This is a genomic window from Pseudomonas sp. AD21 (genome assembly GCF_002878485.1).
Lineage (GTDB): Bacteria > Pseudomonadota > Gammaproteobacteria > Pseudomonadales > Pseudomonadaceae > Aquipseudomonas.
Map to the genome: position 1 here is coordinate 1 of NZ_NQYG01000032.1, position 57,671 is coordinate 57,671.

Below are 57,671 nucleotides of genomic sequence, written 5' to 3' on the forward strand. Positions count from 1 at the left end.
CGAGCAGCGAGCGCGGGCAGCCGAAGTTCAGGCGTACGAACTGTTGGTGCTGATCGCCGAAATCCACACCGGCGCTGAGGCCGACCTTGGCTTGCTCAAGGAAGAACTGCTGCGGATTGTCCAGCCCCAGCGCCGAACAATCGAGCCACGCCAGGTATGTGCCTTGCGGCACATTAATGGTCAGGCCCGGCAAGCGGCTGCGCACGGCGTCCACCAGCCAGTCACGGTTGGCTTGCAGGTAGGTTTTCAATTCGGCGAGCCACGGTGCGCCTTCGCTGTAGGCGACGCGGGTCGCTTCCATGCCCAGCGGGTTGACGCTGTCGACCATGCCGCAGCGGGCGTGGTTGACGCGTTCGCGCAGGGCTGTGTCCTGGATGATCATGAACGATGTCTTGAGGCCGGCGATGTTGTAAGCCTTGCTGGCCGACATCAGGGTGATGGTGCGCTGGGCGATTTTCGGGCTCAGGGAGGCGGTCGGAATGTGCACGCGGCCATCGAAGCACAGCTCGGCATGGATCTCGTCGGAGATGATCCAGGCGTCCTGTGCCGCGCAGATATCGGCCACGGCTTGCAGCTCTTCACGGCCGAACACCTTGCCGATCGGGTTGTGCGGGTTGCTCAGGAGCAGGGCGCCGCCACCGTTCAGCGCGTCACGCAAGGTGTCGAGCGGGGTGGCGTAGGTGCCGTCAGCCTGGGCGACGAATTCCAGTTCGACCTTGTTCAGCCCCCAATGGCCCGGCGCATGCCGCAGCGGCGGGTAGTTCGGCACTTGCACCACGACGTTCTGTTGCGGTTGCACCAAGGCTTTCAAAGCCATGTTGAAGCCGGACTCAACGCCCGGCAGGAAGATCAGCTCCTGCGGTTTGACCTTCCAGGCGAACTTGTTCCACAGGTCGGCGACGATGGCTTCACGCAGGTTGTCCTGGGCCACGCTGTAACCCACCAGCGGATGCAGCAGACGCTGTTGCAAGGCCTCGATGATCACCGGCGGCGCGGCGAAATCCATATCAGCGACCCACATCGGCAAAACATCGGCCGGGTAGCGGCTCCACTTGGTGCTGCCGGTGTTGTGGCGGTCGAATACCTGATCAAAATCGAAAGTCATGCGCGGTCTCGTGAAGGCGGGATGGGTCCTGCCGGGCATTCTAAGCCCATGGCCCGGTGGGAGCACACAAAACCTGTGGGAGCGAGCCTGCTCGCGAAGGCGGTGTGTCAGTCAATATTTGTCTCAACTGACAGGGCCTCTTCGCGAGCAGGCTCGCTCCCACAGGTTTCTCAGCGCATGACCGATTGTCGCCGACGGTCGGTTTTCACACAGAGTGTGTGGTCTTTGTCTACAGTGAAAAAGTCGGCAGCCATTCTGCCGCAACCGTGATTGTCCAGATAAAACCCGGCACCAGTACCGGGTTCCACCTGATCAGGAGTGCACGATGGATCTCAGCCGTCGTCAATTCTTCAAGGTCGCCGGTATCGGCCTTGCAGGCTCTAGCCTGGGCGCGTTGGGCATGGCCCCGACGCTGGCCTTCGCCGAGCAGGTGCGCCACTTCAAGCTTGCCCACACCCATGAAACCCGCAACACCTGTCCGTATTGCTCGGTCGGTTGCGGGTTGATCATGTACAGCCAGGGCGATGCCGCGAAGAACGTCGCGCAAAATATCATTCACATCGAGGGCGACGCCGATCACCCGGTCAACCGCGGCACCCTGTGTCCAAAAGGCGCGGGCCTGCTGGACTTCATTCATAGCCCGGGCCGCCTGCAATACCCGCAGGTGCGCAAGCCCGGCAGCAGCGAATGGACCCGCGTCAGTTGGGATGAAGCGCTGGATCGCATCGCCGATCTGATGAAGACCGACCGTGACGCCAACTTCATCGAGAAGAATGCCACCGGGCAAACGGTGAACCGCTGGCTCACCACCGGGTTCCTCGCCGCGTCGGCAGCGTCCAACGAGGCGGGCTACATCACCCAGAAGGTGATTCGCAGTCTCGGCATGCTGGGGTTCGATAACCAGGCGCGTGTCTGACACGGCCCGACGGTGGCAAGTCTTGCCCCGACGTACGGCCGTGGTGCCATGACCAATACCTGGACCGATATCGCTAACGCGAATCTGATCCTGGTGATGGGTGGCAACGCAGCAGAAGCGCATCCGTGCGGCTTCAAATGGGTGACCGAGGCCAAGGCGCACAACGCCGCCCGGCTGATCGTGGTCGATCCGCGTTTTACCCGTACCGCGTCCGTGGCCGACTATTACGCGCCGATCCGCACCGGCACCGACATCGCCTTCATGGGCGGGCTGATCAATTACCTGCTGTCCGAGGACAAGATCCAGCACGAATACGTGCGCAACTACACCGACGTCTCGTTTATCGTCAAAGAAGGCTATGGCTTTGAAGACGGTATCTTCAGCGGTTACGACGTGGCCAAGCGCACTTATACCGACAAGTCTGGCTGGGGTTACGAGCTGGGTGAGGACGGGTTTGCCAAGGTCGACCCGACCCTGCAGGATCCGCGCTGCGTCTATCAACTGATGAAGCAGCATTACAGCCGTTACAACATCGACCTCGCGAGCCAGATCTGCGGGATGCCGGTCGATGCCATGCAGAAAATCTGGGATGAGATTGCCACGTGCTCCACGCCGGGCAAGACCATGACCATTCTCTATGCGCTCGGCTGGACGCAGCACTCGATTGGCGCGCAGATCATCCGCAGTGCCGCGATGGTGCAATTGCTGCTGGGCAACGTCGGCATGCCGGGCGGGGGCGTCAATGCTCTGCGCGGACACTCGAACATTCAGGGCCTGACCGACCTCGGGTTGTTGTCCAACTCGTTGCCGGGCTATCTGACCCTGGGTGGCGATGCCGAACAGGACTACACCGCCTTCATCAAAAAACGCACGCAAATGCCGCTGCGTCCGGGGCAGTTGTCCTACTGGCAGAACTACAGCAAATTCCACGTCAGCCTGATGAAGTCGTGGTACGGCGCCAACGCCACCGTCGAGAACAACTGGAATTACGACTATCTGCCGAAACTCGACATTCCCAACTACGACGTCCTGAAGATGTTCGACCTGATGAGCCAGGGCAAGGTCAACGGCTACATGTGCCAAGGCTTCAACCCCATCGCCGCGCTGCCGGACAAGAACCGGGTGATGGGCGCGCTGGCCAAGCTCAAGTGGCTGGTGGTGATGGACCCGCTGGCGACCGAAACCTCGGAGTTCTGGCAAAACGTCGGGCCGTACAACGACGTGAAAAGCGCCGAGATCCAGACCGAAGTCATTCGCCTGCCGACCACCTGCTTTGCCGAGGAGGACGGTTCGCTGGTCAACAGCAGTCGCTGGCTGCAATGGCACTGGAAAGGCGCCGACGGCCCTGGCGAAGCGCAGACCGATATTCGTATCATGAGCGAACTGTTCCTGCGCCTGCGCAAGCGTTATCAGGCCGAGGGCGGCAAATTCGCCGATCCGCTGCTGAAACTGTCGTGGCCGTACAAGATCCCCGACGAGCCATCGCCGGAGGAACTGGCGAAGGAAATCAACGGCAGCGCCATGGTCGACTTCACCGATGCCAGTGGCGCGATGGTCAAGGCCGGCTCGCAACTGGCGGCGTTCGCTCAGCTCAAGGACGATGGCAGCACCGCGTCCGGTTGCTGGATCTTCGCCGGCAGCTGGACCGAGGCCGGTAACCAGATGGCCCGGCGCGACAATGCCGACCCGTATGGCATGCACCAGCACCTGGGCTGGGCCTGGGCGTGGCCGGCCAATCGGCGGATCCTCTACAACCGTGCATCGGCGGATGTCTCGGGCAAACCGTGGGATCCGAAAAAACGCCTCGTATGGTGGAACGGCAAGGCCTGGGGCGGCACCGACGTGCCGGACTACAAGGCCGACGTGCCTCCAGAGGCCGGAATGAATCCGTTCATCATGAACCCCGAAGGCGTGGCGCGGTTCTTCGCCGTCGACAAGATGAACGAAGGGCCATTCCCCGAGCACTACGAGCCGTTCGAAACGCCGATCGGCATCAACCCGCTGCACCCGCAAAACAAGAAAGCCACCAGCAACCCGGCGGCGCGGATCTTCGACTCGGTCTGGGAAAGCCTCGGCGAAGCCAAGGACTTTCCGTACGCCGGCACCAGTTACCGGCTCACCGAGCACTTCCATTTCTGGAGCAAGCATTGCAAGTTGAATGCGATTGCGCAACCTGAGCAGTTTGTGGAAATCGGTGAAGTGCTGGCGAAAGAGAAGGGCATCGCTGCCGGAGATCGGGTGCGGGTCAGTTGCAAGCGCGGCTTTATCGAAGCGGTGGCGGTGGTGACGAAAAGGATCCGGCCGCTGCAGGTCAACGGTCAGGTGGTGCATCAGATCGGCATCCCGCTGCACTGGGGTTTCACCGGTCAGACGCGTCACGGTTACCTGACCAACACCCTGGTGCCGTTCCTCGGCGACGGCAACACACAGACCCCGGAATCCAAGTCATTCCTGGTCAACGTGGAGAAACTATAAATGGCCAGCCAAGACATCATTGCCCGCTCGGCCACCACCACGGTGCCGCCCTCGGTGAGGAATCAGCAGGAAGTCGCCAAGCTGATCGACACCACCAAGTGCATCGGCTGCAAGGCCTGCCAGGTCGCGTGCTCGGAATGGAACGAGCTGCGCGACGAGGTCGGCCACAACCACGGCACCTACGACAACCCGCAGGACCTCAGCGCAGAAACCTGGACCTTGATGCGCTTCACCGAGCACGAAACCGACGCCGGCAACCTCGAATGGCTGATCCGCAAGGACGGCTGCATGCACTGCGCTGAGCCCGGTTGCCTGGCGGCGTGCCCGAGTCCCGGGGCGATCATCAAGCATGCCAACGGCATCGTCGATTTCGATCAGGATCACTGCATCGGCTGCGGGTATTGCATCACCGGTTGCCCGTTCAACATTCCGCGCATTTCGCAGAAAGATCACAAGGCCTACAAATGCACCTTGTGTTCGGATCGCGTGGCGGTAGGACTGGAGCCGGCCTGCGTGAAAACCTGCCCGACCGGCGCCATCGTCTTCGGCACCAAGGAAGATATGAAGGAACACGCCGCCGAGCGCATCGTCGATTTGAAAAGCCGTGGCTTCGACAACGCCGGTCTGTACGACCCGGCAGGCGTCGGCGGGACTCATGTGATGTACGTGTTGCACCACGCCGATACGCCAAAGATCTACGCCGGGTTGCCGGATGCGCCGGCCATCAGTCCGCTCGTGGGCCTGTGGAAAGGCATCAGCAAACCGCTAGGCCTGCTGGCGATGGGTGTGGCGGTGCTGGCCGGGTTCTTCCACTACGTGCGTATCGGGCCGAACCGCACCGAAGAGGATGAGCAGCCGACGCCACCGGACACTTCGGTGCATGTCGTTGACCCGGCGGTGCACACCTTCGATCCACGCGGGGAGGAGCGGCCATGAGCAACAAGACGATCCTGCGTTACACCGCCAACCAGCGCACCAATCACTGGCTGGTGGCGATTCTGTTTTTCATGGCCGGGCTGTCCGGACTGGCGTTGTTTCATCCGTCGCTGTTCTGGCTGAGCAACCTGTTCGGCGGCGGGCCGTGGACGCGGATTCTGCATCCGTTCATGGGTATGGCGATGTTTGTGTTGTTCCTCGGCCTGGTGTTTCGTTTCTGGCGTGCGAACTTCTTTATCGACAATGACTGGAAATGGATGCGCCGCATTGATCGGGTGTTGGTCAACGATGAAGAAAGCGTGCCACCGGTGGGCAAGTACAACGCCGGGCAGAAGATGCTGTTCTGGACTTTACTGCTGTGCATGCTCGGTTTGCTGTTCACCGGGCTGGTGATCTGGCGCGTGTATTTCAGCGCATATTTCGGCATCACCGTGATCCGCTGGGCGATGCTCCTGCATGCGCTGGCCGGGTTTGTGCTGATCCTGAGCATCATCATTCACATCTACGCCGGTCTGTGGATCAAGGGTTCGGTGGACGCGATGCTGCATGGTTGGGTCAGCCGCGCCTGGGCGAAGAAACACCACGAACTCTGGTACCGCGACATCACCAGCGATGAACATCGTCCGGACGTGCCGGAGCGACCGATCACCAAAAAGGGCTGACCTTTGGCAACCATTCTTGAACCCGGGGAAATCGAAGCGGCGGCCAGTTCGCCGCCGTTTCTGCACCTGCCACCGCACAATCTGTTCACCTTGCGCGCGCAACGCCTGGAACACCTGGCCGAAGGGCATCCGCTGGCCGAGTACCTGCGTCTGATCGCCGGGTTGTGCCGGGCTCAGCAGCAGGTTTTCGACGATCCACCGCTGACGGCACCGTTTGATCAGCAAAGGATTGAAGCCTGTCAGCAACACGGTTTGCCGCCGTTCGCTGCCGACACGCTGGTGCGCGAAGAGGGTTGGCAGGCGTATCTCGGCGCCCTGCTAAAACGCTATGAGCCGGTTGAACAGCCCGCCGTTGTTGAGGCGGTCAATGCTCTGCAGGGCGCAAGTTCGGGCCAGTTGCGCGCGTGGGCCGTGGCCTTGGTCAGCGGCCAGTACTCGATGGTGCCGGCGCAACTGGTGCCGTTTCTCGGCGCCGGGCTGCAAGCGGCATGGAGCCACTGGCTGCTCAGCGCACCCAACCTGCAACTGAAACCCGGCGACAGCCTCAGCCAGTGCCCGGGTTGCGGTTCACCGGCGATGGCCGGGGTGATCCGCCATCGCGGTAAACATAACGGTCTGCGTTATCTGGTGTGCTCGCTGTGTGCCTGCGAATGGCATGTGGTGCGGGTCAAGTGCGTGTATTGCGAGTCGAGCAAAGGCCTGGATTACCTGAGCCTTGAAGACGATCGCCATGCGGCCAATCAGGCGCCGATTCGGGCGGAGGTCTGCCCGGGCTGCAACAGCTATTTGAAACTGGTCTATTTGGAAAACGATGCCGAAGGCGAAGCGCTGTCAGCGGATCTCACCAGCCTGTTGCTCGACATGCGTCTTGCGCAGGATGGTTATCAGCGTCTGGCACCGAATCTGTTGCTGGCGCCGGGAGACGAATGACCAGAGCGTCTACACTCCTGAAAAACATCCCACAATTGGGGGGCCGGTGTGCTGTGTTTAGACGCGTTGCGTCAGGTCATGCCGGAAAGACTTTTGTTTTCGGGAGTGGCTGATGTCCGCAAGTGTTGCCCCGCGTTTACCGTCCATTGATGGTTTGTTGCGTCATCCGGCCTGTGTGCCGCTGCTTGAGCGTTACGGTCGTGAGGCGTTGCTGAGCCGTTTGCGCCAGTTGCTGGATGAACTGCGTGCAGACGTGTTGAACGGGCAATTGTCGGCGATTGAAATCAGCCCCGAAGTGCTCGCCGGCCGCGTCGGCGAGCGTCTGGCCCAGCAACAGCGCAGCAACGTACGCCGGGTATTCAACCTGACCGGCACGGTGCTGCACACCAACCTCGGCCGCGCTTTGTTGCCTGAAGAAGCCATCGACGCGGTGCAGATGGCCGCACGTTATCCGCTCAATCTCGAGTTCGATCTGGCCAACGGCAAGCGTGGTGATCGCGATGATTTGATCGAAGGCCTGATCCGCGAGTTGACCGGCGCCGAAGCGGTCACCGTGGTCAACAACAATGCCGCTGCGGTGCTGCTGACGCTCAACAGCCTCGGCGCGCGCAAGGAAGGCATCATCTCACGCGGCGAGCTGATCGAAATCGGCGGCGCGTTCCGCATCCCCGACATCATGGCCCGCGCCGGAGTGCGTCTGCATGAAGTCGGCACGACCAATCGCACCCATGCTCGCGACTACGAAGCGGCGATCAGCCCGCGCAGCGGCTTGATCATGCGCGTGCATGCGAGCAACTACAGCATCGAAGGCTTTACCGCCCGGGTGCCGACCGCCGAGCTGGCCGAGTTGGCTCATCGCCATGGCTTGCCATTGCTGGAGGACCTGGGCAGCGGCAGCCTGCTGGACCTGACCCGCTGGGGCTTGCCGGCCGAGCCGACGGTGCGGCAGGCGCTTCTCGACGGCGCGGATATCGTTACGTTCAGCGGCGATAAATTGCTTGGCGGGCCGCAGGCCGGGTTGATTGTCGGACGCAAAGAATTGATCGCGAAGATCAAGAAAAACCCGCTGAAACGCGCGCTGCGGGTGGACAAATTGACCCTGGCGGCGCTGGAAGCGGTGCTCGGCCTGTATCGCGATCCGGATCGCCTCGCCGAGCGCCTGCCGAGTCTGCGTTTGTTGACTCGTCCGCAAGCGGACATTTTCGCCCAGGCCAAGCGCCTGCAACCGGCGCTGGCACGCGTCATCGGCGAGCCTTGGCATGTCAGCGCGGTGAAAGCCTTGGGCATGATCGGCAGCGGCAGCCAACCGGTGGCGCGTCTGCCGAGTGCCGCGTTGTGCCTGCGCCCGCAAGTGTCGAAACGCTTGCGCGGGCGCTGTCTGCTCAATCTGGAGGCGGCGTTGCGCGCACTGCCAATTCCAGTGCTCGGGCGCATCGATGACGACGCACTGTGGCTGGATCTGCGCCAACTCGACGATGAACCCGTATGGCTCGCGCAATTGCCGCAGTTGCAGGTCGACCCGTGATTGTCGGCACTGCGGGGCACATCGATCACGGCAAAACCTCGCTGCTGCAGGCCCTGACCGGACAATCCGGCGACCGCCGCCCGCAGGAACGCGAACGCGGGATGACCATCGACCTCGGTTATCTGTATGCCGAACTTGCGCCCGGTGCCGGGCTGACCGGGTTCATCGATGTGCCGGGCCACGAGAAATTCACTCACAACATGCTCGCCGGGGCGCAGGGTATCGATCTGGTGTTGCTGGTGGTTGCCGCAGATGACGGGGTGATGCCGCAGACCCGCGAGCATCTGGCGATTGTCCAGCTGCTGGGCATCCGCCGGGCGCTGGTGGCGATCACCAAGTGTGACCGGGCCGAGACGGGCAGGGTGGAGCAGGTGCAGCGGCAGATTCTGGATTTGCTCGAATCCGGGCCGTTTGCCGCAGCGCCGATTCTGACCGTGTCGAGCGTGACCGGGCAGGGCATCGATGAATTGCGTCAGAGCTTGCTACAGATTCACGGCGAAGCGCATGAACGCAGCCGCGAAGGCGGTTTTCGCCTGGCCATCGACCGCGCTTTCAGCGTTGCCGGCGCCGGGATCGTGGTCACCGGTACGGCGTTGTCGGGCACGGTTTCAGTCGGGGACAAACTGGCGCTCGGGCCGTCCGGCAAATCGGTCAGGGTGCGTGGCTTGCATGCGCAGAATCAACCCGCCGAAAAGGCCTTCGCCGGGCAACGCGTGGCGCTGAATATCAGTGGCGATCGGCTGACGTTGGAGCAGATCCATCGCGGCCAGTGGCTGTTGGCCGAGTGGCTGCACGCACCGACGCAACGGGTCGACATCGAGTTTCAGCTGCTGCCGGGTGAGCGTACGTTCGAACACTTTCACCCGGTGCACGTGCACCTCGGTACTCAAGATGTCATCGCCCGCGTGGCTTTGCTCGAAGGCCCGCGCTTGAGTCCTGGCCAGCGCATGTTCGCGCAATTGCTGATCAACGCCCCGGTGCATGCGGTAAAGGGTGATCGGGTGATCTTGCGTGACCAGAGCGCGCAACGCACCCTCGGCGGCGGCCAGGTGCTCGACCCGTTCGCCCCGGCCAGGCAACGCCGCAGCCCGGAACGGCTGGCGCAACTGCAAGCCCTGGCGCGCAGCGAAAGTCTAGAGCACGCGCTGCCGGTGCTGCTCAATCACGGCACCGGTGGACTTGATCCGCAGCGGCTGGAGCGCCAGTTCAATCGTCCGCGTGGCGACTGGTCGCTGGCGGCGAACGTGTGCCTGATCGACACCCGCCAAGGCCCGGTGCTGTTCAACGTGCAGCGTTGGGGGCAGCTGAAGTTCACCCTGTTGGAGCAACTGGCGAAATTCCATGAGCTGGAGCCCGACCAGATGGGGCCTGATCGCGACCGTCTGCGACGCTTCAGCGGTCTGGCGCTGGAGCGCTCGACCTTTGCCAGCCTGCTGGAAGAACTGCGCGCCGCCGGATCGATCAACGCCAGCGGGCCGTGGCTGCACCTGCCGGATCATCAGGTGCGTTTGAATGCCGAAGACGAAACCCTGTGGCAGCGCATGCAGCCGCTGTTCGAACAGGCCGGGTCTGATCCGCCGTGGGTGCGCGATGTCGCGAAAATGCTCGGTGAGGACGACGCGGTGGTGCGCTTGCTGCTGCGCAAACTGGCGCGCCTGGGGCTGATGCATCAGGTGGTGCGCGACCTGTTTCTGACTGACGTGCAACTGCGGCGCATGGCCGGTGCGTTGCTGCAACTGGAACAGGAAAATCCGCCGATCCAGGTGACAACTTTTCGTGATGCGCTAGGCTTGGGACGCAAACGCTGTATTCAGTACCTGGAATACTTCGACCGCCTCGGCCTGACCCGACGCATCGGCGAGTCCCGCGTGATCCGCCACGACAACGCGCTGGCCAGCACCGACGTACCCTGAGTTCAAAGGAAGGCAATCGCGCCCGGTGGCGCGGCCGGGCTTCAAACCCGGTTGGGGACGGCATCCGTTCCCGGGCAGGTTCGACTCCGGCTGCCTTCCGCCAATCCCCTTGTAGGAATGAGCCTGCTCGCGATAGCGGTGGGTCATTCAATGCTGATGTTGCCTGACTTGGCGCCTTCGCGAGCAAGCCCGCTCCCACAGGGAGCTGTGTTCCAGGCAGTTCCTGCACTTTTGCTGTGAGGCGGTGAGATACCTGTCGATCTCTGACACCCCACAAAACCAAGGTGGGAGTGGGCTTGCTCACGTAAGCGGTGTGACATTCAACGCTGATGTTGCCTGACACGCCGCCTTCGCGAGCAGGCTCACGCCTACAGGGTATTGATTACAGGCGCCCGTATTCGCGGGCCGTGCGATCGACGGCGATGCGGGTTTTGTCGACCAACTCATCGAGTTCGGCCCGGGTGGCGATCAGGGCCGGGGCCATGATCATCCGGCCGAGGGTTGAGCGAATGATCAAGCCTTCCTCAAACCCGATGGTGCGGCAGCGCCAGGCGATGTCGTTTTCGTTGGCGAAACGCTTGCGGGTGGCTTTGTCTTCGGCGAATTGCAGTGCGGCGACCAGACCGACGCCCTGAATTTCACCCACCAGCGGGTGGTTGCCGAACACTTCGCGCAGGCAATTCTGCAGGTACGGGCCGGTGTCGTTTTTCACCTGTTTGACCACGCCTTCGTCGCGCAGGGCCTTGAGGTTGGCAATCGCCACCGCAGCAGCCACCGGATGCCCGGAGTAGGTCAGACCGTGGGCGAACACGCCGCCTTTTTCTACAAGCGCCTCGGCCATGCGTCGCGACAGGATCAACCCGCCCATGGGGATGTAACCGGAGGTCAGGCCTTTGGCGATGGACAGGGTATCCGGTTCGAAGCCAAAGGCCTGGTGCCCAAACCACTCGCCGGTACGGCCGAAACCGCCAATCACTTCGTCGGCGCACAGCAGTACGTCGTACTTGCGGCAGATGCGCTGGATTTCCGGCCAGTAAGTGGCGGGGGGGATGATCATGCCGCCGGCGCCCTGGAAGGGTTCGGCGACGAACGCGGCGACTTTGTCGGCGCCCAGTTCGAGAATCTTGTCTTCCAGTTGTTTCGCCGCGCGCAGGCCGAATTCTTCAGGGCTGAGGTCACCTTCATGGGCGAACCAGTACGGCTCGTCGATGTGCGCCACGTCAGGGATGGTGCCGCCCATTTCGTGCATGAACTTCATGCCGCCCAGCGCCGTCGCGGCGAGGGTCGAACCGTGATAGCCGTTCCAGCGGCCGATCATGATTTTCTTCTCGGGCTGGCCCATGACCTGCCAGAACTTGCGCACGGTGCGGATCAGCACTTCGTTGGCTTCGGAGCCGGAGTTGGTGTAGATCGCGTGGCTGTAGTGCTTGGGCAACAGGCTGAACAGCAGTTCCGACAGCTCGATCACCTGCGGGTGAGTGGTGTGGAAGAACATGTTGTAGTAGGGCAGTTGTTCCAGCTGCGCCGTCGCGGCGGCGGCCAAGTCCCTGCGTCCGTAACCGAGGTTGGTGCACCACAGGCCAGACATGCCGTCCAGGTAACGATTGCCGTCGTTGTCCCACAACGCCAGGCGATCACCGCTGACCATCACCCGCGGGCCTTCCTCGTTGAGGGCCTTCTGGTCGACGAACGCGTGTATGTGGTGGGCGGCGTCGGCGGCCTGGTAATCGCGGGTACTGCGAGTCGGATCGAATTCGGCGGACATGGCTGATCTCCAGAGAATGGGGCGGGTAAGTGCGTTCATTCCAGCGCTGCACGGCTAATATTTGTCACTTAAAAATATTTTTGTAAAGAAAATATTTGTCGGTGAAAAAAGATATCCGTAGGCTGAGTCGCATTGGCAAGGATCATCAGAGGCAACATGAGCGGACTCAGAGAGCGGCAGAAGGAACAGCGCCGGCAGGTGATCGCCGAGGCGGCACTTGAGCTGTTCAAGACCAACGGCTTTGCAGCCACTACGCTGGACCAGATCGCGGTGCAGGCCGGGGTGTCCGCGCCAACGGTGGTGAATTACTTCGGCGGCAAGCAGGAGATTCTGCTGGCCTTGCTCAAGCAGCCGGACGAGCAGGCCATGCGTGATGCGCGGGCCAATCTGGATGACGACAGCGATCCGCTTGAAGCGCTGTGTGAGTTCGAAGGGCTGATGACCGATTACCAGCTGCAAGCAATGCCGGCGTCGCTGTGGCGCGAACTGGCGCCGTTTCTGCTGACTGGCGAACTGGCGCAGGCCTTGAGCCCGTGGAATGCGGCGGTGATCGAAGAAACCAAGGCGCTGCTCGGGCATTTTCAGGCGCAGGGCAAGGTGCGTGCATCGGTCGATCTGGACGTGGCGGCGACGCTGTTCAACCAGTACGCGAACATGGCGTTCATCCGCCTGGCGACCGAGGCCACGCCGGATAGAGACGCGCACGCTGAGCATATGCGCGGTGTACTGAACTTGTTGTGCCACGGCATGTTGACGGGTGAGGAGAAGCCTGCAGTCCCGATCTGACAACCGTTCATCGCTCAACTACGCTGCCTTACGTATCCCTTTCTGACACCCGGGCGTAAGGAATCACGCGCATGCGAAGCAGGCTGCTGGCGGTATCGATGATGGTGTTCGCCGTGCTCTGGAGCGGGCTTGGCTGGGCACTGGAAGACGCGGTCAAACCGGCGGACGAGGCGGTGGAGCTGAAGGTCGCCAACCGCAGCATCATGCTGTTTCGCGCGACGCTGCTGGGCGAGTCGCCGGCGGCGCGGGTCAAGCGGGCGAAGATGGTCATCAGCGAGGCGCTGGATGAATCGGACAATCTGACGGTCTCGGTCGATCCGATCCAGAACAGCTACATGGTTCTGCTGGGGGATAAACGAGCGTTCATCGTTGCACCCAAGGATGTTGACGGGGTCGAATACGCCTCGGTGCAGCAGGCGGCCGAAGGCGCCGCCGAGAAGCTGCGTCAGGTGGTCACTGAAACCGGCGAGGCACGCAGCCTGCACCTGATCCTGCGGTCGCTGGCGCTGGCTGCGGTGGCCACGGTGATCTACCTCGGCTTGCTCTGGTGCCTGGCGTATCTGCGTCGCAAGTTGCTGAGCAAACTGCCCGAACTGATGGATCGCCACACCCAGGCGCTGAAGGTCGGGCGGGTGCAGTTGATCGACGCCAATTTCCTTTATCCGCTGGTCAGTCGCCTGCTGTTGGTACTGCGCTGGCTGGTGATCCTGCTGCTGACCTATGAGTGGCTCGGGTTCGTCCTGTCGCGATTTCCCTACACCCGACCCTGGGGTGAACGTCTCAACAACTACCTGCTCGAACTGGCCGCTTATCTGCTGGACGGCATTGTCGGGGCGATTCCCGGCCTTGGCGTGGCGCTGGCGATATTCTTTATCGCCCGTGGTGTGACGGCGTTTACCCGGCGCATTTTGCGGCGTATGGCGACCCCGGGAACCTTCAGTTGGCTGAACCACGAAACCCTGCAACCGACCCAACGCCTGACCGCGCTGGCGATCTGGCTGTTTGCCCTGGCGATGGCTTATCCGTATTTGCCGGGGGCGGGCACCGATGCGTTCAAGGGGTTGTCGGTGCTGATCGGCCTGATGATTTCCCTCGGCGCCACCAGCGTAGTGGGGCAGGCCGCTGCCGGGTTGATCCTGACGTACACCCGCACCTTGCGCCCCGGCGAGTTCGTGAAAATCGGCGAGTACGAAGGCACCGTCACCGAACTGGGCATGTTCACCACACGCATTCGTACAGGGCTGGGCGAAGTGCTGACACTGCCCAATTCGATGATCACCGGCACCGTCACCAAAAACTACTCGCGCACCGTGCAGGGCCGGGGTTACGTGGTCGATACCGTGGTCACCATCGGCTACGACACACCATGGCGCCAGGTCGAGGCGATGTTGCTGGAAGCGGCCAGGCGCACCCCGGGGGTTCTTGAAGACCCGGCGGCCCAGGTGTTCCAGACCGCGCTGTCGGACTTCTATCCCGAGTATCGGCTGGGGGCGCAGGCGATTCCCAGCCAGCCACGCCCGAGGGCGGTGCTGCTGAGCATGCTGCACGCCAACATTCAGGACGTGTTCAACGAGTACAGCGTGCAGATCATGTCGCCGCACTATCTGGGCGACCCACAACACGAGAAGTGGGTGCCGAAGGACAAGTGGTACACCGCACCTGCGCAACCGCCGAAGGAGTCGTGAATCACTGTTGCAACACGAACGCCGCCAGTTTTTGCAGCTCATCGGCGCTCAACTGCGCAAACGCAGGCATCGGAACTTCACCCCATTTACCGGCGCTGCCATGCTCGATGCTGGCCATCAGTTTAGTCAGTGCCTGCGGGTCCCTGGCGTATTTGGCGGCAACATCGCGATAGGCCGGCCCGACCACTTTGTGATCGATGGCGTGGCACGACAGGCAAGCGTTGTTCTGCAGCAAGGTCGTGACGTCGGATGAGGCCTGGGCGGGCATCGCAATTGAGGCGGCTTGCACTTCGGGGTCGATGGCCTTGGCACTGCCGTAGGTCACGGCCAGATAGGCGCCAATGAGTTTCACGTCCTCATCGGTGATGGGCGCGCCGTAGGTGTGCTGCATCTTGCCGGCTTCTGCGGTCCATTGCGCCAGACTCATGCCCGGTGGCTGGAAGTTGATGTAGTCGGCGGAGTGGCAGGTGGAACATTTCTGTTGCGCCAAGGCGTAGCCCGGCAGCGTGGCGGATTTGAGTGTGGCGGTTTCTGCCGGCAGCTTGACGGTGACAGGCGCGGCGCTGGCCATCGCGGCAAGGAAACACAGCTGCACGGCGTACAGCGAACGGGTGCTTGAACGTTTCATGCAAGGTTCCTCAGGCGACGGTGACATGCAAGGTTTCAACGGCGTGGCGCCGGTAACCACCGGGGTTCCAGTCGGCTTGCAGCGGCTGAACCTCGCCGGCACGGTTGCTCGCCCGCACGCTCAAGGGCGTGACGCCCGGATCGCTGAAGGTCACGGTCAACGTCCATTCGCGGAACGAGTAGCGGCCCAGATCCTCGCCCAGCGTCGCGTCGCGCCAACTGTTGCCGTTGTCCAGCGAGACCTGCACCTTGTCGATGCCGGCGCCGCCATCGAACGCGATGCCCTTGAGCATCACGTCGGTGGCGCGCGGCAGTACGTCGCCGGGGGCGACGCTGGTGATGAAACTGCGCACCGGCAACGTCGAGATCGGCAGGGTTTTCGCTGCCGCCGTGCCGGGCGCCACGCAGAAACAGTCGTTGTCGGGCACGCGATAGCCCTTGCTCATGAAGAAGCCGTCGAAGGTCTGGTCGATCACCTCGATCTCGCTCAGGTGCTTGACCCAATAGGTGCCGAAATAGCCCGGCACCACCAGACGAATCGGGTAGCCGTTGAGGAAGGGCAGGTCACTGCCGTTCATTGACCAGGCAATCAGCGGCTCGCCGTCCGTGGCATGGCGGATGTCCAGCGCCTTGATGAACTCGGGCGTGCTCGGCAGCACCGGTTTGTCCAGCCCGCGAAAGGTTACCTGACGCGCCTCGGGCCTGACGCCGGCCTTGTCCAGCAGCGCCTTGAGCGGCACCCCGAGCCAGCGCGCATTGCCCATGGAGCCGTTGCCCAATTGCGCGCCGAACACGCGCGGCGTCGAGAAACCACGGCTGTTGCCCGAACATTGGTTGACCGCAACCACTTCCACCGGCGGGGCCAGAGCCTTGAGCTGCGCGAGCGACAGCGACAGCGGTGTGTCGACCGAGCCCTTGACCGTCAGCCGGTAAGTGTCGGGATCGATGCTGAGCGGAAAGTTTGCCAAGTGGTAGCGGACGAAAAATGCATCGTTGGGCGTGAGCGGGCCTTCATTAAATACGCTGAAGGGTGTTTCAAGGTGCGGTGGGCGGGTGGTGACAAGAATCAGCGGTCGTTTCTGCGGATATTGCACCCGCGGACGCGGACCGGCGGCGAAGGTCACTTGCTCGGCATTCGGCTCCGCCGCGCTGGCGAGTCGGGCCAGCGGTGAGGCAGCCAGCGTCAGGGCCAGGGCGTCACGCATCAGGCGTCGACGGCTCGGGTTGCAGTCGTCCTTCATGGAGTTCTCTCTTGTTGTGGGTGATCGGTATCGATCCCCTCAACACTAGCCGCCTCGCGAAAGCTGTCGCTTTTCATTGCACGTCAGAGGCTTCGCATTTGACGACAGACCCGCCATCACTGGGCCTTGCCGCAAATTTGTCATGAAATGAAAAGTCATTGTCGTCTGATGCGAAGCGACCCGGCGGCGGCAGTCCTACAGTCCAGTCAACGCCCAACGAGGCAGCCCGCCAATCTTGCAGGGAGAATAAGAAAACATGGCCAAAGCCATACGCTTTCACGAAACCGGTGGTCCCGAAGTCCTTCGCCTGGAAGAGGTCGACGTCGGTGATCCAGGTCCGGGCCAGGTGCGCCTGCGTCATGTCGCGGTCGGTTTGAACTACGCCGACACCTACTTTCGCAACGGCACTTACCCGATTCCACTGCCCGCCGGCATGGGCGTCGAGGCGTCCGGCGTGGTCCAGGCCATCGGCGAGGGCGTGAGCAACGTCCGCGTCGGTGATCGGGTGACCTACACCGGGTTCCTCAACACCCTGGGTGCCTATAGCACCGAACGCCTGATGCCTGCCGCACCGCTGATCAAACTGCCGGAAACCATCAGTTTCGAAACGGCAGCCGCGATGACCATGCGCGGCCTGACGTCGGCCTACCTGATGCGGCGTATCCACGACTTCAAGGAAGGTGACAGCATTCTGTTGCACGCGGCGGCGGGCGGCGTTGGCCTGATCGTCGCGCAGTGGGCGCGGTTGCTCGGCCTGAAGGTGATCGGCACCGTGTCCACCGAGGCCAAGGCTGAAATCGCCCGCGCCCATGGTTGCGAGCACGTCATCAACTACAGCCATGAAGACGTGGCGCAACGCGTTCGCGAACTGACTGACGGGGTCGGGGTGAACGTGGTGTTCGACAGCGTCGGCAAAAACACCTTCATGGGGTCGCTCGATTCGCTCAAGCGCCGGGGCCTGATGGTCTGCGTCGGCACTGCGTCCGGGCCGATACCGCCGTTCGACCCGGTGTTGCTGGCGATGAAGGGCTCGGTGTTCCTGACCCGTCCGGCGCTGGCCGACTACATCGCCGATCCAGCGGAAAAAGCCGCACTCGCCGGCGAGCTGTTCGATCACGTCGGCAGCGGTCGGATCAAGATTGAAATCAATCAGCACTACGCCTTGCAGGATGCCGTTCAGGCCCATCGCGACCTGGAATCACGCAAGACCACGGGCTCATCGATTTTCGTCATTTAAGGGAGTCGTCAGCCATGAAAGTCGAACAGTTGACTTGCACCATTGGCGCGGAACTGATCGGCGTGAACCTCGCCGATGCCGTGCATGACGACGACCTTTTTGCCGAAATCCGCCAACAGTTGCTCAAGCACCGGGTGGTGTTTCTGCGTGATCAACCCATCAGCCGCGCTCAACACGTAGCCTTCGCCCGACGCTTTGGTGAGCTGGAGGATCATCCGGTGGCCGGCAGCGACCCGGAGCATCCGGGTCTGGTGCGCATCTACAAGAGCCCGGAGCATCCGGCGGAACGTTACGAGAATTCCTGGCACAGCGACGCCACCTGGCGTGAAGCGCCGCCAATGGGCTGCGTGTTGCGCTGCGTGGAATGCCCGCCGGTGGGCGGTGACACCATGTGGGTGAACATGGTCGAGGCCTATGCGCGGTTACCGGATGACGTGAAAACGAAGATCGCTGGTCTGCGCGCACGCCACAGCATCGAAGCGAGTTTCGGTGCAGCGATGCCGATCGAAAAACGTCTGGCGCTCAAGGCGCTGTACCCGGACGCTGAGCACCCGGTGGTGCGCACCCACCCGGAAACCGCCGAGAAGGTGCTGTTCGTCAACGCCTTCGCCACCCATTTGAGCAACTTCCACACCCCGGATCGGGTGCGCTTCGGCCAGGACGCCAACCCCGGTGCCGGCGAACTGCTGCGCTACCTGATCAGTCAGGCCTACATCCCCGAGTATCAGGTGCGCTGGCGGTGGAAGCCCGACAGCATCGCGATCTGGGACAACCGCAGTACCCAGCACTACGCCGTGATGGACTACCCGCCGTGCCATCGCAAGATGGATCGGGCCGCGATCGTCGGCGACAAGCCGTACTGATACAGCACTGTTGCATTTTTCCTCGTCAAGACGCCGGGCCGGTGTGAACCCGGCTGGGCGGACAATCATAAAAACAGGAGTAAACCATGCAATTTCTCGACGATTCCCTGCACCCGGAAACCATGGAAAAAGTCGTCATCACCGTGGCCCCGTACGGTCCTGAGTGGATGCCCGAAGACTTCCCCGAAGACATCCCGCTGACCATGGACGAGCAGGTGCAGAAAGCGGTCGATTGCTACGAGGCCGGCGCCACCGTGCTGCACCTGCATGTGCGTGAACTCGACGGCAAGGGCTCCAAGCGCCTGTCCAAATTCAATGAGCTGATTGCCGGAGTGCGGGAAGCGGTGCCGGACATGATCATTCAGGTCGGCGGCTCGATTTCCTTCGCCCCGGAAAGCGAAGGCGAAGCGGCCAAGTGGTTGTCGGATGACACCCGGCACATGCTGGCGGAGCTGACGCCGAAGCCGGATCAGGTCACGGTGGCGATCAACACCACCCAGATGAACATCATGGAGTTGCTGTACCCGCAATACCTCGAAGGCACCTCGCTGGCGAGCCCGGCGATACATGCCGCCTACAGTGAAATGACCGTGCCGGCCGGCCCGGCCTGGGTCGCCGAACACCTGCGCCGGCTGATGGCGGCGGGGGTGCAGCCGCACTTTCAATTGACCGGCATGCATGCGCTGGAAACCCTGATGCGCCTGGTGCGCAGCGGCGTGTACATGGGCCCGCTGAACCTGACCTGGATCGGCATCGGCGGCGGTTTCGACGGCCCCAATCCGTTCAACTTCTTCAACTTCATCCACCGCGTGCCGGACGGTTGCACCCTGACCTCCGAGTCGCTGCTGAAGAACGTGCTGCCGTTCAACACCATGGCGTTGGCCATGGGCCTGCACCCACGGGTGGGCAACGAAGACACGATCATCGATCACAAGGGCGCGCGTTTCAGCTCGGTGCAGCAGATCCGGCAGACCGTGCGCATTGCCCATGAACTGGGCCGGGACATCGCCAGCGGCAAGGAAGCCCGGGAGATTTATCGCATCGGCGTGCAATACCAGAGCGTCGAAGAAACCCTGCTGGCCAATGGCATGGCGCCCAACCGCAAGGCCGGGCAGAAAGGCGTGCCGCAACGCCGCTGACCGACGCGGGCGAGGGCGGCTGACGCCCTCGCTCGCTGCTTCACCTGAAACGCTCGATAACAACAAATACAACAAAGTTTCGAGGAGGCTGTATGGCCTATCACCCCATCGCCAGCGATGACGCTGCCAGCGACGTCGGCGTGGCGCGTCCCTACGCCTGGATCGTGTTTGCCCTGACGTTCGGCCTGTTGATTTCCGATTACATGTCGCGCCAGGTACTCAACGCCGTGTTTCCGATGCTCAAGGGCGATTGGGCCTTGAGCGACAGCCAGCTAGGCCTGCTCAGCGGCATCGTGGCGCTGATGGTCGGGCTGCTGACATTCCCGCTGTCACTCCTGGCCGACCGCTTTGGCCGGGTCAGGAGCCTGGCGTTCATGGCGCTGCTGTGGAGTCTGGCGACGCTGGGTTGCGCGGTGGCGCAGGATTATCCGCAGATGTTCATCGCGCGCTTCATGGTCGGCGTTGGTGAAGCCGCTTACGGCAGCGTCGGTATTGCCGTGGTGATCTCGGTGTTTCCCAAACATCTGCGCGCTACGCTGACCAGCGCCTTCATGGCCGGCGGCATGTTCGGTTCGGTGCTGGGCATGGCGCTGGGCGGGGTTATCGCCGCGAAACTCGGCTGGCGCTGGTCGTTTGCCGGCATGGCGCTGTTCGGCCTGCTGCTGGCGGTGCTGTACCCGCTGATCGTCAAGGAAGCGCGGATCGCTCCGCAGCGCGCAGCATTGATCGCGAGCAAGGCCACCGCAGCGGTCAAGCGCCCGTTGAGCACGCTGTATTCCAGCCGTTCGGTGGTTGCCACTTACATCGGCAGCGGTTTGCAGTTGTTCGTCGGCGGCACGGTGATTGTGTGGATGCCCAGTTACCTGAATCGCTATTACGCCATGGGCACCGACAAGGCCGGCGCGGTCGCGGCAATCATCGTGTTGTGCAGCGGCGCCGGGATGATCGTCTGCGGCATGCTCAGTGATCGCCTGTGTCGGCACTCGCCGGAACGCAAAGTGGCGCTCGCCATCGGCTATTGCCTGGGCAGTTGCCTGTTGCTGTCGGCCGCATTTGCATTGCCGCCGGGGCCTGCGCAATTGCTGCTGATCGGCCTGGGCATGCTGATCGCCGCCGGCACTACCGGGCCTGCCGGGGCGATGGTTGCCAACCTGACCCACGCTTCGGTGCACGGCACGGCGTTCGCCACGCTGACCCTGGCCAATAACCTGCTGGGCCTGGCGCCGGGGCCGTTTCTGACCGGCAGGCTGTCGGACCTGATCGGCCTGCAGGGCGCGTTCCAATTGGTGCCGCTGGTAAGCATCGCGGCGGCAGCGGTGTTCTTTTACGCCAAATGTCATTACCGCAAGGACATCGCCCGATTGGCCGGAGAACGGCTCAACGAACCCATGAGCAAAGCTGTGTTGGAGGTGAAGGTGTGAGTGCTGTGTGCCGTCGCATACCCGTGTCTGAAGCCCGCTGCCCAAGGCCTGGAGGCCGGGCGTTGATCGAGTTCGAAGACAAGAGCCTGGCGCTGTTCAACATCGACGGCGAGCTGTTGGCCATCGACGACAGCTGCCCGCATCAGGGCGCCTCGCTGTGTGGCGGGCGGCTGGAGGGCAGGGTGATCCAGTGCTGCGCCCACGGTCTGCGTTTCGATCTGCGCAGCGGTTACCTGCTCAATTCACCCGTGCTCAAAGTCCCTTGCTACCCGGTCGAGGTGATCGACGGCGAGGTGTTTATCGTGATCGCTGCCGAGGAAACCGTCTCATGAGTACCCTTGTGCTGACTCGCATCCACAGCCAGACCCGCGTCCTGGCACCGGGATTTATCGTCAGCCTGATCGTCGCGGCGGCCGCCTCGTTCCTGTCCGAGCACTACGGCGCGCCGGTGATGCTGTTTGCCTTGCTGTTGGGCATGGCGCTGAACTTTCTTGCCGGTGACGGCGTGTGCAAGGCCGGTATCGAGTTCACCGCGCGCACCGTGTTGCGCCTCGGCGTCGCGTTGCTGGGGATGCGCATTACGTTGGAGCAGATGGCCGCGCTGGGCTGGAAACCGGTGGCGCTGGTGGTGATGCTGGTGCTGGTGACGATTGGCGTGTCGGTGATCGCCGCCAAAGCGCTGGGCTTTCAGCGGCTGTTCGGCATGCTCACCGGTGGCGCCACGGCGATCTGCGGCGCTTCGGCAGCGTTGGCACTGGCGGCGGCGTTGCCGCACCACCCGCAGAAAGAGCGGGCGACGCTGTTCACGGTGATCGGCGTTTCGGCGTTGTCGACCACGGCGATGATCCTCTACCCGATGATCGCCAACGCCTTGTCGTTATCGCCACAGCTGGCGGGGATATTTCTCGGCGCAACCATTCACGATGTCGCCCAAGTGGTCGGCGCCGGTTACAGCCTGTCGACCGAAACCGGCGACACCGCCACGGTGGTCAAGTTGATGCGGGTGGCGATGCTGCTGCCGGTGATCCTCTGTGCGGCGATGATCACCCGCCACCAAGGCCTCGACACCTCGGGCAAACGCCCGCCGTTGCTGCCGTGGTTTGCCGTCGGTTTTCTGTTGCTGGCCGGCATCAACAGCACTGGCTGGGTGGTGCCGGCGGTGCAGGGCGCGGTCAATGAGCTGTCGCGCTGGAGCCTGGTGGTGTCGATCAGTGCATTGGGCATGAAGACCCAGCTCAAGGAGCTGGCGGCGGTCGGCATCAAACCGATCCTGCTGATGGTCGGGGAAACGGTGTTTCTCGCGGTGCTGGTGCTGCTGGTATTGCACTGGGGCTTTTAAGTTCAGGCAGGCCGCGTCGAGCCGGTTCGCCGGCCCGGTGCGGTGTTTGAACCGGTGTTAATCACACTGGTTTTTTGCGGCGACTGTTTCGACAGTCGCCGTTTTTTTTGCTCAGGCCTGCTGCCGGCCCTTTTGCGTACTGCGCCAGGTGGCGGGCGGCATGCCGAACTGGGTGATGAACCAGCGGGTGAACGAGCTGGCCATGGAATAACCGAGCATGTCGCCGATGCGGCTGAGCGAGTAGTTGGGGTTTTCCAGGTAACGCAGCACCAGGTCGCGGCGCACGTCGTTGATCAGGTCGTTGAACGCGCAGCCTTCGTCCTTCAGGCGACGTTGCAGGGTGCGCACGTTCATGCCCTGGGTCTGGGCGATCTGTTCGATGGTGGCGCGGCCCATGGGCAGCAGCAGGTAGATTGCCTTGCGCACTTCGAACAGCAATGACGGGCCTTCGTGGCTCAACAGCGAGTCGAGATAGCTCTGGGCGTAACGGGCCATGGCCGGGTCGGCGTTGGGGTTGGTCATGTCCAGGCTGGCGTCGGAACAGACGATGCCATTGAACTCGCTGCCGAACTCCAGGGTGCAGCCGAACAGGCGTCGGTGCAGTTGCAGGTTGTCCGGCGGCTGGTGGGTGAAATTCACGCTGTAGGGGTGCCAGTGGGTGCCGAGCAGCGCCGAGCACAGGCGGAACATCACACCGATCGCCAGCTCCGTGGCCTGGCGGCTGGGCATCGGGGTTTCGGTGACCACCTCTTCACGAATGATCACCATCTTGCCGGCCTCCTCAATGAAGATCGCCAGCGAATCGTTCATCAAATGCCGGTATTGCACCACCACCTGCAAGGCGTCGCGCAGGGTGCGCTGGTGGCTGAGCAACAGGCTGACCACGCCGAAGTCCGAGAGCTGACGCGATTCGGCCATGCTCAGGCCGAAGCTCTGGCAACCGCTGGCGGCGGATGAATCCTCCAGCAGGCGCACCGCCGCATCGATCGGAATACGGTGCTCCGGCGCTTGCAGTTGCGCTTTGCTCAGGCCGACACCGGCGAGTACGTCGCGCGGGTTGAAGCCAAGGTACTGGGTGACCTCCAGGTAGTTGGTCAAGACAGCGGCGCGAACAAGCGTGGGCATGCTGAGGTCTTTCCTGGGCCGATTGCGATTCAGAGGAGCCTGGCGACTATATCCAGCGCACCTGCACTTGAACAGTTGCGACAGGGGCCGTGGCACTCGCCAAATGCGCAGCCTGTTAACGGCGTCGCAAAGCCGCGAACGCCGCGATGCCCTTTGATTACAGCGACTGGACGGCAACTTGCGAGGTTTTTCGATCAGCGGTCAACGTGCCGCCGGCGTCGTCGATCTGTCATCAAAAGAAAAGTCACTGACGTCCAATGAAAAGCGTCCCGGGTGGGCGCTCTTTAATGTCGCCCCTACAAAAAGCCTCTGGCGCAACAGCCAGTCGAGTCATCGAGAAAGCGAAGGTGTCGAAGTGGACAAACTGCAGACTGCCGCAACCGTTCTGATCGTACCGGGCCTGCGCGAGCACGTGGCCGAACATTGGCAAACGCTGCTTGCGGCCAGGCTGCACAACGTGCGCAGCGTGCCGCCACTGACGACCGACAAACTCGACTGCGGCGCCCGGGTGCGCGCGATCGAACAGCAACTGCAAGCCATCGATGGCCCGGTGATTGTGGTGGCCCACAGTGCCGGCGTACTGATGGTCGCGCACTGGGCGGCGCACTTTGCCGCGCAAAGCCGCCGACCGATCAAGGGCGCGCTGCTGGTTGCACCGCCGGATCTCGACGCGCCATGGCCGCAAGGCTATCCCTCGCCGGACACCTTGCGCACGCAAGGCTGGAGTCCACTGCCGACCGGCCCGCTGCCATTTCCCAGCCTGGTCGTCGCCAGCACCAACGATCACCTCGCCAGCCTTGAGGCCGTGAGCCGCATGGCCGCCGGCTGGGGCGCCGAACTGCACAATGCCGGCGCCGTCGGCCATCTCAATCCGGCTGCCGGCTTCGGCCCGTGGCCACTTGCCGAAACCCTGATCCAGGCACTGGATCGCTGATTTCAGGTGCCGGTGGGCTGCACGCCACCGGCCATCGCCCCCACACCTGAACACGCTGCCCTGACTTGGGGAAGCGCGAGGGCAGCTGCGCTTAAAACAACTACAAAAAAGCGGAGACACCATGCACAACCCTGACAAGCGTCACCGATTCGCCCCTTCGCGTCGCACCGTGCTGGCTTCGGCCATTCTCGCCGCCGCCATGCCTGGCGCTCAGGCGGTGGAGCTGGACACCGGCAACCCGGACTGGACGGCGCGGCTGGATAACACCGTCAAATACAACTACGGCGTGCGCACCGAAAGTGCCGACAAACGCATGTTGGCAACGCCGAACAACAACGATGGCGACTACAACTTTCGCAAGGCCGGCACCACCATCAGCAACCGTGTCGACCTGCTGACCGAAATGGACGTGGTCTACAAGAACGCCATGGGTTTTCGTGTCAGTGCCGCCAGTTGGTACGACCAGGCTTATGAAAACGCCGGTTCCAACAGCAACCCGTTCGTCAACGGTAATGACGCCCGCTCCGGACTGGTCGCCAACGACCCGCGTCTGGCCGGGGTGACCCAGGACAACGTCGGCAACGGCAGCCCGCACTTGAGCAACTACGCCAAGCGCTATTACAGCGGGCCGTCCGGCGAGATTCTCGATGCATTCGTGTTCTACAGCACCGACGTTGGCGAGCAGTCACTGCTCAGCGTCAAGGCCGGTCAGCACAACGTTTTCTGGGGGGAAACCCTGCTTAACCCGGTGCACTCGGTGAGTTACGGCCAGTCGGGTCTGGACCTGGCGAAACTCGCCGCATCCCCCGGCACCGAAGCCAAGGAGCTGTTCGTACCGCGCAAGCAGTTGTCGATGTCGTTCACGGTCAATCCCGAGCTGACCGTCGGCGCGCAGTATTTTCTCGACTGGGACGCCGCGCGGTTGCCCGAGGCCGGGACCTACTACGGCGGTTCCGATCTGGTCGGCTTCGGTGCGCAATCGTTCCTCTTGGGCAACACCAATGCGGTGGTCCCGGGCAGTCCGCTGGGCTGCGGCCTGGCGCCGTGCAACGGTTTGACCAACGTGCGCCGTGGGCATGACCTGACGCCCGGCAGCAGCGGCGACTGGGGCGTCATGGCCAAGTGGTCGCCGGCCTGGCTCGATGGCACGCTCGGCGTCTATTACCGCAACACCTCGGACATCCTGCCCCAGGCCTGGCTCAACGCGACCGGGCTGACGTCGGCCAATGCCAACGGCTCGCGGCCGGCGGGGCAGGTGCCGGGGGTGGTGAACATTCTCAATTCGTTGAGTACCAGCACCTACCAACTGGCCTACGCCGACAACATTCAGATCTTCGGCCTGAGCCTGTCCAAGGACGTTGGCGGGATCAGCGTTGGCTCGGACTTGAACATCCGTCACAACATGCCGCTGGCGAGTATCCCGGCGATTGTCAGTTCCACCAGCCCGCTGGGATTGGGCGCGGGCCTCGGCCTGCTCCCGGCGCGCACCGCCGAGACCGGGGTGATCTACGACACGCCGAGTCGCGGCGACAGCATGAGCGCCACCGGCGACACCTTGCACTGGACGCTCAACGGCCTGATGAGCATGGGCAAGACCCCACTGTTTGATTCAGCGACGCTGCTTTCCGAGCTGTACTACAGCAACCTGCTCAAACTCGATAACAAGAACGCTGCGCTGTACAAGGGCAACGACAGTTATCGCGGGATCGACGCGCCGACCCGCGACAACTGGGGCATCGCCGTCAACTTCACGCCGACCTGGTACCAGGTGCTGCCCGGTGTCGACTTCAACCTGCCGCTGTCGATCAACGCGGGGCTGGCCGGTGTGTCGCCGGTGTCTGGCGGCGGTGCGAAGAACACCGGCAACTACGCCGTGGGCGTCGGTGCCGTGGCGTACAACAAATACTTCATCGACCTCAAATACGTGGACTCCTTCGGCAAGACCGACAAGTGCGACGCCAGCGGCATGAGCACCGGCGCGGCCCAGGCCAGCGGTGGCGACGGCTCCACGCCCAATGCCTTCAGCGGCAATCAGAACTACGCCTGTTACGGCGGCGGCTATTCGGCGTTTTCCGGTGGCGGGGCCACCACCGCCGACCGTGGCGCGGTGTACCTGACGATGAAAACCACGTTTTGACTCAACGCTTGATCACCCACGGCTCAAGGGCTCAGTCCCGCAGGCAGGAGAACAATAAGATGAAATGTGTGCACACGTTGCTCGCCGTATCACTGGCCATGGCCATCGCCGCTCAGGCCCAAGCCGCCGTCTCGGCGCAGGACGCCGCCAAACTGGGCAGCAACCTGACGTTGGTCGGCGCCGAAAAAGCCGCCAATGCCGACGGCTCGATTCCCGCCTACACGGGCGGTCTGACCACGCCACCGGCAACCTTCAAACCCGGTGACAGCATGCGCCCGGATCCCTTTGCCGAGGAAAAACCGCTGCTGATGATCGATGGCAAAAACGTCGAGCAGTACAAGGGTGAACTCAGCGCCACCAGCGTCGAACTCGCCAAGCGCTTCCCCAGCTTCCATATCAATGTGTACCCGACTCACCGCACGGTCTCACTGCCCAAAGCGGTGCTCGACAACGGGGTGAAAAACGCCACTGGCGCCAAGTCGCTGGAAGGCGGGCTGGCGATCGACAACGTGCTGCCCGGGGTGCCGTTTCCGATTCCGCAATCAGGCAACGAGGCGATGTGGAATTTTCTGCTGCGCTATCAGGGTGTGAGCATCAATTCCAAGTACGACTCGTGGAACGTTGACTCGGCGGGCGTGGCGAGCCTCGCGATCACCGGGCAGGCGTTCATTTCCTATCCGATCTACGAAAACCTCACGCAGCCGATCAACAGCGCCGATATCTACTACCAGATGAAACTGTCGTACACCGGGCCAGCACGACGGGCCGGCGAAGCGATCATGCTCAAGGACGCCGCGAACCCATTGCAGCAACCGCGCCGTGCCTGGCAGTACTTGCCAGGGCAGCGCCGGGTCAAGCTGGCACCGAACCTGGCCTACGACACGCCTAATCCTGGCACCGCCGGCGCGGGCACCTACGACGATGTGTTCGTGTTCAACGGCGCGCTGGACCGCTACGACTGGAAGCTGCTGGGCAAGCAGGAAATGATCGTGCCCTACAACACCTACAAGCTGACTTATGCCCAGGATCCGAAAGCGCTGACCACCGCCAATCACCTCGCTGCGGACTATGTGCGCTGGGAAAAACACCGGGTCTGGGTGGTGGAAGGCACGCTCAAGGCCGGCGCGCGGCACATCTACCAGAAGCGCCGCTTCTATCTGGATGAAGACAGCTGGACCGCTCTGGCCTCCGATCAATACGACGCTCGCGGTCAGCTGTATCGCGGCTCGTTCGCTTTCCTCAGCCAGAGCTACGACAAGCAGGTCCCGGACTCCACGCCGTTCATGATCTACGACCTGGTCGGCGGTTCGTACAACATCAACGGAGTGGTGGGGCCGTACGGCGGCATCAAGTACATCGAGCCGCTTTCGAAAGCGCAGTGGTCCTCGGAATCGTTGGCCGGCAGTGGTATTCGCTAGGGGACGCGTCATGCATGCGCATACAAAACACCGGCAGTGGGCGTTGGGCGCATTGCTGATGCTGGCTCAGGGTTGGGTTGCTGCCGGCGATTATGTCGATGTGCTGGACCTGCCGGCCAAGGTCAGCGCGCTGGCCGCCAGCAGTCCGTTGACCGGCGTGGCCCGCGCCGGGGAGCGACTGGTTGCGGTCGGGCAGCGCGGGCACATCGTCTATTCCGATGACGCCGGCCAGCATTGGCAGCAGGCCACCGTACCGGTGAGCGCTGACCTCAGCGCGGTCAACTTTGCTTCGCCGACGCAAGGCTGGGCGGTCGGCAACGACGGCGTGGTGTTGCACAGCGACGACGCCGGGGCGACCTGGTGCAAGCAACTCGATGGCCGGCAGATCGGCGCGTTGCTGGTCGAGCACTACGGCGCGCTGGCCCGCGCCGAACCCGACAATCCGCAGTGGCCGTTGCTGGTGGCTGAAGGTCAGCGGCTGGTGGAGCAGGGCGCCGACAAACCGTTGCTGGATGTCTGGTTTGCCAACGAGCAGCTCGGTTATGTGGTCGGCGTGTTCAACCTGATTCTGCGCACCACGGACGGCGGCCAGCATTGGACGCCGTTCCAGGATCGTACCGACAACCCGCAAGGCTTTCACCTCAACGCCATCGCCTCGACCGGCGACGGGCTGTACATCGCCGGCGAGCAAGGCCTGCTGCTCAAGTGGGAGGACGCCCGCCAGCGTTTCGTTGCGCGGCCGACGCCGTACCAGGGCAGCTTTTTCGGTGTGCTCGGCAAGCCCGGCGAAGTGCTCGCCTATGGCCTGCGCGGCAACATCTGGCGCAGCACCGACGGCGGCAACAACTGGACGCCGCAGGCCAGCGGCCTGCACGTGAGCATCACCGCCGGGCTCGTCGATGCCGATGGCAATTACCGCTTGTTCAGCCAGGGCGGGAAGATGTTGCTCAGCCACGGCCATGACGCGCATTTGCAGTGGCAACAGCAAGTCGAACCCGTGCCAGTGGCCGGCGCCGCACAAGCCGCCAACGGTGCGCTGGTGCTCGCCGGCAGTCGTGGCGTGCTGAGCCTGCGCACACAACAAGAATAAAAACCTCAGAGCGAGAACCCGGATATGGGCACTATCGAGCAAGACGGCATGCCGGTCATCCGCGATCTGCGTGACTTCGACCGCCATTGCGGCAACCGCCTGGAACGGCTGGTGTTCAACCACCGCCCGCTGTTCATGCTGTTGATGACACTGGTCACGCTGCTGCTGGGCTACATGGCCGTCACCCGTCTGGAGCTGCGTCCCAGCTTCGAAAAGATGATTGCGCAGAGCCAGCCGTACATCCAGAACTACCTGGAAAATCGCCAGTCATTGCGCGGCCTGGGCAATTCAGTGCGGGTGGTGGTGGAAAACACCCGGGGCGATATCTTCGACCCGGCGTACCTCGATGTGCTCAAGCAGGTCAACGATCAGTTGTTCCTCACCGACGGTGTTGACCGCGCCTGGATGAAGTCGCTGTGGAGCCCGGCGGTGCGCTGGACCGAAGTCACTGAAGAAGGCTTTCAGGGCGGCCCGGTGATGCCCGATGCCTACCAGGGCCGGCCGGAGCAGATCGAACAGTTGCGCCAGAACATTTCCCGCGCCGGCATCGTCGGCAGTCTGGTGGCCAGTGACTACAAGTCGAGCATGCTGGTGGTGCCGCTGCTCGACAAAGCGGCGGCGGGCGGCCAGCCGATCAACTATCACGGCTTCTCGCGGATGCTCGAAGAGCAATTGCGCGACAAGATCGAGTTTGCCGGTGACAGCGCGGCGCGCAAGGCCGGCGCCGAGGGCAAAGGCCCGTACAAGGTGCGGGTGATCGGTTTCGCCAAACTGATGGGCGACCTGATCGACGGGCTGATTCAAGTGATGATGTTTTTTGCGTTGGCGGTGATCACCTCGCTGCTGATCATCTACTTCTACACCCGCTGCGTGCGCAGCACTTTGCTGGTGGTCGGCTGCTCGCTGGTGGCGGTGGTCTGGCAACTGGGCATCATTGCCTGGCTCGGCTATGCCATCGATCCGTACTCGGTGCTGGTGCCGTTCCTGATCTTTGCCATCGGCGTCTCCCACGCCGCGCAGAAAATGAACGGCATCCTGCAGGACATCGCTCGCGGCACTCACCGACTGGTCGCCGCGCGCTACACCTTTCGCCGCTTGTTCATTGCCGGGGTCACCGCGTTGCTGGCCGACGCGGTGGGCTTCGCCGTGTTGATGCTGATCGACATCCCGGTGATCAAGGACCTGGCGATCACCGCGAGCATCGGCGTCGCGGTGCTGATCTTCACCTCGCTGTTGCTGATGCCGGTGGCGCTGTCCTACGTCGGTGTCGGCGCCAAAGCGGCGGAGCGTGCGCTGCAGATCGACACCCGGGCCGAGCGGCACAAAGGCTTCGGCAAGCTGTGGGACTGGCTCGACCGTTTCACCACGGTCAAATGGGCCACGGGGGCGGTGCTGGTGGCGCTGTTGATGGGCATCGGCGGTTTCGTCATCAGCCTGCAACTGAAGATCGGCGACCTGCAAAGTGGCGCCCCGGAGCTGCGCGCCGACTCGCGCTATAACCGCGACAACGCTTACATCACTCAGCATTACGCACTGTCCAGCGACCTGTTCGCGGTGATGATCAAGACTCCGCCCGAAGGCTGCCTGAACTATAAAACGTTGATATTGGCCGATCGGCTGGCCTGGACGCTGCAGCAGAACCCCGGCGTGCAAGCAACGGCGTCGCTGGTCAACGCAGTGCGGCAGATCACCGCCGGCACGTACGAAGGCAACCCCAAGCTCAACAGCATCCAGCGCAATCAGGACGTGCTCAATTACGCCGCGCAACAGGCCTCGGTCAACTCACCGGAACTGTTCAATACCGACTGCTCGCTGATGCCGGTGATTGCCTTCCTGAAGGACCACAAGGCCGAGACGCTGGATGCGGTGGTGGCGCTGGCGGATAAGTTCGCCCGGGAAAACAGCAGTGCTGACCGCCAGTTCCTGCTCGCCGCTGGCAGCGCCGGGATCGAAGCGGCGACCAACATTGTGGTGCGCGAAGCCAATCGCACCATGCTGTTGTACGTCTACGCGGCGGTGACGCTGTTCTGCCTGATCACCTTCCGCAGCTGGCGCGCCACACTCGTAGCGCTGCTGCCACTGGTGCTGACCTCGATCCTCTGCGAGGCGTTGATGGTGGTAATGGGCATCGGCGTAAAAGTCGCGACCCTGCCGGTGATCGCATTGGGGGTGGGAATCGGCGTGGATTACGCGCTGTACCTGCTCAGCGTGCAGCTGCAGTACCAGCGCCAGGGCCTGTCGTTGTCCCAGGCTTATCGCAACGCAGTGTCGTTCACTGGGCGCGTGGTGGGGCTGGTCGGCATTACCCTGGCGGCCGGCGTGGTGTGCTGGGCCTGGTCGCCGATCAAGTTTCAGGCGGACATGGGCATCCTGCTGACGTTCATGTTCCTGTGGAACATGCTCGGTGCACTGATCCTGATTCCGGCGCTGTCGTACTTTCTGTTGCGCAAGGTCTCGGTGAATACTCGCCCCGCACCTGCCGCTGAACGCGCCGCAGCGAGAGCAAGCTCGCTCGCCACCTGATAAAAAATGACGCGGCAGATCGCCTGCCTCTTGTACATTTGGCGCCTGTGAACTTGATGGAAGGAGCAGGGCACATGAGCGTACCGGATCAGCAGGCGTGGCTGCCGTGGACGCCCGAGCAGTTATCGCAGAGGTTGCGAAAGGTTTCGCGGCCTTGGTGCGTAGTCGGTGGATGGGCGCTGGATTTATGGATGGGGGTGCAAACCCGCGCGCACAGCGACCTGGAGTTCACCGTCCTGCGCAATGATTTCTGCTGTTTCCGGCAAGCGTTGGGGGATCTCGATTTCTACGCGGTCAAAGACGGTTCGTTCGAGTTTCTGCCGGAGGGCGGCATTCCCGCGAGCGACGTTTTTCAGGTCTGGGGTTATGACAAGGCTGCCAGTGCCTGGCGGGTGGACGTGATGATCGAGCCCGGCACCCCGGACACCTGGGTGTATAAAAGAGCCCCGGCGATTTTTTATCCGCGCAGCGAAATGGTCGCTCGCAGCCCGTACGGCATTGCTTATTTGCGCCCGGCGGCAACGCTGTTGTTCAAAGCCAAAAACACTCGGGAAAAAGATCGCAGTGACTTCAACAGAGCACTGCCGCTTTTGTCTGCTGAAGAGCGCCAGTGGCTGGCCCGGCATCTGACGCTGTTGCATCCCGAACATGACTGGTTGCGCACGCTCAGATGAAGCAAGCCCCGGTCGGGCAGCAAGCCGGACCGGGTGGTGGGATAGCCGCGAAAAATAGCTGTTCAGACTTGCGCCATTCCAGGCGTTACCAGCGCCGGGGCAATTCGACGTTGCGCTCGGCTGCCGCCAGGGCCTGGATCAGACCAGCCTTGTCGAACGCGATGCAATAGGCCGGTTTGGCACGCTCGAATCGCCAGCTGTCATCCAGGTTTCCTGCGTCGACCGCATCAAAGCCGATTTCATCCAGAAGTCGACTGACCAGTGCCTTGGCCTGCGCATCATCAGCAGCAATTGGCAACGCCCGGCGTTCGTTCGAGTGCGCGGGCCGTGCGTCCTTCAGCAGATCACCGGCAAGGATGGCATTGAACACCTTGACCACCGTTGCCCCCGTCAGATGCTGCGCGAGCAAACGGCTGGTGGTGCTTTGATGATTATCGAGAACCGCGATATGACCGTCTCGATCGGGGTAATAGTTGTTGGCGTCCAGTACGGTTTTCCCCACAAACCACTCAGACGGCAGGCTGGGGTAGTGCTCGAACGGAATCGCCACCAGCACCACATCAGCAAACTGCACGGCCTGCTCGACGCTGCCGATCTGGCAGCCGGCGACACCGCTGAGCACGCTGCTCATTGTTTGCGGCCCGCGCGAGTTACTCAGCATCGCTTCATGCCCGGCGGCAATCAGCAATTGCGCCACGGCGCGCCCTATGAATCCGGCTCCAACAATTCCAATACGCATCACGTGCTCCTTGATCGGGTTTGAAGGGCCTATGATGATTGCTAACCAGATGCTGATAAATTGCGGTTTGTTACTTGCTTTCGATAACAGGAGTTTCGAATGGATCGTCTTGGCAGCATGGCAGCTTTTGTAATGGCTGCCGAAGCAGGCTCCTATGCCAGTGCCGCTCAACGCTTGGGCATGTCAGCGCAGATGGTCGCCAAACATGTCGCCGCGCTGGAGCAGAGACTGGGTGCGCGGCTGCTCAATCGCACCACGCGCCGACAGAGCCTGACCGAACTGGGCAGCGCGTATTACGAGCGTTGCAAGCACATCGTGGGTGAAGCCGAGGCCGCCGATTCACTGGCGCAAATCATGAGCGACACACCGCGTGGAAAACTCAAGGTCAGTGCGCCGGTGTCCTTTGGTTCCTATAGCCTGATGCCGTTCGTGACCGGGTTTCTGCGCGAGTTTCCCGAGGTGGAAATCGACCTGCATCTGACCGACCGCGCCGTCGATCTGGTGGAGGAGGGTTTTGAGGTGGCCTTCCGGATCGGTCCCCTGGCCACCTCCAGCCTGACGGCCAGACCCTTGGCACCTTATCGACTGGTGGTCTGCGCATCGCCCGCGTACCTGGCGGAGCGCGGGACACCGCAGGTGCCGGCGGATTTGCAGGAACACGAATGTCTCGGTTATGCCTATTGGTCGCGGCCGGCCGATCGTGAGTGGCAGTTTTTCAAGGGTTCGCAGGCGTATAGCGTGCCGGTGAGCAGTCGTCTGCACGTCAACGAGAGCAAGGCCTTGTTGTCGGCTGCAGTGGATGGGTTCGGCATCGTGCTGGGGCCGGCGGATTTTCTTCAGCCGGCCTTGCGTGCGGGAGAGTTGGTTCAGCTACTGGAGGGTTTCGAGGCGCCCAGTCGAGCGATGCATCTGCTGTACACGGCGAACCGGCAGAAAACTGCCAAGGTTCGCCGGTTTATCGATGCGGCCGTGAAGCGCTTTGCGCAGTGAAGCTGGACGTTGGGTTACCGACGAATCGCCGCGTATGACTTGCCCAGGTCACTGGCCCAACCGTCCAGCACGCCTTTGACGTCATCGGCGGTCAGCACCTGTTTGTCGTTTTCCAGCGGCACGCCGGTGCCCTTGCGCACGACTTCGGCGACCACTTCGCCGGTGGAGCCGTCCTCGAACGAGACCTCGGTGGCGATTTCACTGTCCTGGTCACGGATGCCGGTGGCGGTACTCACGCCGGCGGCAACCAGGGTCACCGGCAGCCATTCATAGAAGCGCAGGCCCTGGGTGCTGGCAGCGACGCGAGTGATCGCCGGTCTGACGGTCAGGGTATTCGGACCGGGTCTGGACACCAGGTGCATGACCTTGCCCAGCTCGAGCCTGAGGGCCGCGTCGTAGTAGTCGGTGACGCCGGACAGTGTGCTCAGCGGGATCCGCTCGGTCGGCGCGGCGCTGGGGTAGAACTGGCTGGGCGCCAGATAGGCCTGGGTGTAGCGACCCCGGGCCAGCGCCGGGCTGACCCAGCCCAGCACCGTCTGGCCCGAGGGCGACTTGTGCTCGCTGAGCACGCTGTAATCGTGCAGGAACCCCGTGTACTTCTCGGGCTCGACGGTTTTGCTGCTGCAGGCCGACAGGCTCAGGGACGCTGTGCACATCAGTGTCATCAAGCAATGGCTTCTTATCATGCGAATCCTTGTTTTGCGCTTTTGACCCACGTCGTTCAAGCGCGGGCGGTGGTTGGGGGAGAGAGTGGCGGAGTATTGTCCGAGCACTCGATGTGCAACTGGCCGTGGGTCATGATCCAGTGGATGAGGTCGGCGGTCGGAATCGAATGGACGTACTCCACCCATTGCGCCTGGGAGGGGCCGTACTGCTCGAAATAGCGGCGCAAGACGATGCGGCTTTGATCATCAGACAAGCCCAGGCAAAACTCCTGGAACAGCAGCGGCGTGTCGTGCTCAGGCGCCGTGGTGCGCTGGCTGAGAATCAACGGATAGCGGGTGTCGTGTCCCTCGGCGGTGTACCTGCTGTGCAAAGCCTTCATGAGATGCCCCCTGTTTTGGAAGGCGTGCAGGGTGGCAGAGGGTTTTTGCCGGACAATGTCCGCTTGATGTCCGGGGCGACGGAATGTTGCTCGATTGAAATAAATGACCCGGGCGCCGGAATAGTTTTAGATGCGTTCTTTTTTGGCCTGAGGATCCTGTGAACGTGAGCAGACTGCTGATCGTCGACGATGACGTGGAAATTCTCGCCTTGCTGAAGAAGTTCTTCGTCCAGCACGCCTACGAGGTCGATGTGGCCGTTGACGGCGTAGCGATGTGGGCGGCGATTGCGCAGCAGCGTCCAGACACGATCATTCTCGACCTGATGCTGCCCGGTGAAGGTGGCTTGAGCCTGTGCCAGAAAGTGCGGGCACAGATGGGCATTCCGATCATCATGCTGACCGCCATGGGCGAATTGAGTGACCGCATCGTAGGCCTCGAACTGGGCGCGGATGACTACGTGACCAAACCGTTTGCCCCGCGTGAGCTGCTGGCCCGCCTGCGCGCTGTGCAACGCCGCGCCGGTGAGCAGGTCGGCCCCGTGAGCGAGCCGTCGCGGCCGGTAGTCGCTTTCGCCGGTTGGCACCTGGACATCACCTGCCGCGAACTGCGTTCGCCGCAAAACGTGATGATTCCGCTGTCCGGTGGCGAGTTCGATCTGCTGGTGGTGTTTCTCGAACACCCGCAACGCATCCTCACCCGCGAACAACTGATCGACCTGTCTCGCGGCCAGGGCCACGACGCCTTTGATCGCAGCATCGATGTGCAGGTCAGCCGCCTGCGGCGCAAGATCGAACCGGACAGTAAACGCCCTGACCTGATTCGCACGGTGCGCAACGGCGGTTATATGTTCACGGCCAAGGTCACGCGCTCATGATCCGCCGGTTTTTGCGGCGCGACCCGCTGAGTCGGCGGATCGCGCTGACCATCGTCGTGGCCATGCTCGCTTCGCTGGCGCTCAATTTCCTGTTCGTGGAGGTGGCGGGAACGTGGGCGCGCCCGCCCATCGAACGCACCGGATTGCTGGAGCAGATTGCCGCCACCGTCAAGGTGATCGAGGCCGCACCGACGCCTTTGCGCGCGCAACTGGCGCAAGCGGCAAACGGCCCGACACAGGAAGTGATGTGGAGTGCGCAACGCGACGAATTCGGATTGCCACCCGGGGGGACGCTGCTCATAGCAGACAAGGCATCGGTGTTGCACCAGTTGTTGGGCGATGATCGACAGATTCGGGTGTTCAATCCCGCTGACTGGCCGAGCGACAGTCCGCGGGCCCGGTATGCGGCGCTGGTTCAACTGCCGGATGCCAGCTGGTTGTTGTTCTCATCGCGCGAACGCTCCTGGGGACTGGACATCGGCACACGCATTGCGATCATCATTGCCTTGGGCCTGATCGCCACGGTGCTGGTGGCCTGGCTTGCCACGTACCAACTGGCCAGACCGCTGCAGCGTTTCGCCAGCGCCGCCCGACGCTTCGGCGGCGATCTGCGTGCGCCGCCGATCAAGATCGAAGGCCCGGACGAGATCCGCCAGGCGATCATCGCCTTCAACACCATGCAGGCGCAGATTCAGCACTACATCGGCGAACGCACGCACATGCTCGCATCGATTTCCCACGACTTGCGCGCACCACTGACCCGGATGCGCCTGCGCAGCGAGTTCATGGAAGACTTTGATCATCAGGACAAACTGATCCGTGACATCGAAGAGATGCAGTCGATGATCAACGCCGCGCTGGCGTTCTTTCGCGAAGACACCCAGCCGGAGCAAACCACCGCGTTCGACCTGTCGGAGTTGCTGCAGACGATCATCGACGACTACCGCGACCAGCACATCGCCATCGGTTTCAGCGGCCCGGCGCATCTGGTGTATGAGGGGCGTCCGCTGGGGATCAAACGGGTGATCGTCAACCTGCTGGAAAACGCAGAGAAGTATGCGCAGCAGCCAACCATTGCGCTGCGCAGTGACGGCTACAGCATCTGTATCGATGTCACTGACGAGGGGCCGGGAATTCCTGACGCGTCGTTGCAGCGGGTATTCGATCCGTTCTTCCGCCTGGAAACCTCGCGCAACCGCGAAACCGGTGGTGTCGGGCTGGGGCTGTCGTCGGCGCGGGCCATTGTGCGCGAGCAGGGCGGGGAGCTGACGTTGAGTAATCGCAGTCGCGGTGGCTTGCTGGCCAGGGTTGAGCTGCCGCTGTAGCGCCTGAAGCCCTGATAACGACCGACAAGCGCTTCGCGGCTTGCCGATATGAAATTTGTTCTGTAGATTTTCATGAAATTACAAGAACAGAATTTCACGAGGCCGCGAATGTTTCTGCAATCCCAGCGCCATGTCGACAGCTACTACGCCCACAGTTGTGCCGATATCCTCAGCCAACGACCGGCGCTTGAAGGCGCGCAGGACAGCGATGTGGTGATCATCGGCGCGGGGTTCAGTGGCTTGCACACGGCGTTGCGTCTGGCCTTGGCCGGCAAGCGTGTCACGGTGCTGGAAGCCAGTCGTGTGGCGTGGGCCGCGTCGGGGCGTAACGGCGGGCAGGCGATTCTGGGCTGGTCGTGCGACATGCCGCCGCTGGAAGCCGCGCTGGGGCATGAACGGGCAAAACGCCTGTGGGACGGTATGCGTTGGGCCGCGCAGGAGTTGCGCGCACTGCCCGGGCGTCACGGCTTCGATTGCGACTATCGCCCGGGGCATTTGTGGACGTCGGTGATGCCGCGTCGGGTCAGCCTGCTGACCGAATGGCAACACGAAGCCAGTCACAAGTGGGGCCACGATGCACTGCAATTCATTCCCCGTGAAGACTTGCCGCAATGGGTCGCCAGCGAGCGTTATCAGGCCGGCCTCTACGATGCCGAGGGCGCGCACCTCAATCCGCTGAAACTGGCCCTCGGACTGGCCGCCGCCATCGAGCGTGCCGGTGGGCGCATCCATGAACAAAGCAAGGCGTTGAGTTATCAGCCTGAGGGCGGTGGTTGGCGGGTCAACACCGCGCGCGGTTCGGTGAAGGCCGACGTGCTGGTGCTGGCCTGCAACGCCTATCTCGATGAACTCGACCCGCAACTCGCCAGCTGCATCTTGCCGGTCGGCACCTATCAGGTGGCCACCGCGCCGCTGACGTCGGAGCAAGCCACCGCGCTGCTGCCGAGCAACGTCTGCGTGACCGACAATCAGTTCGTCCTCGATTACTTCCGCCGCACGCCCGACAACCGCTTGTTGTTCGGGGGCGGCTGTACCTATCTCGGCGGCATGCCCAAGGACATCGCGGCGGCCACCCGGCCGTTTCTCGAACGGGTGTTCCCACAGCTCAAAGGCGTCGAGCTGGAGTTCGCCTGGGGCGGGCATATCGACCTGACGATCAAGCGCACCCCGGACATAGGTTGCGAGGGCCAGCGTTATTGGTTGCAGGGTTATTCGGGCCACGGCGTACTGCCGACGCTGGCCGCCGCCCGTGCAGTGTCCGATGCGATTCTCGGCCAAGAGGATGAATTGGCGTTGTATCAGGGCCTGAGCAATGGCAGTTTCCCCGGCGGCAAATATCTCGCCGCACCGCTGGAAGCCATCGGCAAGGCCTGGTACCGACTGCGCGACAGCATTTGATGAAAGATTTTCTGGAACCCCGCCCATGAACAAGCAAGAAGAAATCGCTGCGTTGGCGATCCTGATCCACGACCTGCGCAAGCACAAGAAGTACACCCTTAAAGAGCTGGCCGACAAAATCGGCCGTTCGGTGGGCTTTCTCTCGCAGGTCGAACGCGGTCTATCGCGCCCGACCGTGGCCGACCTCACCGCAATCAGCGAAACCCTCGGCGTACCAACCACCTATTTCTACAGCCTGCCCAAACCCAGGCAAGTGCCGTGGGTCACTCGCCCGGACGAGCGCCGCACGCTGTATTACGCCAACGGCATTACCGACATTCTCGTATCGCCGCAGATGCGCGCGTCGTTTTCTATGCTCGAAAGTCATCTGGAACCGGGCGCGAGCAGTGGCGACCGACACATGAGCGACAGCTCGGAGCAGGGCGGCTACGTCCTCGAAGGCGAACTGAGCTTGTGGCTGGGCGATGACGAAGACCCGGTCACGCTGCGCCCCGGCGACAGCTTTCAATTCGACAGTCATGCCCGTTGCCGTTACGGCAATCTCACCCTGCAGCTCACGCGCGTGCTCTGGGTCTACACCTGACAACAACCAAAGGAACACCGACGATGGACGCTGTCTGCTCTGACCTGCTCGCTGAAGTGCGTGCGTTTCGCCAACGCTACCCGGAGGTGCGTTATGTCGATTTGATTTCTCTGGACATTCCGGGGCACTTCTACGGCAAGCGTTATCCAGTGGAAATGCTCGAAAAAGTCGCCGCGGGCAGTGCGCTCAAGCTGCCGCAAAACTGCGTGCTGCTGGGCGTGCAGGGCGGTTTGTTCAAGATCGGCGATTACTGCTTCAACGACGGCGACCCGGATGCCGTGCGCCGCCTGGTCCCTGGCACACTCAAACCGGTGACCTGGGAAGCGCAACCGCTGGGGCAGATGCTGATTACCTCCGACGGCACCGCCAAGCCGATCGAGTTCGAACCCCGCGAAGTGCTCGCGCAAGTGCTCGACCGACTGGCGCGCAAGGGCATTTATCCGGTGGTGGCGTTCGAACTGGAGTTCTACCTGTTCGACAAAAAACTGCGTGACGGCCTGCCGCAATTCCCCCGCGACGAATTGAGCGACGACGCCGATGATCAGCCGAACATGCACATCGAGCGCCTGTCACGTTTCGCCCCGGTACTGGACGACATGGTCGAAGCCACGCGGGCTCAGGGCATCGATGCCACAGTGATTACGGCGGAACTGGGGCCGGGGCAGTTCGAGATCAATTTCGGTCATCTGGACGACGGTTTGCGTGCCGCCGACTGGGCGGCGCTGTTCTGTCGCAGCACCCGTGGCGTTGCACTCAAGCACGGCTACCGCGCCAGTTTCATGGCCAAACCGTACGTGGAGCATCCGGGCAGTGGCATGCATGTGCACGTCAGCCTGTATGACGCGGCGGGCAATAACCTGCTGGCCGCCAATCACCACCAGCCGCTGCGCCACGCGGTGGCCGGGTGCCTGGACTTGCTGCCGCACAGCATGCCGATCTTCGCGCCGAACCAGAACGCCATGCGCCGCTTGAGCGGCACGGTGAACACCGCAACCAAGGCGAGCTGGGGTTACGAAGACCGTGACGCATGCCTGCGCATTCCCGAGTCGGACACGAAGAACCTGCGCATCGAATACCGTCTGGCCGGCGCCGACGCCAACCCGTATCTGGTGCTGGCGGCGATTCTGGTGGGTCTGGAGCACGGGCTGGAAACCGGCAAAGAACCGATCCCGCCACTCAACGACGACCGCAACAGCGGCATCGCTTTCCCCACCGAAATCCTCGACGCGGTGCGCGCCCTGCAACACCAGCCGCAACTGCGGGCGGGACTGGGAGCGGAGTTCGTCGACGTGTATTGCGAGAACAAGCGTCAGGATCACTTGGCGTTCATGCAGGAGATCAGCGCGCGGGAGTATCGCTGGTATTTGTAGTGGGGTGGTCGTGAGTGTTCGCTGTCAGAGGTTTTCCAGCTGCGCAAAGCGTTTTTGGCGCGGTGCTGTCCTGGGGAGTAGAATCACAACCCCACACATAAGGATAGAGAGGGATTTGAATGGAAGCGTCAGGCACTTTTTCTACCAGAAATTTCAAGGCAACCGGCCTGAGTCCAATCCCCGAGATTACGACGTCCTTGCCAGTGTCTATCAGCACCATGGACAAGTGCTACTCGGGCGCTATCGAGGGTGTTTCTGCAACCGCTTTTACTGCCGCGTTCGACATGGCGGCCAGGACGGGCAGTTACATCGCCCTTGAGAGCTTCAAAGGTGCGTTGAACGGGAAAGAAGGCACATTCAATTTCATCCACTCTGCGTCCACGACCGGCACTGATCGGGCAGATGAGTTTTTCTGCATCGTCAGAGGCAGTGGTACAGGTGATTTGAAAGGGATATCGGGATCAGGAGGCATCAAAATCGACAACGATGGCACACACCGTATCTGGATGGATTACCAACTCGAATAGGTCAGAAATCGTTTTCAACCAAGGGTTGTCGCTTGGATTTATCCCGCAGAGGGGCTGCCTGGCTCGGTTGCTTTACCGAAGAAACCGGTGGTTTGAGCAAACTCGACAAACCGCTTGTTTGCCACAGACAAGTATTCGTTAGCCCGCCAGCACAGACTGAAACTCATGGTCTGTGCCGGTTTGAACGGAACCCCGAGCATGCCGGGTACACATCGTTGAATGGAGCGCAGCAGCGTAGAGGCGCCCATTCCATCCAGTGTTGCCTTGATGACCAGTGAGACGAAATTGGTCTGCAATGCTATTCGATAGCGGGCTCCGGAGGCGTCGCAGAAGGTGTCGAACATGTGGCGTTGCAGGAATGACTGGTCAAAAAGCACCATTTTTTCATCTTGTAGACGCCAGGCCTCGATAAAGGACTCGCCCGAAAGCGGGTGGCTATCGTTCATGCACAGCACCATCTCGTCGGTGCCTAACAAAACGGAGTCCCATCCGCTCTCGACTCGACGAGACTCCAGCAGGGCGACATCAATGTCACGGCTTTCCAGTCTCTGGCTGATGTCATCCGCACTGCCTTCAACAACCGTCATGACGATGCCTGGATACTTTTTGCCAAAAGCATTGAGTACCTGCGGAATGTAATTGATCCCGAACATGGGAGGCACGCCGAGACGAATTTCACCGCTGTGTACCTGCGCCAGATCCCGCAGTTCCTGGCGTGCCATGTCTAGTTCAAGCAAAGCGACTTCGACACGTGCAAGAAAGCTTTTTCCTTCAGCCGTCACGGTGATTTGTCGTGCCGCGCGGTTGAAAAGCGTAACCCCCAGTTCCTCCTCCAATCGAGTAATGGCCATGCTCAGTGCTGGTTGAGCGATGTGCAGGCTCTGCGCGGCTTTGGTGAAACTACCTTGCCGCGCAACTTCCACGCAGTACATCAACGCTTTGAGATTCATGCCTGTCACACCCGGATCGAAACCCAAAGCATAACAATCAGTGATGAAATAAATCACAAACTAATATTTTTCGTGATGGAAATGCCTCTCTAAGATGCCGGCGATCACTTCGTGGTCGCCATCTCGAGGATCGCCTCCAGGCAGATGAATAGCCTCTTTCAAAAAGGATTTGAATCGAATGCTTCAGTTCAATGCTCATCTCGGCTTCCAATTCAACGATTTGCCGTTTCTCCAGCGTATCGAAGCAGCTGCGGCCGCTGGATTCAAAGCGGTGGAGTTTCCTTCACCCTATGAATTTGACGCCAGTCACCTGGCCGCACACTTGACTCAATACTCTCTACCTCTGATCCAGTTCGCTGCACCGGCCGGCGTCACCAAGGGCATTGCTGCGCTGCAAGGCAAGGAAGAAGAGTTCCACACAGGTTTAGCCCTGGCCGCGCGCTATGCAAAGGTGTTGGGTTGCCCGAAAGTGCACATCATGTCCGGGATTACTGCACAGGTGTCGGCTGAGCGCAGTTTCATGAGCAACCTGGAATATGCAGTCAAATATTTCGAGGATCAGGGTTTGCAGCCCCTGATCGAAGTGATCAGCCCAAAGGAAATTCCGGGGTACTACATGTCGGATTTCAGTAAGGCGCAACGGGTACTGGAGACCTTCCCGAGCATTGGACTGATACTCGATCTTTACCATGCGCAGCTATTGTCGGGTGACGCCGCCAATGTTCTGTCCCGGTTTTATGAGCGAACCGTCCACGTGCAGATTGCAGACTGCCCAGGTCGTCACGAGCCAGGTACAGGCGCCGTAAACTTTGCTGAATTGTTCGCGACTCTGGAACATCGTGGGTACACCGGATGGATCGGATGTGAGTACCGTCCTTCCAGCACCACTGTTGCAAGCCTGGGCTGGCTGAAGTCGCCATACTTGGCGCGTGATGGCCGATCGCTTCCCGTCGTGTAGGGCCGCATAATGGCCAAGCAGACCAGCGGCTGACCGTCGTAACTGTGATCGCCGAACGGTCGGGTATAGGTCAGCGCCACGCCAAACCTGGCACACCTGGATCAGCGACGCGGCGGCGAAGAAGATCGACAGCGGCGCTGTAGTGTCGAGCGCGGGCAGGGATGCCCGACTGGCTAAATGACGCGGCCTTTCTTCGGTGAAGGATGAGTGGCCGGCTCGGCCCTGGCGGTTTTCAACAACTGCGCGAACGCCGCCTTGTCGATCGGCCGACTCATGAAGTAGCCCTGAACCTCGTTGCATTGATCCTTGCCGAGAATGTCCAGTTGCTCCTCGGTCTCGACGCCTTCTGCGGTGACGGTCAGGCCCATGGCTTTGCCCAGGCCGATGATCGCCTGCACCACGGCGCGATCGTTGGCACCGTGGCTGATCGAGGCAATGAAACGCTTGTCGATCTTGATCCCGTCGAACGGGTACGCACGCAGGTAACCGAGGGATGAGTAACCGGTACCGAAATCATCCATGTTCAGCCGTACACCCAGTTGCTTGAGCGCATTCATGGTGGCCAGCGCACCGTCGGTGTCGACGAGCATCACGTTTTCGGTGATTTCCAGCTCCAGACGACTGGCCGGGAAACGCGTCTGCACCAGTGCTTCGCGCACGTCTTCGACGACATCGCTGAGGGCGAACTGCGCCGGCGACAGGTTGACCGACAGCAGAATGTCCGACGGCCAGGTGAGGGCGGTTTCACAGGCTTCGCGCAGCACCCAGCGCCCCAGCGGCACGATCAGGTCGGTCTGCTCAGCGAGGCCGATGAACAGGTCCGGCCCGAGCAGGCCCTTGGTCGGATGCTGCCAGCGCACCAGGGCTTCGACCGAGACGATGTGCTTGCCGTCGACGGTGTAGCGCGGCTGGTAGTGCAGGAGGAATTCGTCGTTCTTCAGCGCGCCGCGCAAGTCGCTTTCCATCTGCCGGCGCGTCTGGATCTGGTCGCTCATGTGCGCTTCGAAATAGCACCAGGTGTTTTTACCCTCGGACTTGGCCTGATACAGCGCGATGTCGGCGCAGCGGATCAACTCGCTCGGCATGAAGCCCTGACGCCGGCTCAGGGCGATGCCGATGCTTGCACCCACGTGCAGCGGATGATGTTCGAAGGTCAGCGGTTGGTGCAGGCTCTCGACCAGTCGGGTACAGAACCGGTCGACCTCTTGGCGGCTGTCCATGCCATTGAGCACCACGACAAATTCGTCGCCACCCAGACGCGCAACAATGTCGTGTTCACGGGTGCATTCGCGCAGGCGACTGGCGACTTCCTGCAGCACCGCATCGCCGGCCGGGTGCCCGAGGGAATCGTTGATCGGCTTGAAGTTGTCCAGGTCGATCACCAGCAGCGACAGCGGCGGCGCGTGCTCCTTGAGCAGCAGCGCGTCATCCAGATAGCGCGCCAACTGGTTGCGATTGGGCAGGCCGGTGAGGGCGTCGTGCATCGACAGATGCTGGATCTGCGCATGGGCGGCGACTTCGTCGGTGATGTCGCTGGCGGTGCCGCGATAACCGCCTACGGCGTATTTGTCGATGATCGGCCGCGCCGACAACCGACAGTGACGTTGTTGCCCGGCGTGGTCGCGGTAGGTGCAGCGCAGGTCGCTGGCATTGCTGTCTTCGCTGAGCTTTTTCAGCCACAGCTCCAGCGGCGTGGTATCGCACGACACCAATTGTCCGATGCCTTGCCCCAGCCACTGGGTTTGCGGGTAACCAGTCACCTCGCTGAAGCGCGCCGAGAGGTAGGTCAGGCGCAGCTGGTTGTCGACTTCCCAGATCCAGTCCGACGCCGCTTCGGCCACCGCGCGGAAACGTTCTTCACTGGCTTCCAGCGCGTGGTTGGCCGCTTCCAGTGCCTGATTTGACGCTTGCAGCGTGCTGAAACTGTGGTCGACGTAGGTTGAGGAGCGCAACGCATGGCGCAAGAAATACGCGGTCAACAGCATCAGCACTACGAGCACGGCGCCGAGTGTTGGCAGCAGTGACCACAGTAATTGCTGGCCAGGCCGTTCGAGGTCCGCCGTCAGGCTGTAACCAGTGCTGCCCAGCGGTACCCGCGGTTGTTCCCCGGCGGGTTGTTCATCCGGGATCAAGGTCAGGTTCTGCAGACCGTAGGCGGTACCGAGCGCCTGCAGCTTGGTGGGGGTCAACTTGTCGACGAACACCAGTACCGATGTCTGTTGCGGATCGCCCAATGGGCGATCATCGTTGGGCAGGATCGCTGCGGCCGTGACCAGTGCCGGCCAGCCCTCGAACAGTGAGTAGGTATTGATCGGCACGGTCAAATCGGCCTGGCTTTGCACCTGATCGATCAACGACGCCACAGAAACGTTGAGCAGGCGCGAAATCTCCCCCTCGTCCTGCAGGCCTTGTACCACGGCGTATTTGGTGCGCTGTCGATCGAGCACAAACACGCCGTCATAGCCATCACTGGTGAACAGGGTTTTGCCGATGTTTTGCTGGGTGTAGGCCCAGTCGGTGTCGACCTTGGTGTGCAGGTGTTCGTAGGCCGTGGTCCAGTCGGCGTAGCTGGTGATGTAGCTTTTGGACGCGGCGATGCGGTTTTCCAAGGCACGAGCGGTGTAAAAACGGGTCTCGTCGACATCCTCCCGATCCAGGCGAGCGGCAATGCCGAGCAAGGTGCCGATCGCGGCCATCACACCGACGATAAACAGCGCGCCGACCGCGAAGGCCAGACGGCGGGTGATTGCACTTTGCTGAGGCGGAACAGGCGCGGCGGAAGTGAAAATGTCCATATGCACGTCCTTGATCCTGGGTCTGAACCCATCTGGAACAGCAGCCTGAGCGCAATGTTCAATGCGTTTGTGGGCATTGCGCTGACGCGGATTTCCCAAGCGTAGTGAATGTGCAGGTTTTTTGCCTTGAAACCAGTAAAAGCACACGATGACCGGGAGTGCTTCGGCGGGTTCAGTACGAGGAACTGCAGGTAGTTGAGTTGAGAGTCTTACGTACGGTCTGGCATCTTGAATATTCAAGCTGCGAAGAAGGCCATGCCTGGCGTTGTAGTCGCCCATTTGCATTTTCAAGACAATGGAGTTGTAAACGTGGATCAAAACAAAGACGGCCTCAAATCGGCAAATCCCATCGCCGGATTGCCCGGAGCCGTGTTCGAAAAAGCCTGGGAGTTACGATGGGCATTGAAACTCACCTATGTATGTCTGTTTCTGGACTCGCTTTGCGCCTTTGCACTGCATCAGAATCTCATGGGCTTTTCCGGCAATATGGCGATGCTGTGGGAGCGTCTGGGCACAGTTTTCGTGGGTGTCACATCGTTTTGCCTGATCGTGTCGCTAGTGATCCCGGCGATCGCCAGATTCGCGTGTATTGCGGGTATTTATCTGCCCTGGCAATGGTTCGAAGGGCATGTGCGGTATGACATGCTTCATGGTTACGTGACACATGGCGCGTTGCGGGAACACAGTATCAGGAAGGACGATGAATTTGCCTGGAAGCGTTGGGAGTCCGCCGAGTCCATGAGGAACGAGGCACGAGCTAACCGATACCAGGCTGGAGAGCTGATATTCGGCTTGGGGGTGTTCGGGGTTTTCAATGCATGGGTGGGTATCAGCAACGACGTCGAGACCTTGATGCTCGCGCTGAACGCTATCATTGGATTTAGCGGCTGGTTCCTCGTGAGTACAGTCATGGTCGCTGGGCTGTACTGGGCCTGGTGGGCCACCGAGGAAGTGCCGCAGATTTACCACCCAACGCTTTATGAAGAGCTTCGCGCAAAGGAGCCTCCGTTGTTCAGAGCAAAAGCAAAGCATCTGGGCGATCAGGGTAGCGATGATTAGAAATGATCATTGACCTTGATTTTGATAGCAGAGGGGGAGGAGAGCCTCGTCGCAAAGAGGAGGCTTTTCCTGACACTGGGTTCTTAAGGCCCCTTCCTGAGCAACTGCCCCAACGCCTCCAGCTCAGCTTTCTCCACATCGGACACCAGCACGAAACGCATGTGCCCGGCCTGCCACGACACCACATTGAACCCACGAACGCTCTGACTTTGCACGGCTCTGTCGGCCTCGCTCGTCGGCAGGATGAACACGTTGATGATGTGCTTGGCATGCCCGTAACTCAGGGCGGCGGTGGTCTGGTGTTGCAGGTAATCCAGACGTCCACCGAGCAGGGGGAAGCCTTGCGCCGTATAGTCGAACACCGGGGGCGAGAAGTCGAGTTTGCCGGTGAACCACGGTTTGACGGTGTGGCGATCGGAGGACACCACGTCGTTGAGATGTTCGCCCATCAACGAGCGCACATGGCTGGAGACGGCCTCGTCGATCAAGGGTTGCTCGCTGCCCGGGGTGGCGACATACAGCACCATCGCCAGGGCCAGCGCAGCTGCGGAAAACGCCGGGGCCAACCAGTTTCGCCAACCCTGCATGAGCCCGGGCGCGGGTTTGTCAGCGGCCAATACGCTGGCCACCAGTGAGGCCGGGGCCGGGTAGTAGGTTGCATGGCGCTTCACGCTGATCTTGAGCAACTTCGCTTCATCCTGCAGCCGCGCGCACTCGGCGCAGGTGCTCAAGTGCGCTGCCACTTGCGCAGTCGTGGCCGGATCCAGTTCCTGATCCAGATAGCCGTGCAACTGTGTCTGGCAAACCGTGCAGTCGAGTTCATTCATGATCGTGCAACTTCAGTAGTTCGAGCTTGAGCAGGGCACGCGCCCGGGCCAGTCTGGACATGACGGTACCGATGGGGATATCGACCACCAGGGCGATGTCCTTGTAGGGCAGGTCTTCGAGTTCCTTGAGCACAATCACCTCGCGAAACACCGGCGGCAGGGCGCACAGCGCTTGCTGCAGCAACGCGGCATTTTCCGTGTGAATGGCCAGCAGTTCCGGGGTCTGGCTGTGGCTCAGCGGGCCTTCGTCAGCTGCCATGTCGTCATCGATGGCGACCCAGCGATGTCCGGCCGAAGCCTTGAGCCAGGTGTAGCTTTCGTTGCGCACGATGGTCAGAAACCACGCCTTGGCGTTGCCATCGGCGAAGCGCTGCAAAAACCGGAAGGCGCGCAGGGCGCTTTCCTGCACGACATCGCGGGCGGCGCTGTCGTTGCCGGTGAGCCAGCGCGCAAGGTTGTAGGCCGCGTCCAGATGGGGCGCAATCAGTTCCTCAAATCGCTTCATGGTGGGTTCCGCACCGTCACACCCCTATAACCGTGCTGCGGCGGGTTTTATTCGCGCAAAAACATTTATTTTTTGCCGTGGAATAAAGCTTCGCGCCGAAAGGTTTACCTCGTGTCAGCTACCTCACTGTAGTTCGCCCGCGAGGACACACCGATGGACATTCAAGCAAAACACCCGCTGCGCACCGATGGTCCGCTCGATCCAGACCGGCGAACCCTGCTCAAATGCTCGGCGTGGGCCGGGGCCGGGGTGCTCTGGGCCTTGAGCGGCGGCATCCCCAAAGCCTTTGCGCTGGATGAAACGGGCAACGTCAGCGATCCCAAGGCGCTGGCCAGCACCTTTCACTTCGTGCAGATCAGCGATTCGCACATCGGCTTCAACAAGGAAGCCAATCCGGAGCCAGTCAAGACCCTGCAGGTGGCGATCGACAAGGTCATCGCGCTGCCCAAACGGCCGTCGCTGATCTTGCACACCGGCGACATCACTCACCTGTCCAAGCCTGAGGAATTCGACACCGCCGCGCAATTGCTCAAAGGCCTGCCGTCCACCGTGCATTACGTGCCCGGTGAGCACGACACCCTCGACGAGGGCGGCGGCAAGCTTTACCTGGAGCGTTACGGCAAGGGCACCAAAGGCAACGGCTGGTACAGCTTCGATGACCACGGCGTGCACTTCATTGCGCTGATCAATGTCTTCAACTTCCAGGCCGGCCACGAAGCCACCCTCGGCGCCGACCAACTGGCTTGGCTGGCCGATGACTTGCGCGCCGTCAGCAGCAGTACGCCCGTCGTCGTGTTCACCCACATCCCGTTGTGGACGGTTTATCAGCCGTGGGGCTGGGGCACCGAGGACGGCGATCAGGCAATCGCGATGCTGCGCAAGTACGGCTCGGGGACGGGGCTCAACGGGCACATCCATCAGGTCATTCAGAAAGTCGAAGGCAACATCACCTTCCACACCGCCCGAGGCACGGCCTATCCACAGCCAGCACCGGGCGCAGCGCCGTCACCGGGGCCGATGACGGTAGCGGCGGATCAACTGCGCAATTACCTGGGAATCACCGAGGTGCGCGCGACCCAGGGCGATCACCCGCTGGCACTGATTGATTCGACACTGGTTTAACCGAGGGCGAACCGATGAAAATGCGACTGTTGACGCTGGTGTGCCTGCTGCTGGCGATGCCGGTGTGGGCGGCGGAAGTGAAGGTCGACATCAAGGAATTCATGTTCGGCCCCAAGGACCTGACCGTGGCCGTGGGCACCAAGGTGACGTGGGTCAATGACGATCAGATCCCGCACACCGTGGCGGAAACCCACAAGGTGTTTCGCTCGGGAGCGCTGGACACCAATGACAGTTTTTCCTGGGTGTTCGATACGCCGGGGGAGTTTGAGTACTTTTGCGTGTTGCACCCGCAGATGATTGGGAAGGTGGTGGTGACACAGTGAAACGTACCGCAAGGGTGCCGTTCAGTTGAGTGTTACTCAGCTACCGTTCTGCACCTTTGCGGGGCTCGCCATGAGCCTTCTGGTAGCAAATCTCAAAGGTCGGGCATCGCCGCGTGCGCCGATTACTTTCCTTAAATCATTAAAATCAACTGCTTGGCGCATTCCTGCGGACTCTGGCATGCATCGTGCTTTTTTGTATCCGTGGATAATTGGATACAAAAAGACAAAAGGTGCTGCCATGCAATTCGCTCCCGCCTACGATCAACGCCAACCGATGACTGCCGAGGAAGAGGCCTATAACTTTCTGCTGGAGGGCATCTGCGCTGGTCGTTATCGCAAGGGCGACCGGCTGATCGCCGAGGACATTGCCAGCGAAATCGGCATGAGCCGCATGCCTGTACGCGAAGCCTTTCGCCGTCTCGATGCACAGGGGCTGGTGACGCTGAGGCCCAATCGCGGCGCCGTGGTCAGCGGTCTGGATGTCGAGGAAATGCACGAAGTCTTCGAGATGCGCAGTGCGCTGGAAGGGTTGGCGATGCGCATCGCGGTGCCCAGGATCAGCGAGCGTCAGTTGACGGCGCTGGAGCGACTGCTCGATGAAATGGATGACTACCGCGATGAGAGTGCGGCGTGGGTCAGCCGCCACCGCAAGTTTCATGAGTACCTGTGCAGCCTCAGCGGCCGGCCAAGGCTGTTGAAGCAGATCAGCGCGCTGTACTCGCTGATCGAAGCACCCATGCGCCTGTGGCTGCAGCACATTGAAAAACCCCTGAGTGCGCGTCAGGAACACCAGATGATCCTCGATGCGATTCGTGCCGGCGACGCCAGCAAGGCCGAGGCCGTGGTGCGCGACCATATCGAAGGCACGGTGCCCGAGTTGATCAGGTTTCTGCAATCGGAAAAATAACCACAGAGCGGAACACGAGTCCGCCGATGTTTTGACTTTGAGTACTGCCCCGTTACTAACCGAACTGGAGTGTCTGGTCATGCATACGTCTCGCCTGTTACTGGCTGCAATTTCCCTGGGGCTTTGTACGCAGTGGGCGGTTGCCGCACCCACCGTGCCGGAGCGCCTGGCCAGGGTCGACAAACTCACCTATTGCTCTGGCATGGATTCACCGCCGCTGGTGTCCTTCGATGAAGCGCAAAAACCCAAGGGCCTGACCGTCGACCTCGGGCTGGAAATCGCCAAGCGTCTGGGCGACAAGAAGGTCGATTGGCGGGTGATTCCGTTTTCCGGATTGCTCCCGGCCTTGCTAGCCAAACAGTGCGACATGATCGTCGATCAATTGTTCGACAAGCCCGAGCGCCGCGAGGTAATCGATATCGTCAACTACATGTATTCCAGTCAGGCGGTCGTCGTGCCCAAGGGTAATCCGAAGGCGCTCAAGGCCCTGGCCGACCTCAGCGGGCACAAGATCGCGGTGCTCAACGGTTCGACCATCAAGACCCTGCTCGACAGCGAAAATGAAAGCCTGGTCAAGGCCGGCAAGCCACCGATGAAACTGGTGGTCTACAACACCGATACCGATGCCTTCCAGGCCTTGCGCATCAATCAGGTTGACGCTTACGGCACCACGGTCGAAACCGCCGGTTACTACGCCGCGATGGCGCCGGACCTGTTTGAGGAGGGCGTTCCAGCCTTCAGCAGGATCCTCACCGGTTTAGGGATTCGCAAGGACGATGCGCAACTGAGCGCCGCCGTGCAGCAGATCATCACCGACATGCGCAGCGATGGCAGCTACAAGCAGCTTTTGAATAAATGGCACGTTTTCAGCGACACACTCGATTGAGGTAAGCGTTGATGAACTTCAATTGGGATGTGTTCTGGCAGTACCTGTTGCAGCCCAGCGGCGTGTACCTCACCGGACTCTGGTTGACGTGCCTGATCAGTGTGCTGGCGATGTTGCTCGGCTGTGTTCTGGGGCTGGCTGCCGCGCTGTTGCGCTTGTCGAAGAACCCTTTGCTGCATCTGCCAGTGCGCTTTTATGTGTGGCTGATGCGCGGCACGCCGTTGCTGGTGCAGATCGTTTTCCTCTACACGGCGCTGGCAGCGGGCGGGATTTTTCGCTTCGAAGACATCGAGCTGTTCGGGCTGGTGATCCCCGGCAACATCCAGGCCGCGATCATCGCTCTGGGCCTCAATGAAGGCGCGTACATGGCCGAGATCATTCGGGCCGGGATCGGTGCCGTGGACAAGGGCCAGTACGAGGCCGGCCGTTCACTGGGCATGACCTTCGCCAAATTGATGCGCCGCATCGTGCTGCCGCAAGCGTTCAGGGTGATCGTGCCGCCGCTGGGCAACGAGTTCAACGTGATGCTGAAAAACACCACGCTGGTCAGCGTGATCGGCGTGCAGGAGCTGTTGCTCAGCACGCAAATGGTCACCTCGGCGACCTTTCGGGTGTTCGAGTTGTACCTGGTGGTGGCGATCTATTTCCTGTTGCTCACCACCTTGTGGGGCTTCTTTCAGCGCTGGTTGGAGAGCCGTTTCGGCCAGTCGGACCGACCTTCTGCGCCACCGCCGGCCTCCAGCCGGATGTTCGGGCGCGGTACTCTGAAACTGCTGAGGGGACGCTAATCATGGCGCATCAAAGTGACGAATTGATCATCGAGGCGCTGAACATTCACAAATCCTTCGGTGATCTGCAGATTCTCAAGGGCATTTCCCTGCAAGTGCGGCGCGGTGAAGTGGTGGTGCTGATTGGCGCTTCGGGCTCGGGCAAAACCACGTTTATCCGCTGCATCAATCTGCTCGAAGACATTCAGTCCGGGGAGATTCGGGTCAGTGGCCGGCCGATGGGCTATCGCACCCGGGCTGACGGCAGCCTGGTGCGCGATTCCGAGCGCAACATCGCTCGCCAGCGCCGGGACATTGGCATGGTGTTCCAGCGCTTCAACCTGTTCCCGCATATGACCGCCCTGGAAAACATCATCGAAGCACCGATTCAGGTGTTAGGTGTGCCACGCCAGGCTGCGCTGGAGCAGGCGCAAGCATTGCTCAAGCGCGTCGGACTGACGGACAAGGCCAGTCATTACCCCTCGATGCTCTCCGGTGGCCAGCAGCAACGGGTGGCGATCGCTCGGGCGCTGGCGATGAAACCCCAGGCGATGCTGTTCGACGAACCCACCAGCGCCCTCGACCCGGAAACCGTCGGCGAGGTCCTGCAGGTGATGAAAGAGTTGGCTGAGGAGGGCATGACCATGGTCGTGGTCACCCATGAAATGGGTTTTGCCCGCGAAGTGGCCGACCGGGTGGTGGTGCTCGACCAGGGCGAACTGATCGAACAAGGCCCGCCGGAGCAGATTTTCAGCCGTCCCACTCATCCCCGTACCCAAGCCTTTCTCAGCCGCGTGCTGTGAACTTCACAAGGAAATCGACGATGCGTTTATCGAGTGTGTTCGCGGCGCTGTGCTGCGTCGCCGTGGTGCCCATGCTTCAGGCTGCCGATTCGGTGGTGAAGGTTTACAACTGGTCCGATTACATCGGCCCCGACACGCTGAAGAATTTCGAGAAAGACAACGCGATCAAGGTTCAGTACGACATCTTCGACACCAATGAAATGCTTGAGGCCAAGTTGCTCTCGGGGCACTCGGGCTATGACGTGGTGGTGCCGTCCAGCCAGTTTCTGTCCAAGCAGATTCGCGCCGGCGCCTATCAGCCGCTGCAACGGGAATTGCTGGATAACTGGAAGCATCTCGATCCGCGTCTGATGCAGCGTCTGCAAGCCGCCGACCCGGGCAATAAATACGCGGTGCCGTACATGTGGGGCACCGTGGGCATCGGCTACAACGAGGAGAAGGTGCGCGCGGTATTGGGCAAGGACGTGCCGCTGGATTCGTGGGCGATGGTGTTCGATCCGCAAAACCTCGCCAAACTCAAAAGCTGTGGCGTGGCCTTTCTCGATGCGCCGGTGAAGATCATTCCTCAGACCTTGCTCTACCTCGGACTGGACCCCAACAGCGTCAAGCCCGACGACTACAAGCAGGCGTCTAAACTGCTGATGACCCTGCGGCCCTCGGTGACTTACTTCAACTCTTCGAAGTACACCGCCGATTTGGCCAACGGCGATATCTGCGTGGCGATCGGCTATTCCGGTGACGTGATGCAGGCCCGGACCCGGGCGCGCGAGGCGGGGAAAAACATCGACATTCGCTACCTGATTCCCAAGGAGGGGGTGAACCTCTGGTTTGACATGCTGGCGATCCCCAAGGACGCCGGCAACGTTGCCAATGCCCATGCCTTCATCAACTACTTGCTGCGTCCTGAGGTGATTGCGCCAGTCAGCGACTACGTCGGCTACGCCAACCCGAACAAGGATGCCACGGCGCTGATGGACGCCAAAGTCAGTGGCAATCCAGGGATCTACCCGACTGACGAAGTGATCAACCATGCCTTCGTCTCGGCCGATCTGCCGGAAAACATCCAGCGCCTGATCACCCGCGAATGGAACCGGATCAAGTCCGGCCAATGAATTGTTGATTTGAAGAGTCTTTGCCATGTTGAAATTCTCTGCTCACGAGTATCCCTATCCATCGCAACGCCAAAGCGTGTTCGCTCGTCGCGGCATGGTCGCGGCGTCCCAGCCGCTGGCCGCTCAGGCCGGCATCGAGATGATGCAAAGGGGCGGTAATGCGATCGACGCCGCCATCGCCACGGCAGCGGCGCTGACCGTAGTCGAGCCTACAGGCTGCGGTTTGGGCGGCGATGCGTTTGCACTGGTCTGGTTCAAGAATCAGTTGCACGGCCTCAATGCCAACGGTCATGCCCCGGCCAGTCTGAGCATCGAAGCGGTCAAGGCCGCCGGGCATGAACAGATGCCGCTGTATGGCTGGACGCCGGTGACGGTGCCCGGTTGCCCATCGGCCTGGGCCGAGCTGTCGCAACGCTTTGGCGTGCTGCCGTTTGCCGATTTGCTGCAACCGGCGATCAGCCTGGCCATAGACGGTTTTCCGCTGTCGCCGGTGGTTGCCCATCAGTGGCAGATCGCGCTGGATGAGTTTGGTCCCCATCGCGATGAGGTGCTGCAGGCCTGGTTCGACACCTTTTTGATTGACGGTCGGGCGCCCAAGGCCGGGGAGCTATTCCGTAACCCGGCGCAGGCACGCACCCTTGAAGAACTCGCGGCGAGCCGCTGTGAGAGCTTGTATCGCGGTGCGCTGGCGCAACGCCTGGATGCGCATTCGCGGGCAACAGGCGGCTATTTGCGCGCCACGGATCTTGAGCATTACCGTGCGCAGTGGGTGGAGCCGATCCACGTCAATTACCGGGGCGTGGATGTCTGGGAAATCCCGCCAAGCGGGCAGGGGTTGGTTGCGCTGATGGCGCTGAAGATTCTCGAAGGCTTCGACTTCGATCACCGCGACAGCCAGCAGACTTGGCACCGTCAACTGGAGGCGATGAAGCTCGCCTACAGCGATGGCCTGCACTACATCACCGATCCGCTGCACATGCGCGTGGCCGTGGCCGATCTGTTGAGTGATGGCTACAGCGCTCGTCGCCGTGAACAGATCGGCGAGCAGGCCCAGCCGCCGAAACCGGGTGACCCTCACGCCAGCGGCACGGTGTATCTGGCCACGGCCGATGGGCAAGGCAATATGGTCTCGTTCATCCAGAGCAATTACCACGGCTTCGGCTCGGGCGTGGTGCTGCCTGACAGCGGCATCGCCTTGCAAAACCGCGGGCAGGAATTCAGCCTCGACCCGGAGCATGCCAACGCACTGGCCCCGGGCAAGAAGACCTTCCATACGATCATTCCCGGCTTCCTCACCAAGGACGGCCAGGCGCTTGGACCATTTGGTGTGATGGGCGGCTACATGCAGCCGCAGGGCCATGTGCAGATGGTCATGAACCTGGTGGATTTCGGCTTGAACCCGCAATCGGCACTGGATGCACCGCGCTGGCAATGGCTGGGCGGCATGAAAGTCGGCATCGAGCAGGACGCTTCAAGGGATCTGGCCAATGCGCTGGCACGCCGGGGGCATGAGGTGCAGATCGCCAGTGACCTGACGGATTACGGACGAGGGCAGATCATTCTGCGTGACCCGGTGACGGGCGTGTTGTGTGGGGGGACTGAGCCGCGGGCGGATTCGCATATTGCGGTGTGGTAGAGGTGGCAGTAGCACACACTTTTTCACAAAGACCTCCCAGCCTCCATTCGATGGCAGAATCTCCCTGACCTGACTGTTTTGGAGAACACCATGCTTCGTGTGTTTGAACGAAGACTCGACCCTTTCCCGCCTGACGAGGTACCACCGCCGCCCAACGGCCTGGCCAAATTTCTCTGGGCCTGCACCCGGGGTGCCCGTGGTTACATTCTGGCGTTGGCGCTGCTCAGTGCCGGCGTGTCGATTTATGAGGCGTGGCTGTTTTCCTTCCTCGGCCAGGTCGTGGACCTGCTCTCGACGTGGCAGGCCGGCGGCGAAGCGGCGGTGCAGGAGAGCCGCGTGTTGTGGGGGATGGGCATTGTCATGGTGTTCAGTGTCGGGCTGGTGGCGTTGCGCACCATGGTCCAGCATCAGATCCTGGCAATTAACCTGCCGCTGCGTCTGCGCTGGGATTTCCACCGGTTGATGCTGCGGCAAAGCCTTTCGTTTTTCTCCGATGAGTTCTCTGGCCGCGTCACCACCAAAGTGATGCAGACGGCGCTGGCGGTACGCGATGTGCTGTTCACTCTGATCGAAATCTTGCCCGGGATCGGCGTGTATTTCATTGCGATCATCGCGCTGGCCGGCGGCTTCGCGCTGAAGCTGATGTTGCCGTTCCTGGCCTGGGTCGTGCTGTTCGGTCTGGCCATGTGGTACTTCGTGCCGCGTCTGGGCAAAGTCGGGCAGGAACAGGCCAATGCGCGCTCGATGATGACCGGGCGTATCGCCGATGCTTACACCAACATCACGACTGTGAAGCTGTTCTCACACTCCAACCGCGAAGCGCACTTCGCGCGGGCCGCGATGGAAGATTTCAAACTGACCGGTTTTCGCCAGATGCGCCTGGTCAGCCTGTTCGAGATCGTCAATCAGGCCCTGGTCGTCGCGTTGATCATGTCCGCCGGGGGCTATGCCCTGTGGCTGTGGCACCAGGGAGCTGTCGGCGCCGGTGCGGTGGCGGCGATCACCGCCATGGCGTTGCGGATCAATGGCATGTCGAACTGGATCATGTGGCAAATGACCTCGCTGTTCGAAAGCATCGGCACCGTCCAGGATGGCATGGCGACGCTGACCCAAGGCACCAAGGTGCAGGACGCGCCGAATGCTGGCGTGCTGGTCACTTCTGGTGGTGCGGTGACCTTCGACAAGGTGCGATTCAACTACGGTGGCGAACGTCAGGTACTCGATGGCTTGAGCCTGAACATCCGCCCGGGCGAGAAAATCGGTCTGGTGGGCCGCTCCGGTGCCGGCAAATCCACGCTGATCAACCTGCTGCTGCGCTTTTATGACGTCGACAGCGGGGAGATTCGCATCGACGGGCAAAACATCGCGCACGTCACGCAAGACAGCCTGCGCAGTTGCATCGGCATGGTCACCCAGGACACCTCGCTGCTGCACCGCTCCATTCGCGACAACATCGCTTACGGCCGGCCCGATGCAACCGACGCGCAAATCCGTCGTGCTGCCGCCAATGCCCAGGCCGATGAGTTCATCAGCCAACTCAGCGATCGCCAAGGCCACACTGGCTACGACACGCTGGTGGGCGAGCGGGGGATCAAGCTGTCCGGCGGCCAGCGCCAACGGGTCGCAATTGCCCGGGTGATGCTGAAGAACGCGCCGATCCTGTTGCTGGACGAGGCCACCAGCGCGCTGGACTCGGAAGTCGA

The 57,671-nt window shown here is 61.6% G+C and carries 50 protein-coding genes and 1 tRNA gene (1 of these 51 running past the window's edge); 39 read left to right on the forward strand and 12 right to left on the reverse strand.

Annotated elements, in window-relative coordinates; translation table 11 throughout:
* Window positions 1–1,105 (reverse strand): MalY/PatB family protein (locus PseAD21_RS18395; protein WP_102356909.1); only part of this gene is annotated, 1,105 nt, incomplete at its 3' end.
* Window positions 1,106–1,430: 325 nt separating this feature from the next.
* Between PseAD21_RS18395 and fdnG the strand changes: the two genes are divergently transcribed.
* The 7 genes from fdnG to PseAD21_RS18440 all read left to right on the forward strand — a co-directional run bounded on the left by fdnG (window position 1,431) and on the right by PseAD21_RS18440 (window position 10,565).
* Window positions 1,431–4,496 (forward strand): formate dehydrogenase-N subunit alpha, encoded by a 3,066-nt coding sequence (gene fdnG, locus PseAD21_RS18410; protein ID WP_146011298.1) that lies wholly within the window; start codon window positions 1,431–1,433, stop codon window positions 4,494–4,496.
* Window positions 4,497–5,432 (forward strand): formate dehydrogenase subunit beta, encoded by a 936-nt coding sequence (gene fdxH, locus PseAD21_RS18415; protein ID WP_102356912.1) that lies wholly within the window; start codon window positions 4,497–4,499, stop codon window positions 5,430–5,432.
* Entirely contained in the window at window positions 5,429–6,094 is a 666-nt protein-coding gene (locus PseAD21_RS18420) for a formate dehydrogenase subunit gamma (protein WP_102356913.1), read from the forward strand. Before fdxH ends, PseAD21_RS18420 begins: the two co-directional genes overlap by 4 nt.
* Window positions 6,095–6,097: 3 nt before the next feature.
* Complete coding sequence (gene fdhE / locus PseAD21_RS18425) at window positions 6,098–7,024, forward strand: formate dehydrogenase accessory protein FdhE (protein WP_102356914.1); 927 nt, start codon at window positions 6,098–6,100, stop codon at window positions 7,022–7,024.
* A gap of 112 nt (window positions 7,025–7,136) precedes the next feature.
* Window positions 7,137–8,549 (forward strand): L-seryl-tRNA(Sec) selenium transferase, encoded by a 1,413-nt coding sequence (selA, locus tag PseAD21_RS18430; RefSeq protein ID WP_102356915.1) that lies wholly within the window; start codon window positions 7,137–7,139, stop codon window positions 8,547–8,549.
* A complete protein-coding gene (gene selB / locus PseAD21_RS18435; protein WP_102356916.1) occupies window positions 8,546–10,462 on the forward strand; it encodes a selenocysteine-specific translation elongation factor in 1,917 nt (638 codons plus the stop codon). Before selA ends, selB begins: the two co-directional genes overlap by 4 nt.
* A gap of 7 nt (window positions 10,463–10,469) precedes the next feature.
* Window positions 10,470–10,565: transfer RNA gene (locus PseAD21_RS18440), tRNA-Sec, on the forward strand.
* Window positions 10,566–10,844: 279 nt separating this feature from the next.
* Here the strand turns inward: PseAD21_RS18440 and PseAD21_RS18450 are convergent.
* Window positions 10,845–12,227 carry an aspartate aminotransferase family protein gene (locus PseAD21_RS18450; RefSeq protein ID WP_102356917.1) on the reverse strand — a complete coding sequence of 461 codons (1,383 nt, stop codon included), beginning with the start codon at window positions 12,225–12,227 and terminating at the stop codon, window positions 10,845–10,847.
* Window positions 12,228–12,383: 156 nt separating this feature from the next.
* Between PseAD21_RS18450 and PseAD21_RS18455 the strand changes: the two genes are divergently transcribed.
* Together PseAD21_RS18455 and PseAD21_RS18460 are read left to right on the forward strand one after the other, a co-directional pair.
* Window positions 12,384–13,013, forward strand: a complete 630-nt coding sequence (locus PseAD21_RS18455) for a TetR/AcrR family transcriptional regulator (protein ID WP_102356918.1) — start codon at window positions 12,384–12,386, stop codon at window positions 13,011–13,013.
* Between the two features lie 71 nt (window positions 13,014–13,084).
* Entirely contained in the window at window positions 13,085–14,698 is a 1,614-nt protein-coding gene (locus PseAD21_RS18460) for a mechanosensitive ion channel family protein (RefSeq protein ID WP_102356919.1), read from the forward strand.
* A gap of 1 nt (window position 14,699) precedes the next feature.
* Here PseAD21_RS18460 and PseAD21_RS18465 read toward each other — a convergent pair whose 3' ends face one another.
* Window positions 14,700–15,326 carry a c-type cytochrome gene (locus PseAD21_RS18465; RefSeq protein WP_102356920.1) on the reverse strand — a complete coding sequence of 209 codons (627 nt, stop codon included), beginning with the start codon at window positions 15,324–15,326 and terminating at the stop codon, window positions 14,700–14,702.
* Between the two features lie 10 nt (window positions 15,327–15,336).
* Window positions 15,337–16,566, reverse strand: a complete 1,230-nt coding sequence (locus tag PseAD21_RS18470) for a molybdopterin-dependent oxidoreductase (protein ID WP_102356921.1) — start codon at window positions 16,564–16,566, stop codon at window positions 15,337–15,339.
* A gap of 256 nt (window positions 16,567–16,822) precedes the next feature.
* Here PseAD21_RS18470 and PseAD21_RS18475 point away from each other — a divergent pair, with 256 nt between their 5' ends.
* The 6 genes from PseAD21_RS18475 to PseAD21_RS18500 all read left to right on the forward strand — a co-directional run bounded on the left by PseAD21_RS18475 (window position 16,823) and on the right by PseAD21_RS18500 (window position 22,565).
* Window positions 16,823–17,803: a quinone oxidoreductase gene (locus tag PseAD21_RS18475; RefSeq protein ID WP_102356922.1), complete on the forward strand. Its 981-nt coding sequence runs from the start codon at window positions 16,823–16,825 to the stop codon at window positions 17,801–17,803.
* Between the two features lie 14 nt (window positions 17,804–17,817).
* A complete protein-coding gene (locus tag PseAD21_RS18480; protein WP_102356923.1) occupies window positions 17,818–18,666 on the forward strand; it encodes a TauD/TfdA family dioxygenase in 849 nt (282 codons plus the stop codon).
* An 86-nt stretch (window positions 18,667–18,752) separates the two neighbouring features.
* The gene (locus PseAD21_RS18485; protein WP_102356924.1) at window positions 18,753–19,805 is read left to right on the forward strand and encodes a 3-keto-5-aminohexanoate cleavage protein; all 1,053 of its coding nucleotides are present in this window, start codon (window positions 18,753–18,755) and stop codon (window positions 19,803–19,805) included.
* 92 nt (window positions 19,806–19,897) lie between these two features.
* A complete protein-coding gene (locus PseAD21_RS18490; protein ID WP_102356925.1) occupies window positions 19,898–21,226 on the forward strand; it encodes an MFS transporter in 1,329 nt (442 codons plus the stop codon).
* Window positions 21,227–21,231: 5 nt separating this feature from the next.
* Window positions 21,232–21,558: a Rieske 2Fe-2S domain-containing protein gene (locus PseAD21_RS18495; protein ID WP_102356959.1), complete on the forward strand. Its 327-nt coding sequence runs from the start codon at window positions 21,232–21,234 to the stop codon at window positions 21,556–21,558.
* Entirely contained in the window at window positions 21,555–22,565 is a 1,011-nt protein-coding gene (locus PseAD21_RS18500; protein ID WP_102356926.1) for a YeiH family protein, read from the forward strand. Before PseAD21_RS18495 ends, PseAD21_RS18500 begins: the two co-directional genes overlap by 4 nt.
* A gap of 111 nt (window positions 22,566–22,676) precedes the next feature.
* On the opposite strand, the gene PseAD21_RS18505 is transcribed toward PseAD21_RS18500, so the two are convergent.
* Window positions 22,677–23,690, reverse strand: a complete 1,014-nt coding sequence (locus PseAD21_RS18505; RefSeq protein WP_102356927.1) for an AraC family transcriptional regulator — start codon at window positions 23,688–23,690, stop codon at window positions 22,677–22,679.
* Window positions 23,691–24,045: 355 nt separating this feature from the next.
* Here PseAD21_RS18505 and PseAD21_RS18510 point away from each other — a divergent pair, with 355 nt between their 5' ends.
* The 6 genes from PseAD21_RS18510 (at window position 24,046) to PseAD21_RS18535 (ending at window position 32,466) form a co-directional block, all read left to right on the forward strand.
* A complete protein-coding gene (locus PseAD21_RS18510) occupies window positions 24,046–24,624 on the forward strand; it encodes an alpha/beta hydrolase (RefSeq protein ID WP_102356960.1) in 579 nt (192 codons plus the stop codon).
* A gap of 121 nt (window positions 24,625–24,745) precedes the next feature.
* The gene (locus PseAD21_RS18515; RefSeq protein ID WP_102356928.1) at window positions 24,746–26,761 is read left to right on the forward strand and encodes a DUF1302 domain-containing protein; all 2,016 of its coding nucleotides are present in this window, start codon (window positions 24,746–24,748) and stop codon (window positions 26,759–26,761) included.
* A 59-nt stretch (window positions 26,762–26,820) separates the two neighbouring features.
* Window positions 26,821–28,179: a DUF1329 domain-containing protein gene (locus PseAD21_RS18520; protein ID WP_102356929.1), complete on the forward strand. Its 1,359-nt coding sequence runs from the start codon at window positions 26,821–26,823 to the stop codon at window positions 28,177–28,179.
* A gap of 10 nt (window positions 28,180–28,189) precedes the next feature.
* Complete coding sequence (locus PseAD21_RS18525) at window positions 28,190–29,269, forward strand: YCF48-related protein (RefSeq protein ID WP_102356930.1); 1,080 nt, start codon at window positions 28,190–28,192, stop codon at window positions 29,267–29,269.
* A gap of 24 nt (window positions 29,270–29,293) precedes the next feature.
* The gene (locus tag PseAD21_RS18530; RefSeq protein WP_102356931.1) at window positions 29,294–31,792 is read left to right on the forward strand and encodes an RND family transporter; all 2,499 of its coding nucleotides are present in this window, start codon (window positions 29,294–29,296) and stop codon (window positions 31,790–31,792) included.
* A 74-nt stretch (window positions 31,793–31,866) separates the two neighbouring features.
* Entirely contained in the window at window positions 31,867–32,466 is a 600-nt protein-coding gene (locus PseAD21_RS18535) for a nucleotidyltransferase domain-containing protein (RefSeq protein ID WP_102356932.1), read from the forward strand.
* Between the two features lie 85 nt (window positions 32,467–32,551).
* On the opposite strand, the gene PseAD21_RS18540 is transcribed toward PseAD21_RS18535, so the two are convergent.
* Entirely contained in the window at window positions 32,552–33,205 is a 654-nt protein-coding gene (locus PseAD21_RS18540; RefSeq protein ID WP_102356933.1) for an NADPH-dependent F420 reductase, read from the reverse strand.
* 99 nt (window positions 33,206–33,304) lie between these two features.
* Here PseAD21_RS18540 and PseAD21_RS18545 point away from each other — a divergent pair, with 99 nt between their 5' ends.
* Window positions 33,305–34,195 carry a LysR family transcriptional regulator gene (locus PseAD21_RS18545; RefSeq protein ID WP_102356934.1) on the forward strand — a complete coding sequence of 297 codons (891 nt, stop codon included), beginning with the start codon at window positions 33,305–33,307 and terminating at the stop codon, window positions 34,193–34,195.
* A 14-nt stretch (window positions 34,196–34,209) separates the two neighbouring features.
* On the opposite strand, the gene PseAD21_RS18550 is transcribed toward PseAD21_RS18545, so the two are convergent.
* Both PseAD21_RS18550 and PseAD21_RS18555 read right to left on the reverse strand, forming a co-directional pair.
* A complete protein-coding gene (locus PseAD21_RS18550) occupies window positions 34,210–34,851 on the reverse strand; it encodes a DUF3313 domain-containing protein (protein ID WP_371859068.1) in 642 nt (213 codons plus the stop codon).
* A gap of 65 nt (window positions 34,852–34,916) precedes the next feature.
* The gene (locus PseAD21_RS18555; protein WP_102356936.1) at window positions 34,917–35,240 is read right to left on the reverse strand and encodes a hypothetical protein; all 324 of its coding nucleotides are present in this window, start codon (window positions 35,238–35,240) and stop codon (window positions 34,917–34,919) included.
* A 164-nt stretch (window positions 35,241–35,404) separates the two neighbouring features.
* Between PseAD21_RS18555 and PseAD21_RS18560 the strand changes: the two genes are divergently transcribed.
* The 6 genes from PseAD21_RS18560 to PseAD21_RS18585 all read left to right on the forward strand — a co-directional run bounded on the left by PseAD21_RS18560 (window position 35,405) and on the right by PseAD21_RS18585 (window position 41,318).
* Complete coding sequence (locus tag PseAD21_RS18560; RefSeq protein ID WP_102356937.1) at window positions 35,405–36,115, forward strand: response regulator; 711 nt, start codon at window positions 35,405–35,407, stop codon at window positions 36,113–36,115.
* The gene (locus tag PseAD21_RS18565; protein WP_102356938.1) at window positions 36,112–37,440 is read left to right on the forward strand and encodes an ATP-binding protein; all 1,329 of its coding nucleotides are present in this window, start codon (window positions 36,112–36,114) and stop codon (window positions 37,438–37,440) included. Before PseAD21_RS18560 ends, PseAD21_RS18565 begins: the two co-directional genes overlap by 4 nt.
* A 108-nt stretch (window positions 37,441–37,548) precedes the next feature.
* Window positions 37,549–38,838 (forward strand): FAD-binding oxidoreductase, encoded by a 1,290-nt coding sequence (locus PseAD21_RS18570; protein WP_102356939.1) that lies wholly within the window; start codon window positions 37,549–37,551, stop codon window positions 38,836–38,838.
* Between the two features lie 25 nt (window positions 38,839–38,863).
* Complete coding sequence (locus tag PseAD21_RS18575) at window positions 38,864–39,421, forward strand: helix-turn-helix domain-containing protein (RefSeq protein WP_102356940.1); 558 nt, start codon at window positions 38,864–38,866, stop codon at window positions 39,419–39,421.
* A gap of 23 nt (window positions 39,422–39,444) precedes the next feature.
* Window positions 39,445–40,791, forward strand: coding sequence for a glutamine synthetase family protein (locus PseAD21_RS18580; RefSeq protein ID WP_102356941.1), 1,347 nt, complete (start codon window positions 39,445–39,447; stop codon window positions 40,789–40,791).
* Between the two features lie 119 nt (window positions 40,792–40,910).
* On the forward strand, window positions 40,911–41,318 hold the full coding sequence (locus tag PseAD21_RS18585) for a DUF3224 domain-containing protein (RefSeq protein WP_102356942.1): 408 nt from the start codon (window positions 40,911–40,913) through the stop codon (window positions 41,316–41,318).
* A gap of 38 nt (window positions 41,319–41,356) precedes the next feature.
* Here the strand turns inward: PseAD21_RS18585 and PseAD21_RS18590 are convergent, their stop codons facing one another.
* On the reverse strand, window positions 41,357–42,268 hold the full coding sequence (locus PseAD21_RS18590) for a LysR family transcriptional regulator (protein ID WP_102356943.1): 912 nt from the start codon (window positions 42,266–42,268) through the stop codon (window positions 41,357–41,359).
* A 178-nt stretch (window positions 42,269–42,446) separates the two neighbouring features.
* Between PseAD21_RS18590 and PseAD21_RS18595 the strand changes: the two genes are divergently transcribed.
* A complete protein-coding gene (locus tag PseAD21_RS18595) occupies window positions 42,447–43,226 on the forward strand; it encodes a hydroxypyruvate isomerase family protein (RefSeq protein WP_102356944.1) in 780 nt (259 codons plus the stop codon).
* 173 nt (window positions 43,227–43,399) lie between these two features.
* On the opposite strand, the gene PseAD21_RS18600 is transcribed toward PseAD21_RS18595, so the two are convergent.
* The gene (locus tag PseAD21_RS18600) at window positions 43,400–46,021 is read right to left on the reverse strand and encodes an EAL domain-containing protein (protein ID WP_102356945.1); all 2,622 of its coding nucleotides are present in this window, start codon (window positions 46,019–46,021) and stop codon (window positions 43,400–43,402) included.
* A 228-nt stretch (window positions 46,022–46,249) separates the two neighbouring features.
* Here PseAD21_RS18600 and PseAD21_RS18605 point away from each other — a divergent pair, with 228 nt between their 5' ends.
* The gene (locus PseAD21_RS18605) at window positions 46,250–47,080 is read left to right on the forward strand and encodes a hypothetical protein (RefSeq protein ID WP_146011299.1); all 831 of its coding nucleotides are present in this window, start codon (window positions 46,250–46,252) and stop codon (window positions 47,078–47,080) included.
* A gap of 83 nt (window positions 47,081–47,163) precedes the next feature.
* Here PseAD21_RS18605 and PseAD21_RS18610 read toward each other — a convergent pair whose 3' ends face one another.
* Together PseAD21_RS18610 and PseAD21_RS18615 are read right to left on the reverse strand one after the other, a co-directional pair.
* The gene (locus PseAD21_RS18610) at window positions 47,164–47,907 is read right to left on the reverse strand and encodes an anti-sigma factor (RefSeq protein ID WP_102356947.1); all 744 of its coding nucleotides are present in this window, start codon (window positions 47,905–47,907) and stop codon (window positions 47,164–47,166) included.
* A complete protein-coding gene (locus tag PseAD21_RS18615) occupies window positions 47,900–48,412 on the reverse strand; it encodes a sigma-70 family RNA polymerase sigma factor (protein ID WP_102356948.1) in 513 nt (170 codons plus the stop codon). Before PseAD21_RS18615 ends, PseAD21_RS18610 begins: the two co-directional genes overlap by 8 nt.
* Before the next feature lie 153 nt (window positions 48,413–48,565).
* Between PseAD21_RS18615 and PseAD21_RS18620 the strand changes: the two genes are divergently transcribed.
* The 9 genes from PseAD21_RS18620 to PseAD21_RS18660 form a co-directional block, all read left to right on the forward strand.
* Complete coding sequence (locus PseAD21_RS18620; protein WP_102356949.1) at window positions 48,566–49,534, forward strand: metallophosphoesterase; 969 nt, start codon at window positions 48,566–48,568, stop codon at window positions 49,532–49,534.
* Between the two features lie 14 nt (window positions 49,535–49,548).
* The gene (locus PseAD21_RS18625; protein ID WP_102356950.1) at window positions 49,549–49,857 is read left to right on the forward strand and encodes a plastocyanin/azurin family copper-binding protein; all 309 of its coding nucleotides are present in this window, start codon (window positions 49,549–49,551) and stop codon (window positions 49,855–49,857) included.
* 238 nt (window positions 49,858–50,095) lie between these two features.
* The gene (locus tag PseAD21_RS18630) at window positions 50,096–50,764 is read left to right on the forward strand and encodes a GntR family transcriptional regulator (RefSeq protein WP_102356951.1); all 669 of its coding nucleotides are present in this window, start codon (window positions 50,096–50,098) and stop codon (window positions 50,762–50,764) included.
* A 79-nt stretch (window positions 50,765–50,843) separates the two neighbouring features.
* A complete protein-coding gene (locus PseAD21_RS18635; protein ID WP_102356952.1) occupies window positions 50,844–51,650 on the forward strand; it encodes an ABC transporter substrate-binding protein in 807 nt (268 codons plus the stop codon).
* An 11-nt stretch (window positions 51,651–51,661) separates the two neighbouring features.
* Window positions 51,662–52,438 carry an amino acid ABC transporter permease gene (locus tag PseAD21_RS18640; protein WP_102356953.1) on the forward strand — a complete coding sequence of 259 codons (777 nt, stop codon included), beginning with the start codon at window positions 51,662–51,664 and terminating at the stop codon, window positions 52,436–52,438.
* A 2-nt stretch (window positions 52,439–52,440) separates the two neighbouring features.
* Entirely contained in the window at window positions 52,441–53,220 is a 780-nt protein-coding gene (locus tag PseAD21_RS18645; RefSeq protein WP_102356954.1) for an amino acid ABC transporter ATP-binding protein, read from the forward strand.
* Window positions 53,221–53,240: 20 nt separating this feature from the next.
* Window positions 53,241–54,332 carry a polyamine ABC transporter substrate-binding protein gene (locus PseAD21_RS18650; RefSeq protein WP_102356955.1) on the forward strand — a complete coding sequence of 364 codons (1,092 nt, stop codon included), beginning with the start codon at window positions 53,241–53,243 and terminating at the stop codon, window positions 54,330–54,332.
* Between the two features lie 25 nt (window positions 54,333–54,357).
* Window positions 54,358–55,968 carry a gamma-glutamyltransferase family protein gene (locus PseAD21_RS18655; protein ID WP_102356956.1) on the forward strand — a complete coding sequence of 537 codons (1,611 nt, stop codon included), beginning with the start codon at window positions 54,358–54,360 and terminating at the stop codon, window positions 55,966–55,968.
* 90 nt (window positions 55,969–56,058) lie between these two features.
* Window positions 56,059–57,671, forward strand: the 5' portion of a protein-coding gene (locus PseAD21_RS18660) for an ABC transporter ATP-binding protein (protein ID WP_102356957.1). Its footprint extends 247 nt past the window's final position; only the first 1,613 of its 1,860 coding nucleotides appear in the window; its start codon is at window positions 56,059–56,061; the stop codon falls past the right edge of the window.

Coding starts and splice junctions, on each gene's coding strand:
- fdxH (WP_102356912.1), top strand. CDS start 4,497: ATGGCCAGCCAAGACATCATTGCCCGCTCGGCCACCACCACGGTGCCG.
- PseAD21_RS18420 (WP_102356913.1), top strand. CDS start 5,429: ATGAGCAACAAGACGATCCTGCGTTACACCGCCAACCAGCGCACCAAT.
- selA (WP_102356915.1), top strand. CDS start 7,137: ATGTCCGCAAGTGTTGCCCCGCGTTTACCGTCCATTGATGGTTTGTTG.
- PseAD21_RS18450 (WP_102356917.1), bottom strand. CDS start 12,227: ATGTCCGCCGAATTCGATCCGACTCGCAGTACCCGCGATTACCAGGCC.
- PseAD21_RS18455 (WP_102356918.1), top strand. CDS start 12,384: ATGAGCGGACTCAGAGAGCGGCAGAAGGAACAGCGCCGGCAGGTGATC.
- PseAD21_RS18460 (WP_102356919.1), top strand. CDS start 13,085: ATGCGAAGCAGGCTGCTGGCGGTATCGATGATGGTGTTCGCCGTGCTC.
- PseAD21_RS18465 (WP_102356920.1), bottom strand. CDS start 15,326: ATGAAACGTTCAAGCACCCGTTCGCTGTACGCCGTGCAGCTGTGTTTC.
- PseAD21_RS18470 (WP_102356921.1), bottom strand. CDS start 16,566: ATGAAGGACGACTGCAACCCGAGCCGTCGACGCCTGATGCGTGACGCC.
- PseAD21_RS18475 (WP_102356922.1), top strand. CDS start 16,823: ATGGCCAAAGCCATACGCTTTCACGAAACCGGTGGTCCCGAAGTCCTT.
- PseAD21_RS18480 (WP_102356923.1), top strand. CDS start 17,818: ATGAAAGTCGAACAGTTGACTTGCACCATTGGCGCGGAACTGATCGGC.
- PseAD21_RS18485 (WP_102356924.1), top strand. CDS start 18,753: ATGCAATTTCTCGACGATTCCCTGCACCCGGAAACCATGGAAAAAGTC.
- PseAD21_RS18490 (WP_102356925.1), top strand. CDS start 19,898: ATGGCCTATCACCCCATCGCCAGCGATGACGCTGCCAGCGACGTCGGC.
- PseAD21_RS18500 (WP_102356926.1), top strand. CDS start 21,555: ATGAGTACCCTTGTGCTGACTCGCATCCACAGCCAGACCCGCGTCCTG.
- PseAD21_RS18505 (WP_102356927.1), bottom strand. CDS start 23,690: ATGCCCACGCTTGTTCGCGCCGCTGTCTTGACCAACTACCTGGAGGTC.
- PseAD21_RS18515 (WP_102356928.1), top strand. CDS start 24,746: ATGCACAACCCTGACAAGCGTCACCGATTCGCCCCTTCGCGTCGCACC.
- PseAD21_RS18520 (WP_102356929.1), top strand. CDS start 26,821: ATGAAATGTGTGCACACGTTGCTCGCCGTATCACTGGCCATGGCCATC.
- PseAD21_RS18525 (WP_102356930.1), top strand. CDS start 28,190: ATGCATGCGCATACAAAACACCGGCAGTGGGCGTTGGGCGCATTGCTG.
- PseAD21_RS18530 (WP_102356931.1), top strand. CDS start 29,294: ATGGGCACTATCGAGCAAGACGGCATGCCGGTCATCCGCGATCTGCGT.
- PseAD21_RS18535 (WP_102356932.1), top strand. CDS start 31,867: ATGAGCGTACCGGATCAGCAGGCGTGGCTGCCGTGGACGCCCGAGCAG.
- PseAD21_RS18540 (WP_102356933.1), bottom strand. CDS start 33,205: ATGCGTATTGGAATTGTTGGAGCCGGATTCATAGGGCGCGCCGTGGCG.
- PseAD21_RS18545 (WP_102356934.1), top strand. CDS start 33,305: ATGGATCGTCTTGGCAGCATGGCAGCTTTTGTAATGGCTGCCGAAGCA.
- PseAD21_RS18550 (WP_371859068.1), bottom strand. CDS start 34,851: ATGTGCACAGCGTCCCTGAGCCTGTCGGCCTGCAGCAGCAAAACCGTC.
- PseAD21_RS18555 (WP_102356936.1), bottom strand. CDS start 35,240: ATGAAGGCTTTGCACAGCAGGTACACCGCCGAGGGACACGACACCCGC.
- PseAD21_RS18565 (WP_102356938.1), top strand. CDS start 36,112: ATGATCCGCCGGTTTTTGCGGCGCGACCCGCTGAGTCGGCGGATCGCG.
- PseAD21_RS18570 (WP_102356939.1), top strand. CDS start 37,549: ATGTTTCTGCAATCCCAGCGCCATGTCGACAGCTACTACGCCCACAGT.
- PseAD21_RS18575 (WP_102356940.1), top strand. CDS start 38,864: ATGAACAAGCAAGAAGAAATCGCTGCGTTGGCGATCCTGATCCACGAC.
- PseAD21_RS18580 (WP_102356941.1), top strand. CDS start 39,445: ATGGACGCTGTCTGCTCTGACCTGCTCGCTGAAGTGCGTGCGTTTCGC.
- PseAD21_RS18585 (WP_102356942.1), top strand. CDS start 40,911: ATGGAAGCGTCAGGCACTTTTTCTACCAGAAATTTCAAGGCAACCGGC.
- PseAD21_RS18590 (WP_102356943.1), bottom strand. CDS start 42,268: ATGAATCTCAAAGCGTTGATGTACTGCGTGGAAGTTGCGCGGCAAGGT.
- PseAD21_RS18595 (WP_102356944.1), top strand. CDS start 42,447: ATGCTTCAGTTCAATGCTCATCTCGGCTTCCAATTCAACGATTTGCCG.
- PseAD21_RS18600 (WP_102356945.1), bottom strand. CDS start 46,021: ATGGACATTTTCACTTCCGCCGCGCCTGTTCCGCCTCAGCAAAGTGCA.
- PseAD21_RS18610 (WP_102356947.1), bottom strand. CDS start 47,907: ATGAATGAACTCGACTGCACGGTTTGCCAGACACAGTTGCACGGCTAT.
- PseAD21_RS18615 (WP_102356948.1), bottom strand. CDS start 48,412: ATGAAGCGATTTGAGGAACTGATTGCGCCCCATCTGGACGCGGCCTAC.
- PseAD21_RS18620 (WP_102356949.1), top strand. CDS start 48,566: ATGGACATTCAAGCAAAACACCCGCTGCGCACCGATGGTCCGCTCGAT.
- PseAD21_RS18625 (WP_102356950.1), top strand. CDS start 49,549: ATGAAAATGCGACTGTTGACGCTGGTGTGCCTGCTGCTGGCGATGCCG.
- PseAD21_RS18630 (WP_102356951.1), top strand. CDS start 50,096: ATGCAATTCGCTCCCGCCTACGATCAACGCCAACCGATGACTGCCGAG.
- PseAD21_RS18635 (WP_102356952.1), top strand. CDS start 50,844: ATGCATACGTCTCGCCTGTTACTGGCTGCAATTTCCCTGGGGCTTTGT.
- PseAD21_RS18640 (WP_102356953.1), top strand. CDS start 51,662: ATGAACTTCAATTGGGATGTGTTCTGGCAGTACCTGTTGCAGCCCAGC.
- PseAD21_RS18645 (WP_102356954.1), top strand. CDS start 52,441: ATGGCGCATCAAAGTGACGAATTGATCATCGAGGCGCTGAACATTCAC.
- PseAD21_RS18650 (WP_102356955.1), top strand. CDS start 53,241: ATGCGTTTATCGAGTGTGTTCGCGGCGCTGTGCTGCGTCGCCGTGGTG.
- PseAD21_RS18655 (WP_102356956.1), top strand. CDS start 54,358: ATGTTGAAATTCTCTGCTCACGAGTATCCCTATCCATCGCAACGCCAA.